Annotated in this window: 53 protein-coding genes (2 of these 53 cut by a window edge); 27 read left to right on the top strand and 26 right to left on the bottom strand. The window is 72.8% G+C overall.

The genetic code is table 11. The features are described from left to right. Positions 1-420 carry the beginning of a hypothetical protein gene (locus tag MTP10_RS11850; RefSeq protein ID WP_310709138.1) on the bottom strand. It extends 2,685 nt beyond the left edge of the window, so only the first 420 of its 3,105 coding nucleotides appear in the window; its start codon is at positions 418-420; the stop codon falls past the left edge of the window. 208 nt (positions 421-628) lie between these two features. Continuing rightward, on the bottom strand, positions 629-1,645 hold the full coding sequence (locus MTP10_RS11845) for a LacI family DNA-binding transcriptional regulator (protein ID WP_310709137.1): 1,017 nt from the start codon (positions 1,643-1,645) through the stop codon (positions 629-631). Positions 1,646-2,049: 404 nt separating this feature from the next. On the opposite strand from MTP10_RS11845, the gene MTP10_RS11840 reads away from it, so the two are divergent. The 4 genes from MTP10_RS11840 to MTP10_RS11825 are packed head-to-tail and all read left to right on the top strand — an operon-like array spanning position 2,050 to position 6,290. Beyond that, the gene (locus tag MTP10_RS11840) at positions 2,050-2,904 is read left to right on the top strand and encodes a sugar ABC transporter permease (protein WP_310709136.1); all 855 of its coding nucleotides are present in this window, start codon (positions 2,050-2,052) and stop codon (positions 2,902-2,904) included. Beyond that, the gene (locus tag MTP10_RS11835) at positions 2,904-3,728 is read left to right on the top strand and encodes a carbohydrate ABC transporter permease (RefSeq protein WP_310709135.1); all 825 of its coding nucleotides are present in this window, start codon (positions 2,904-2,906) and stop codon (positions 3,726-3,728) included. Before MTP10_RS11840 ends, MTP10_RS11835 begins: the two co-directional genes overlap by 1 nt. A 34-nt stretch (positions 3,729-3,762) precedes the next feature. Beyond that, positions 3,763-5,034: an extracellular solute-binding protein gene (locus MTP10_RS11830; RefSeq protein WP_310709134.1), complete on the top strand. Its 1,272-nt coding sequence runs from the start codon at positions 3,763-3,765 to the stop codon at positions 5,032-5,034. Between the two features lie 47 nt (positions 5,035-5,081). Beyond that, positions 5,082-6,290 (top strand): hypothetical protein, encoded by a 1,209-nt coding sequence (locus MTP10_RS11825; protein WP_310709133.1) that lies wholly within the window; start codon positions 5,082-5,084, stop codon positions 6,288-6,290. Between the two features lie 40 nt (positions 6,291-6,330). Here MTP10_RS11825 and MTP10_RS11820 read toward each other — a convergent pair whose 3' ends face one another. Then, on the bottom strand, positions 6,331-7,011 hold the full coding sequence (locus MTP10_RS11820) for a carboxymuconolactone decarboxylase family protein (protein WP_310709132.1): 681 nt from the start codon (positions 7,009-7,011) through the stop codon (positions 6,331-6,333). A gap of 74 nt (positions 7,012-7,085) precedes the next feature. On the opposite strand from MTP10_RS11820, the gene MTP10_RS11815 reads away from it, so the two are divergent. Continuing rightward, positions 7,086-7,757: a TetR/AcrR family transcriptional regulator gene (locus MTP10_RS11815; RefSeq protein ID WP_310709130.1), complete on the top strand. Its 672-nt coding sequence runs from the start codon at positions 7,086-7,088 to the stop codon at positions 7,755-7,757. Between the two features lie 51 nt (positions 7,758-7,808). Here the strand turns inward: MTP10_RS11815 and MTP10_RS11810 are convergent, their stop codons facing one another. The 5 genes from MTP10_RS11810 to MTP10_RS11790 all read right to left on the bottom strand — a co-directional run bounded on the left by MTP10_RS11810 (position 7,809) and on the right by MTP10_RS11790 (position 11,375). Then, positions 7,809-8,789: a pyridoxal-phosphate dependent enzyme gene (locus MTP10_RS11810; RefSeq protein WP_310709129.1), complete on the bottom strand. Its 981-nt coding sequence runs from the start codon at positions 8,787-8,789 to the stop codon at positions 7,809-7,811. A gap of 75 nt (positions 8,790-8,864) precedes the next feature. After that, positions 8,865-9,566, bottom strand: a complete 702-nt coding sequence (locus tag MTP10_RS11805; protein WP_310709128.1) for an MBL fold metallo-hydrolase — start codon at positions 9,564-9,566, stop codon at positions 8,865-8,867. Beyond that, positions 9,563-10,267, bottom strand: a complete 705-nt coding sequence (locus tag MTP10_RS11800) for a DsbA family protein (RefSeq protein ID WP_310709127.1) — start codon at positions 10,265-10,267, stop codon at positions 9,563-9,565. Before MTP10_RS11800 ends, MTP10_RS11805 begins: the two co-directional genes overlap by 4 nt. Continuing rightward, positions 10,264-10,749, bottom strand: coding sequence for a pyridoxamine 5'-phosphate oxidase family protein (locus MTP10_RS11795; RefSeq protein WP_310709126.1), 486 nt, complete (start codon positions 10,747-10,749; stop codon positions 10,264-10,266). The genes MTP10_RS11800 and MTP10_RS11795 overlap by 4 nt, the downstream gene beginning before the upstream one ends. Continuing rightward, entirely contained in the window at positions 10,749-11,375 is a 627-nt protein-coding gene (locus MTP10_RS11790) for an NAD(P)H-dependent oxidoreductase (RefSeq protein WP_310709125.1), read from the bottom strand. Before MTP10_RS11790 ends, MTP10_RS11795 begins: the two co-directional genes overlap by 1 nt. A gap of 390 nt (positions 11,376-11,765) precedes the next feature. Between MTP10_RS11790 and MTP10_RS11785 the strand changes: the two genes are divergently transcribed. Continuing rightward, positions 11,766-12,665, top strand: a complete 900-nt coding sequence (locus MTP10_RS11785) for a LysR substrate-binding domain-containing protein (RefSeq protein ID WP_310709124.1) — start codon at positions 11,766-11,768, stop codon at positions 12,663-12,665. A gap of 21 nt (positions 12,666-12,686) precedes the next feature. Here MTP10_RS11785 and MTP10_RS11780 read toward each other — a convergent pair whose 3' ends face one another. Then, a complete protein-coding gene (locus tag MTP10_RS11780) occupies positions 12,687-13,580 on the bottom strand; it encodes an AraC family transcriptional regulator (protein WP_310709123.1) in 894 nt (297 codons plus the stop codon). Positions 13,581-13,900: 320 nt separating this feature from the next. Between MTP10_RS11780 and MTP10_RS11775 the strand changes: the two genes are divergently transcribed. After that, positions 13,901-16,597 carry a family 78 glycoside hydrolase catalytic domain gene (locus tag MTP10_RS11775; protein ID WP_310709122.1) on the top strand — a complete coding sequence of 899 codons (2,697 nt, stop codon included), beginning with the start codon at positions 13,901-13,903 and terminating at the stop codon, positions 16,595-16,597. Positions 16,598-16,676: 79 nt separating this feature from the next. Beyond that, the gene (locus MTP10_RS11770; RefSeq protein ID WP_310709121.1) at positions 16,677-18,008 is read left to right on the top strand and encodes a hypothetical protein; all 1,332 of its coding nucleotides are present in this window, start codon (positions 16,677-16,679) and stop codon (positions 18,006-18,008) included. A 129-nt stretch (positions 18,009-18,137) separates the two neighbouring features. Here MTP10_RS11770 and MTP10_RS11765 read toward each other — a convergent pair whose 3' ends face one another. Both MTP10_RS11765 and MTP10_RS11760 read right to left on the bottom strand, forming a co-directional pair. Beyond that, positions 18,138-18,755, bottom strand: a complete 618-nt coding sequence (locus tag MTP10_RS11765; protein ID WP_310709120.1) for an ATP-dependent Clp protease proteolytic subunit — start codon at positions 18,753-18,755, stop codon at positions 18,138-18,140. Position 18,756: 1 nt separating this feature from the next. Beyond that, on the bottom strand, positions 18,757-19,320 hold the full coding sequence (locus tag MTP10_RS11760) for an ATP-dependent Clp protease proteolytic subunit (RefSeq protein WP_310709119.1): 564 nt from the start codon (positions 19,318-19,320) through the stop codon (positions 18,757-18,759). Between the two features lie 137 nt (positions 19,321-19,457). Between MTP10_RS11760 and MTP10_RS11755 the strand changes: the two genes are divergently transcribed. Further along, on the top strand, positions 19,458-20,723 hold the full coding sequence (locus MTP10_RS11755; protein WP_310709118.1) for a histidine kinase: 1,266 nt from the start codon (positions 19,458-19,460) through the stop codon (positions 20,721-20,723). Next, complete coding sequence (locus MTP10_RS11750) at positions 20,720-21,367, top strand: response regulator transcription factor (protein WP_310709117.1); 648 nt, start codon at positions 20,720-20,722, stop codon at positions 21,365-21,367. Before MTP10_RS11755 ends, MTP10_RS11750 begins: the two co-directional genes overlap by 4 nt. A gap of 35 nt (positions 21,368-21,402) precedes the next feature. Here MTP10_RS11750 and MTP10_RS11745 read toward each other — a convergent pair whose 3' ends face one another. Both MTP10_RS11745 and MTP10_RS11740 read right to left on the bottom strand, forming a co-directional pair. Then, on the bottom strand, positions 21,403-22,260 hold the full coding sequence (locus MTP10_RS11745; protein WP_310709116.1) for a DUF2268 domain-containing putative Zn-dependent protease: 858 nt from the start codon (positions 22,258-22,260) through the stop codon (positions 21,403-21,405). Between the two features lie 105 nt (positions 22,261-22,365). Beyond that, on the bottom strand, positions 22,366-23,136 hold the full coding sequence (locus MTP10_RS11740; RefSeq protein WP_310709115.1) for a hypothetical protein: 771 nt from the start codon (positions 23,134-23,136) through the stop codon (positions 22,366-22,368). A gap of 56 nt (positions 23,137-23,192) precedes the next feature. Here MTP10_RS11740 and MTP10_RS11735 point away from each other — a divergent pair, with 56 nt between their 5' ends. The 8 genes from MTP10_RS11735 (at position 23,193) to MTP10_RS11700 (ending at position 30,497) form a co-directional block, all read left to right on the top strand. Next, positions 23,193-24,194: an AAA family ATPase gene (locus tag MTP10_RS11735; RefSeq protein ID WP_310709114.1), complete on the top strand. Its 1,002-nt coding sequence runs from the start codon at positions 23,193-23,195 to the stop codon at positions 24,192-24,194. Positions 24,195-24,201: 7 nt separating this feature from the next. After that, positions 24,202-25,134: a DUF58 domain-containing protein gene (locus MTP10_RS11730; RefSeq protein ID WP_310709113.1), complete on the top strand. Its 933-nt coding sequence runs from the start codon at positions 24,202-24,204 to the stop codon at positions 25,132-25,134. Continuing rightward, positions 25,131-26,078 (top strand): VWA domain-containing protein, encoded by a 948-nt coding sequence (locus MTP10_RS11725; protein WP_310709112.1) that lies wholly within the window; start codon positions 25,131-25,133, stop codon positions 26,076-26,078. Before MTP10_RS11730 ends, MTP10_RS11725 begins: the two co-directional genes overlap by 4 nt. An 11-nt stretch (positions 26,079-26,089) precedes the next feature. After that, on the top strand, positions 26,090-26,680 hold the full coding sequence (locus MTP10_RS11720) for a methyltransferase (protein WP_310709111.1): 591 nt from the start codon (positions 26,090-26,092) through the stop codon (positions 26,678-26,680). Beyond that, positions 26,677-27,228 carry a TrmH family RNA methyltransferase gene (locus tag MTP10_RS11715; protein WP_310709110.1) on the top strand — a complete coding sequence of 184 codons (552 nt, stop codon included), beginning with the start codon at positions 26,677-26,679 and terminating at the stop codon, positions 27,226-27,228. The genes MTP10_RS11720 and MTP10_RS11715 overlap by 4 nt, the downstream gene beginning before the upstream one ends. 74 nt (positions 27,229-27,302) lie before the next feature. Continuing rightward, positions 27,303-28,103, top strand: coding sequence for a glycerophosphodiester phosphodiesterase family protein (locus MTP10_RS11710; RefSeq protein WP_310709109.1), 801 nt, complete (start codon positions 27,303-27,305; stop codon positions 28,101-28,103). Between the two features lie 27 nt (positions 28,104-28,130). Beyond that, positions 28,131-29,576 (top strand): MFS transporter, encoded by a 1,446-nt coding sequence (locus MTP10_RS11705; protein ID WP_310709108.1) that lies wholly within the window; start codon positions 28,131-28,133, stop codon positions 29,574-29,576. 279 nt (positions 29,577-29,855) lie between these two features. Continuing rightward, complete coding sequence (locus tag MTP10_RS11700; RefSeq protein ID WP_310709107.1) at positions 29,856-30,497, top strand: hypothetical protein; 642 nt, start codon at positions 29,856-29,858, stop codon at positions 30,495-30,497. Here the strand turns inward: MTP10_RS11700 and MTP10_RS11695 are convergent. Next, positions 30,397-31,314, bottom strand: coding sequence for a helix-turn-helix transcriptional regulator (locus MTP10_RS11695; RefSeq protein WP_310709106.1), 918 nt, complete (start codon positions 31,312-31,314; stop codon positions 30,397-30,399). The genes MTP10_RS11700 and MTP10_RS11695 overlap by 101 nt on opposite strands. 131 nt (positions 31,315-31,445) lie before the next feature. On the opposite strand from MTP10_RS11695, the gene MTP10_RS11690 reads away from it, so the two are divergent. Both MTP10_RS11690 and MTP10_RS11685 read left to right on the top strand, forming a co-directional pair. After that, on the top strand, positions 31,446-32,108 hold the full coding sequence (locus tag MTP10_RS11690) for a short chain dehydrogenase (protein ID WP_310709105.1): 663 nt from the start codon (positions 31,446-31,448) through the stop codon (positions 32,106-32,108). A gap of 146 nt (positions 32,109-32,254) precedes the next feature. Next, positions 32,255-32,599: an RNA polymerase-binding protein RbpA gene (locus MTP10_RS11685; RefSeq protein ID WP_310709104.1), complete on the top strand. Its 345-nt coding sequence runs from the start codon at positions 32,255-32,257 to the stop codon at positions 32,597-32,599. Positions 32,600-32,761: 162 nt separating this feature from the next. Here the strand turns inward: MTP10_RS11685 and MTP10_RS11680 are convergent, their stop codons facing one another. The 8 genes from MTP10_RS11680 to MTP10_RS11645 all read right to left on the bottom strand — a co-directional run bounded on the left by MTP10_RS11680 (position 32,762) and on the right by MTP10_RS11645 (position 44,376). After that, the gene (locus MTP10_RS11680; RefSeq protein WP_310709103.1) at positions 32,762-33,907 is read right to left on the bottom strand and encodes a DUF5685 family protein; all 1,146 of its coding nucleotides are present in this window, start codon (positions 33,905-33,907) and stop codon (positions 32,762-32,764) included. Between the two features lie 146 nt (positions 33,908-34,053). Beyond that, the gene (locus MTP10_RS11675; RefSeq protein WP_310709102.1) at positions 34,054-35,178 is read right to left on the bottom strand and encodes a right-handed parallel beta-helix repeat-containing protein; all 1,125 of its coding nucleotides are present in this window, start codon (positions 35,176-35,178) and stop codon (positions 34,054-34,056) included. Between the two features lie 8 nt (positions 35,179-35,186). Further along, positions 35,187-36,296 (bottom strand): pectate lyase, encoded by a 1,110-nt coding sequence (locus tag MTP10_RS11670; protein WP_310709101.1) that lies wholly within the window; start codon positions 36,294-36,296, stop codon positions 35,187-35,189. A 200-nt stretch (positions 36,297-36,496) separates the two neighbouring features. Further along, positions 36,497-38,119, bottom strand: a complete 1,623-nt coding sequence (locus MTP10_RS11665) for a pectate lyase (protein WP_310709100.1) — start codon at positions 38,117-38,119, stop codon at positions 36,497-36,499. 275 nt (positions 38,120-38,394) lie between these two features. Continuing rightward, complete coding sequence (locus tag MTP10_RS11660) at positions 38,395-38,895, bottom strand: FxsA family protein (protein ID WP_310709099.1); 501 nt, start codon at positions 38,893-38,895, stop codon at positions 38,395-38,397. Between the two features lie 66 nt (positions 38,896-38,961). Continuing rightward, the gene (locus tag MTP10_RS11655) at positions 38,962-39,705 is read right to left on the bottom strand and encodes a polyprenol monophosphomannose synthase (protein WP_310709098.1); all 744 of its coding nucleotides are present in this window, start codon (positions 39,703-39,705) and stop codon (positions 38,962-38,964) included. Between the two features lie 2 nt (positions 39,706-39,707). Beyond that, positions 39,708-41,564: an apolipoprotein N-acyltransferase gene (lnt, locus tag MTP10_RS11650; protein WP_310709097.1), complete on the bottom strand. Its 1,857-nt coding sequence runs from the start codon at positions 41,562-41,564 to the stop codon at positions 39,708-39,710. Between the two features lie 643 nt (positions 41,565-42,207). Then, positions 42,208-44,376, bottom strand: a complete 2,169-nt coding sequence (locus MTP10_RS11645; protein WP_310709223.1) for an ATP-binding domain-containing protein — start codon at positions 44,374-44,376, stop codon at positions 42,208-42,210. A 353-nt stretch (positions 44,377-44,729) separates the two neighbouring features. Between MTP10_RS11645 and MTP10_RS11640 the strand changes: the two genes are divergently transcribed. The 7 genes from MTP10_RS11640 (at position 44,730) to MTP10_RS11610 (ending at position 52,941) form a co-directional block, all read left to right on the top strand. Continuing rightward, a complete protein-coding gene (locus tag MTP10_RS11640; RefSeq protein WP_310709096.1) occupies positions 44,730-45,977 on the top strand; it encodes an ROK family transcriptional regulator in 1,248 nt (415 codons plus the stop codon). Between the two features lie 45 nt (positions 45,978-46,022). Continuing rightward, entirely contained in the window at positions 46,023-47,366 is a 1,344-nt protein-coding gene (locus MTP10_RS11635; RefSeq protein WP_310709095.1) for an extracellular solute-binding protein, read from the top strand. Between the two features lie 2 nt (positions 47,367-47,368). Beyond that, the gene (locus tag MTP10_RS11630; protein ID WP_310709094.1) at positions 47,369-48,322 is read left to right on the top strand and encodes a sugar ABC transporter permease; all 954 of its coding nucleotides are present in this window, start codon (positions 47,369-47,371) and stop codon (positions 48,320-48,322) included. Then, positions 48,319-49,215 carry a carbohydrate ABC transporter permease gene (locus MTP10_RS11625; protein WP_310709093.1) on the top strand — a complete coding sequence of 299 codons (897 nt, stop codon included), beginning with the start codon at positions 48,319-48,321 and terminating at the stop codon, positions 49,213-49,215. Before MTP10_RS11630 ends, MTP10_RS11625 begins: the two co-directional genes overlap by 4 nt. After that, positions 49,212-50,480 (top strand): 6-phospho-beta-glucosidase, encoded by a 1,269-nt coding sequence (locus MTP10_RS11620; protein ID WP_310709092.1) that lies wholly within the window; start codon positions 49,212-49,214, stop codon positions 50,478-50,480. The genes MTP10_RS11625 and MTP10_RS11620 overlap by 4 nt, the downstream gene beginning before the upstream one ends. Beyond that, complete coding sequence (locus MTP10_RS11615) at positions 50,477-51,517, top strand: BadF/BadG/BcrA/BcrD ATPase family protein (protein ID WP_310709091.1); 1,041 nt, start codon at positions 50,477-50,479, stop codon at positions 51,515-51,517. Before MTP10_RS11620 ends, MTP10_RS11615 begins: the two co-directional genes overlap by 4 nt. Positions 51,518-51,585: 68 nt before the next feature. Further along, complete coding sequence (locus tag MTP10_RS11610; RefSeq protein WP_310709090.1) at positions 51,586-52,941, top strand: serine hydrolase domain-containing protein; 1,356 nt, start codon at positions 51,586-51,588, stop codon at positions 52,939-52,941. A gap of 6 nt (positions 52,942-52,947) precedes the next feature. On the opposite strand, the gene MTP10_RS11605 is transcribed toward MTP10_RS11610, so the two are convergent. The 4 genes from MTP10_RS11605 to MTP10_RS11590 all read right to left on the bottom strand — a co-directional run. Next, positions 52,948-53,430 (bottom strand): Lrp/AsnC family transcriptional regulator, encoded by a 483-nt coding sequence (locus MTP10_RS11605; RefSeq protein WP_310709089.1) that lies wholly within the window; start codon positions 53,428-53,430, stop codon positions 52,948-52,950. A 23-nt stretch (positions 53,431-53,453) separates the two neighbouring features. Then, on the bottom strand, positions 53,454-54,047 hold the full coding sequence (locus tag MTP10_RS11600) for an ATP/GTP-binding protein (protein WP_310709088.1): 594 nt from the start codon (positions 54,045-54,047) through the stop codon (positions 53,454-53,456). 297 nt (positions 54,048-54,344) lie between these two features. Then, positions 54,345-56,324 carry an amino acid transporter gene (locus tag MTP10_RS11595; protein WP_310709087.1) on the bottom strand — a complete coding sequence of 660 codons (1,980 nt, stop codon included), beginning with the start codon at positions 56,322-56,324 and terminating at the stop codon, positions 54,345-54,347. A 112-nt stretch (positions 56,325-56,436) separates the two neighbouring features. After that, positions 56,437-56,537, bottom strand: the end of a protein-coding gene (locus MTP10_RS11590) for an ABC transporter ATP-binding protein (RefSeq protein WP_310709086.1). It continues 1,753 nt past the right edge of the window; only the last 101 of its 1,854 coding nucleotides appear in the window; its start codon lies off the right edge, out of view — the gene reads right to left on this strand; its stop codon occupies positions 56,437-56,439.

Genomic DNA, 56,537 nt, shown 5'->3' with positions numbered 1-56,537 from the left:
CGCCTCCAGCCGCCGGCGCAGGGCCTCGTCGCGACGGTACGGGTTCCACGGGCGGTCGGCGGTGTAGAAGTAGGCGAGCGTGAGGACGTTCTCCATGACGCGCGCGTCGTCCGGTCCCTGACCGGCGCGCCAGCAGCCGCAGGTGATGAAGCCGTAGTTGGTGGCGCTGTCGTCGTTGACGCTGTTGGCCAGCCGGGCCAGGTTGGCGAGGTAGGGCGCGATCTGCTGCTCCAGGCCGGTGAAGTCGGCCAGGTCGATCGTGCCCGGGTCGAGGGGGGCGACCTCGGGCAGCGGGCCGCTCGGGGCCTGTGCGGCCGCCTGGGCCGCCGGTGTGAGCGCCAGCGCGGCGGTGACGGCCACGGCGGTGACGCTCCGCGCGCCACGGGCCCCCGGGCCGTCGCCATGTCGTGTCGATCTCATGATCGTGCCTCCAGGAAGGGCCGTCTCGCCCGGTGACCGGTTCTCGTGAATCGATTCACGGCGAGGTGTGCGGGCGAGCGTAGTGGCGAGATCTCAGCGATGTCAACGCTCCCGCACGCGCGATCGGCGGCCAGGGTGAGGCCCGGCCGCCGGGCGCCCCAGGGGCGGGGAGCCCGGGACGCGGGCGGGCTACGCGGGGGCGGGCGGGCTACGCGGGGGCGGAGCCGGCGATGGGCAGGGAGGTCGAGCGGATCACGAGTTCCGGCTCGAAACGTCCCTGCATGTCCTGCTCATCCTCGATGCCGAGCAGGATGCGGACGGCGCTCGCGCCGAGCGCCGCCGACGGGTGCCGGACGCTGGTGAGCGGCACGATCGCGAAATCGGCGAACTCTATGTCGTCGTACCCCACGAGCGACACGTCCTGCGGCACCCGGACCCCGGCCACGATCAGCCCGTGCAGGAGCCCGAGGGCGAGCAGGTCGTTGCCCGCGACGAGCCCGTCGGGGAAGTCGGCCTCCGGGCGTTCGAGCAGCGTCCGCGCGACCTTCTCCCCGACCTGCGCGGTCTGCACCCGCACGCGGACGATCTCCAGCGAGGCCGGCTCCGCGGACTCGGCGATCGCCCGCCTCACCCCGGCCAGCCGCAGGTCGATGTGGGGATGGGCGCCCCCCGCGAACAGCAGCCGCCTCCTGCCCTGGGCGAGCAGGTGGCAGGCGGCGAGGTAGCCGCCCCGCTCGTTGTCGCCGGAGATCGCCGGGTAGCTGTGCGGGCCCGGCGCGACACCGACGAGGACGAACGGCGTCCCCCGCCTGCTCAGCCCGAGCAGCTCGGCGGGCACGTCCGCGACCGGCGCGGCGACGATGCCGCTCACCTGCTGGGACTCGAAGAAGTTGATGTAGGCGCGCTCGCGTTCGAGGTTCTCGTCGCTGTTGGCGACGAGGATGAAACGGCCGTGCGCGGCGGCCTCGGCCTCGGCGCCCGCCGCGATCTCCGCGTAGACGGGGTTGCCCGCGCTGGAGACCAGCAGCCCGAGCGCGAGGCTGTGGCCGACGCGCAGCCGCCGCGCCGCGTCGTTGCCGACGTAGCCGAGCTCGTCGGCGGCGGCGAGCACGCGGCGCCGCAGGTCCGGCGAGACCCGGTCAGGCTGGGTGAAGGTGTAGGAGACCGTCGCCCGGGAGACGCCCGCGCGGGCCGCCACGTCACCCACGGTGGGGGCGGAGCTCACGACCTTCGATCGCCGTGGCGCCGGTGGGGAGGTCATCGGGCTCCTCACTGTCGTGCGGGGTCGGATCGCCGTCAGCCTAGCGCACCCGTGAATGGATTCACGAAGCCGGTGGCCGGACCGTTGACATGGTTCGAGGACGGCGCGTAATCTGCCCGAAACGCTCGTGAATCGATTCACGACTCGTTCACGCGAGCCGGTTCCCCCGGACCCGGCCGCCCAGGCGTCGCGAGGGGCGCCCGCCATGATCCATCCCCCGTGGCTCATCGAGCCCCGGCACCCATCTGCGAGAGGAGTCACACGTGGCCGTGCCGCATGCGACGACGTCACCGCCCGGAGCGCGGGAGCCCGGAGCACGCGAACCCGCCGCGCAGGCGCCTCCCAGAAGGGCCCGTCGCAGGGTGGGCGTGCGCGCCCCGTGGTGGTTCGTGGTCCCGGCCATCTCGGTCTACCTTTTCATCGTCGTCGTTCCCAGCGCCAACGGGGCCCTGTTCTCCTTCACCGACTGGAACGGGCTGCGCCCCGACTGGTCGTTCGTCGGCCTGGGCAACTACGCCGAGGTCTTCGCCGACCGGACCGCCCGCGACGCCCTGGTCAACACCCTCCTGCTGGCCGCCGCGGCCACCATGGCGCAGAACGTCGCCGGGCTGCTGCTGGCGCTCGGCGTGAACAGCGTGGTCAAGAGCCGTTACGTGCTGCGCGTCGTCTTCTTCGCGCCCGTGGTGCTCACGCCGCTGGTCGCGGGCTACGTGTGGAGCTTCCTGCTCTCGCCCAACGGCGCGGTCAACGACGCGCTGGAGGCCGTCGGCCTGGGCTCACTGAGGCATGACTGGCTGGGCGATCCGGACACGGCGCTGTACGCGGTCGTCGCCGAGATCGTCTGGCAGTTCGCCGGGTACTCGATGGTCATCTACCTGGCGGGCTTGCAGGCGATCCCGGCGGAGGTGCTGGAGGCCGCCACGATCGACGGGGCGGGCGCGTGGAGCAAGTTCCGCCGCGTGGTGCTGCCCCTGCTCAACGGCGCCGTCGTCATCAACGTGATGCTCTGCCTGATCGGCGGGCTGAAGCAGTTCGACCAGGTGATGGCCATGACCGGCGGCGGCCCCGGCACCGCCACCGAGACGATCTCCACGGCGATCTACAAGAGCGCCTTCTCCCTGGGCGACTTCCCGTTCTCGATCGCGCTGGCCGTCGTCATGACCGTGGTCATCGCGGTGCTGGCCGGCGTCCAGTTCCGCCTGACGCAGAGGAAGAGCTCCTGATGCACGCCCGCTACACCTGGCGGACCCTCACCCGCGAGGCGACGCTGATCCTGCTCGCGCTGCTGTTCCTCGTCCCGCTGGCCGGGCTGCTCAACGTCTCGCTGAAGCCGCAGGACAGCCAGACCAGCGCGCTGGCCTTCGCCTGGCCGCCCACCCTCGACAACTACGCGCGGGCGTGGAACGAGGCAAGCCTGGGCGCGGCGCTGGGCAACAGCTTCGTCATCACGATCGTCAGTGTGGTGCTGATCATCGCCTTCGCGGCGGCGGCCGCCTACCCTCTGGCCCGCGTGACCCGCGGCTGGTCGCGCTACACCTTCTCCTTCGTCATCGGCGGCCTGCTCGTCCCCGGCCAGCTCGCCCTGCTCCCGCTGTACGCGACCATGCGCGACATGGGCCTGCTCGGCACGGTGTGGGCGGTCATTCTGATCAACGTCGGACAGCAGATGCCGTTCTCGGTCTTCCTCTACACGATGTTCCTGCGCGAGCTGCCGCTCGACTACGAGGAGGCGGCGCTGCTCGACGGCTGCGGCCCGGTGCGCTCGTTCGTCACCGTCGTCTTCCCGCTGCTGCGGCCGGTGACCGGCACCGTGGTGATCCTCAACGCCGTGGGCATCTGGAACGAGTTCTTCACGCCGCTGCTCTACCTGGGCGGCAGCGACAACACCACGGCCCCCGTGGCGATCTACGGCTTCGTCAGCCAGTACGTCTCCCAGTGGCCCCTCATCTTCGCCGGCCTGGTGATCAGTGTCGTCCCGATCCTGGTCGTCTACTTCGCGCTGCAGAAGCACATCATCAAGGGCTTCGCCGGCGGCCTCAAAGGCTAGCGCTCCACCCCCGTCATCGACCCCGGAGTCTGTCATGAAGTCGTTCACCACCATCACGGCCGCCTGCTGCCTCGCGCTCGCGGCCGCCGCCTGCTCCACCTCGGGCGGCGGCTCCACCACCGCCGCCTCGCCCGGCCAGGTGCTGACGCTCGCCGCCGCCGGCCAAGGCCCGGCCAAGGCCGCGATCGCGGCGTTCGAGAAGGCCAACCCCGGCGTCACCGTGAAGGCCACCTTCACCGAGGACGACGCCTCCTACCAGCAGCAGGTCCGCACCCAGCTCGCCTCGGGGACCGCGCCCGACGTCTTCCGCATGTGGCCCGGCGGCGGCAACACCATGGCCGTGCGCGACCTCGGCAAGGACGGCATGCTGATGGACCTGTCCGGCGAGGGGTGGGCGGGCGGCATGAGCACCGACCTCAAGGCCGTCACCACTGACCCGGCCGGCAAGGTGGTCGCCGTCCCCGTCACGATCGGCGCCATCGGCGCGGTCTGGAACGACCAGGCGCTCCAGGCCAGCGGCCTGGCCAAGCCGACCACGTGGCCGGAGGTCCTGACGTTCTGCAAGGAGGCCAAGGCCAAGGGCGTCGTGCCGTTCGCGCTGGGCCTGAAGTCCGCCTGGGTGACCCAGCTCGTGCCGTACGCGCTGACCGCCTCGCTCGTCTACGGTCCGAACCCCTCCTTCACCCAGCAGCAGAAGGAAGGCAAGGCCACCTTCGCCGCCTCGGAGTGGAAGCAGGCGCTGGAGAAGTACCTGAAGATGCGCGACGAGGGCTGCTTCAACGACAGCCCCAACGGCGTCGGCTACGACGAGCAGATGCAGATGTTCGGCCAGGGCAAGGCCCTCGGCGTGGTCCACGTGCTGTCGGCCGTGCAGTCGGCGCTGGAGTACGCGCCCAAGGGGACGACGTTCTCGATGACGCCGTTCCCCGCCACAGACAGCGCCGAGGGCACGTACGTGCCGGTGTCGGTCGGCATCGTGTACGGCGTCAACGCCAAGGCCGCGAACCCGGAGCTGGCCCGCAAGTTCGTGCAGTTCCTCGCCTCCCCGGAGGGCCAGGCCGTGTACGCGACCGCCTCCGGCAGCAGCCCCGCCCTGGCGGCCCCCGGCTTCAAGGCCGACGCGCTGCAGCAGCCGGTCCTGGACGCCGTCGCGGCGAAGAAGTCCACGCTCTACCCCGACCAGGCGTGGCCGGGCCCGAAGGTCCAGCAGGAGCACCTGACCTCGATCCAGGAGCTGTTCAACGGGACGGTGGACGTGCCGGGCGTGCTCGGCCGCATGGACAAGGCGTTCACGGCCGCCCGCTGACAGAGGCGTGTGTCCATCCCCCGACGACGAACACGACGAAGGAAACCATGACGTTCAAGGAGGCGTGCCTGTGGATCACGCCCAAGATCTTCGACGATCTGCGCGACCCCGCCCCCGGCGTGGCGGCGTTCTTCGACCACCACGCCGGCTGGGTCGTCGACCGGCCCGTCACGATCGTGTTCTGCGCCGGCAACGGCGACCACGTCCTCAACTACGCGGGACGCGGCTCGTGGGGCGACGGCTTCGACTGGGCCCGCTACAACTGCTTCGCGCTGGGTCCCGGCGGGCCCGCCGCGATGGTCAGGAAGCACAACCGTGACTGGCTGGCCCGGGTGCGCGACGGCGGTGAGCGCTCGGCCAACCCGTACTCGGCCGGGCCGATGTTCACCCTGTCCGAGCAGCCGATGGACTACGCGACGCTGGCCGGGATCTACGCGGCCGTGCGGGTGGAGGCGGAGCGGCGGGGGCTGCGGGTCAGCCTGCTGGAGTACCTGGAGCCGGGGCCGGAGTTCTGCCGCAGCGAGTGGAAGACGGTTCTGCATCCCGAGGTGGCGGCGAGCGCCGCCGACGCCGGCGGGCACCTGGTGCCCGGCGTGATCGACGTGACCGCCCCGCTGGCCGCCGACGCCCGCCGGTACGCCGCCTTCCCCGGCGGCATCCCGGCCGGGCTGCCCGCCGGGGACTTCGTCGCCGCCCAGACGGCCGCGTTCGCGGACGACTTCGGCCTGGACGGCGTCATGCTCGGCAACCAGTTCGGGCTGGTCGGGTTCTGGCACCCCGACAACGCGCCGCCGCTCACCCCGGAGCGGTCGGCCGGGATCGAGCGGTTCTTCCTGCGGCTGCGCGAGGCCATGGGCGGGCGGCTCGTGTACTGGATGGACACGTACTGGCGGGCCGAGGTGGAGCGGGCGGCGTGGGGCATGACCGACGCCGCCTACCAGAGCCTCGACGCGATCCTGGTGAGCACGTTCGCCGTGCTGGTGGAGCGCACCGAGATCGTCCCGAACCTGCTGAGCAAGGCCGCCCTGGGCGGGCCGCGCCCGCTGCTCGGCCTGGACTTCGTCGACCCGTGGTACTGGTACCGGACGTACCTGGACGACCGGCGGACGTACGTCTACCAGCGGGAGGTGCTGGCCGGGCACGCCGCGTCGGTGGCCGGGGTCTCGTTCTTCGCCAACGACACCTTCGGCCACTTCGTGCCCGAGCCGGAGCTGGGGTCCACCCTGGAGGTCGTGCGGAAGGCGGAGATCGGCTGACGCTCAGGAGGCCACGCGGCGCGGACAGTGCCCGCCTCGGTCAGGCGTAGACGGAGCCTGTCTCGGTGAGCAGCGCGTTCAGCACGCGCATGCCGCGCCAGGCCCGCGTGAGCCCGAAGAGCGCGGAGAACCGCACGACGGCGCGGACCTCCTCGGGCGTGGCCCCGGCGCCGAGGGCCCGCGTCGTGTGGGCGCGGAAGCTCTCGTCGAGCGTCTGATAGAGCACGTCCACGGTCATCGTCGCGAACGCGCGCTCCCGCACGCTGAGCCGCGTCATCCCGGCCCGCATGCGTGACTGCAGGGCCATGTACCCGCCGAAGGGCGCGTCCAGTTCGGTGACCGCCCGCAGCATCGACGCCGGCAGTGGGCTGCCCGTGCCGTCGGCGTTCACCTCGTGCCCCTCCCCCGCGGAGCCGTCCAGGCCGTGCGCCCGCTCGATCTCGGCCAGCCGGGCCAGCGCCGCGTGCGCCGCGGGGTAGCCGCTGTCGTAGGCGATGAAGCGGAGCAGCTCGCGCAGGTCGCCCACGGGCACGCCGTGCTCCAGCGCCGTCGTCACATGCTCCTCGAACGGCAGCCCGAGGGTCTGCTCGCAGACGTCGGCGACGACGGACAGCAGGATCTTCTCTCTCGTGGTCAGCTCCGGGAGCTCGTCCCAGACCGCCCGGTAGGTGGCCGCGCTCATCTCCGCGAACACGGGGTCCAGCGCCTTCACATCCGACATGGCTCTCCTCAATGACTGAACGGTTGTAGCGCTACGACTGTAGCCCAACACCTGTCCCCCTACAATGGGTCGTCATGGACACGATCGACGAGCAGCCCGGCGAGCAGAGCGGTGGGCGGGGCGATCACCGGGGCGATCGGCGGGGCGGCGGGCGGCGGCGCAACCCGCGCGGCCAGGGCGACCGGCTGCGCGACGAGATCGTCACCGTCACCGTCCGGCTGCTGGACGAGCTGGGCGACGACCAGGCCCTGTCCCTGCGCGCGGTCGCGCGCGAGGTCGGCATCGCGACGACCTCGGTCTACATCCACTTCGCCGACCGCGACGCCCTCGTGCTCGCCGCGCTGGAGCGCTTCCACGGCGATCTCGTACGCGCCGTGGACGAGGCGGAGGCCGCCGCCCCGGACCCCGCCGGCCGGCTGCGCGCCCGGGTCCTGACGCTGGGCGAGTGGGTACGGCGTCACCCGGGCCTGTACAAGGTGCTGCACGAGAGCACCCTCAACCAGCGCGCGTCGATGACGTTCAAGCAGGAGCTGACCGAGCGCACCACCGCCGTGGTGCGGAGCTGCATGGACGCCGGGCTGGCCCCGCCGGACGATCCCGCGCTCGTCTCGCTGGACCTCCGGGCGGCCGTCCACGGCGCGGTGTCGATGCGCGTCAACCAGCCCGACATGCCGTGGCCGCCGCTGGAGGACCAGGTGGACCGGTTCCTCGCCAAGCTCGTCGGCATCCGGCCCGCCTCCCCCTGACGGCTCTCCGGGTGACGAGGAGCGCCGAGACATGGGGGCGAGGAGCGATCGTCACGACCCGTGGAGGGGAGCCGCGCCGACCCAGCGGTGGTAGGCGTCCACGTCGACGTTGCCGCCGCACACGATGGTGACCACGTGCCGGCCGGCGAAGCGGTCACGGTCTTCGAGGATCGCCGCGATGCCGAGCGCGGCCGACGGCTCGACGACGAGGCCGGCATGGTCGAGGAGCATCCGCATACCGGCGATGATCGACGTCTCCCGGACCAGGACGGCGTCGTCAGCGACCAGGAGGAGGTCGTCCAGGACGGCTGGGATGGGACGCCGGCCGGCGACGCCGTCAGCGATGGTGTCGGTCGAGTCGGTGGTGACGACGCGCCGTCGGCGCCACGAGTGTGTCATCGCCGGTGCGCCCAGCGGCTGGACGCAGATCACCTCGGCTTCGGGCGCGTAAGCCTTCACCACGTGACCCACACCGGTGGCCAGCGCCCCGCCGCCGAGAGCGATCAGGACGGCGTCGAACGACGGCGCGGCGTCCACCAGTTCCAGGCCGATGGTCGCCGCGCCCTCGCAGGTCTCGATGTCCAGGCTGTCCTCGACCAGCCGGATGCCGTCGTACCGCGCGATGTCCGCCGCCCGCTCGCGGGCCGTGTCGAAGTCGCCGTCCACCAGCTCCAGCCTGGCGCCCAAGGCGCGGATGCGGTCGAGCTTGGCCGCGGGCGCGAACCGGGAGGCCACGACGGTGACGTCGAGCCCCCGGCCGCGACCGGACCAGGCGAGAGCTTGACCGAGGTTGCCCGCGCTGGCGCACACCACGGCCCGCGGGCCATGCTCGGCGAGCAGGCTCGCGACCACCTCGGTGCCGCGGGCCTTGAAGCTGCGCACCGGGTTCGCCGTTTCGAGCTTGACGCTCACCGCGCATCCGAGGGCGGGCTCCAGCGCCTCGCAGCGGTACAGCGGAGTGTCGAGGAAGACCGGGTCGATCACCCGGCGGGCCGCCCGGATCCGGGCGGTGTCGAGGCGCGTCTCCTGCACGGCACAGCAGCGTAGCTCCGCCGGCGCAGTTTCGTGCGGGTGCACGCCGGCGACCCGTGCCGGACGGCCGGTCGCTCACCAGCCGCGTGCGATCCATTCGTCGAGGTGCGGGAGCTCGGCGGCCACGGTGGTGCTGCGGCCGTGTCCGGGATGGATGCCGGTCGCGCCCGGATACGCCAGGAGCCTGCGTACGGACCGGATGATGACCGGAAAGTCCGACAGCGGAGGCCCGGTGAGTCCGGGCCCGCCGGGGAACAGGGTGTCCCCGGTCAGCAGGTGCCCGTCCACTGCCACCGTCAGCCCGCCCGGCGTGTGCCCAGGGGTGTGCAGGGCACGGACCGCCAGCGGACCGACGTGCAGGATCTGGCCGTCCAGGATCGGCACGGACACGCCATCCCACAGCCGGACATCAGCGGAGAAGGCCAACCGCGCGGGGTCGCGCGCCAGGAGATCGGCCGTCGCGGTGCCCGCGTCCCAGTGGCCGGCGCGGCGGGCGGTCGCGATCTCGTGCGGCCATACGGGCTGGTCGGCGGGGTGCGCGAGAACCGGGACGCCCAGCTCCTCCACGACCTCGGGCACGGCCAGAACGTGATCGAAGTGCGCGTGGGTGAGGAGCACGGCGACCACGTCCAGGCCGGCGACGGCGTCCAGGACGGAACCTGGCTCGTCCCCGGGATCCACGATCAGCGCGCGGCGGTCGCCGTGGGCGTGCAGGATCCAGCAGTTGGTCCCGAGCACGCCGACGACGACCCGCCGCAGCACGGCCCTGGCGGTCACACCTGTACGACCCGTTCGAGCAGGTCGTCGTACACGCCGGGGTCATGGGAGTCGACGACGGGGAAGCCGGCCGCCCACGGACCCTCCCAGTGCACCCGGACCCCGGGATTGTTGACGGCGGTCCCGTCCGCGAAGCGGAACGTCGGGCTGCCGGGAACGGTGTCGGTCCGGGAGATGGCGAAGTCGCGCATGACGTCGGCCCGGTGCCGGCCGTCGTCCAGCGCGGCGGCCAGCTCGGTCACGTCGACGACGCCGGCCGGCAGCTCCCCCGCGACCTGCAGGATGACCTGCCGGTGGCTGATCGACCGGGACTGAGTCCAGAACGCCCGTCGCAACGCGAGGTCGAGCTCCTCCCCGGCCGCCAGGCTCTGCGCGTTCGCGGCGTGCACGGCTTCGGCGGCGAGCAGCACGGTGTGGGGGTAGAGGTCGTCGGCGGCGGTCCAGACCCGGAACTCCGCGTCAGGCTCGATCTGCCCCAGCCCGACGGCCTCGGTGTCGGTGCCGCGGCGGGGATGCGGGCCGTTGAACAGCTCCAAGGGAAACGTCCGGTGCTCAAGCCGGACGATTCCATCCAGACCGAGCCGCGTACGTGCCCGGCGCAGCCGCAGCAGACCGACGTAGGCGAACGGGCACAGCAGGTCCGACCAGACCTGGACGGTGCCCGCCGCGACCGGCGGCGGCGCGGAAGGGTCTGTTGTCATCCGTGCTCCTGATGCTCGGTTCCGGCGGGATTGGTGGTGAATCGGGCCGGCCGCAGCAGTACGGCGGCACGGCGCTCCGCGGCCATCACGCGGTCGTACTCGGCCAGATCAGAATGGTTCCCGCCGGCGGCGTGGTAGATGTCGCGCAGCAGCCCCGGCAGCCCGCCGGGGCCGGCTCCCGGCAGCGGATCGTCAGGGCCGGCGAGCTGGGCGGACCCGTGGGCGGCGACCCACTCCCATCCGGACCGGAAGACGAGCGTGGCGTGCGGGTTCCGGCGCAGATTCGCCAGCTTCGCGGTGCCGCCACGGGCGACGAAAGCGAGCGTGGAGGCCCCGGTGACCGGATGCGGCAGGATCCCGGCGTTGACGACGCTGACCGACGGCTGCCCGTCCGGCCGCAGTGTCACGAGCACCGCGAGCCACCGCTCCGTCTCGCCGTACTCCCGGACGAGCCGCAGCCCCTCCTGCTCGGAAACAGCCATCAGAAGACTTTCGCGATGTCCCGGGCGCGCGCGTCGGCCGCCCGCCGCGCATCGTCCCAGTCGCCGGTGAGGGTGGGGTGGAATCGGATCTGCTGGAGGTCGGTCAGGCCGGTCCAGCGCAGCCAGTCCTCGAAGAACGTCGACTGGAAGTCGCTGCCGAACTCCGGACCGAGGGGCGGCCCCCATACCGCGCTGGTGTAGATGACGGCCACCCGCTTGCCGCGCCCCGCCAGCTGGTGGCCGTACCCGGTCACGGGGTCGACGGTGAAGATCCAGCCGGGCTGGCTGACGACGTCGATGAACTGCTTGAGCACGTACGGCACCGACGCGTTCCACATCGGCACGCTGAAGAGCAGCCGGTCCGCGGAGTCGAACCGCTCGAACGTCGCACGCGCGGCGGCCCACGCCTCGGCCTCGGCTCCCCGCGGCTCGTCGCCGGCGAACACCGTCATCTTGGCCCTGGCCCCTACGGCGAAGCCGGGCAGCGATCCGTCCCAGAGGTCCCAGTGCTCGACCTCGTCACCGGGGTGGGCCTCCTGGTACGTCTCCGTGAACACCCGCGCGATCCGCAACGACTCCGACGCCTCGCCGCGTGGCGAGGCGGAGATGTGCAGCAGCTTGCCCATCGTGATCGACCTCCTCAAATCTAGCGGACTGCGGTCCGCTTATCTCGATGAGCGCCACGATACGGACTCCGGTCCGCTTTAGTCAACAGGTGGAGGCCGAGCAGGATGACCGTGGACGGCGCTGCAGAAGGTGCCGCCGCGCCGCCATCACCGAAATGGTCAGTCAGCTATGGAAGCTGGAGAATCCCTCCGATGAAGACGCCAGGTGATCTTTTGGAGGCGGCCGGGATCCATGACCGTATAGAGGCGGCACTGGCTCCGCGCCCCAGGTCATCCTGACCGTCGTGGCGGGCCGCCCCGGGCGCGCCGCGCACAGACCCAGACGCCATGGGGCGCGAGTTATCTTCTCTGAGGTTGATATCGCTGCGGCGTTATACATCTGGAGGCGTGATGGAGTTCAACTCGCTCAGGCAGTTCCTGGTGGTGGCGCGGCTGGAACACCTCAGCGGCGCGGCCGAGGAGTTGCGCGTCGCCCAGCCCTCGCTGAGCCGTACCATCGCCCGTCTGGAGAGCGAGCTGGGCGCGCCGCTGTTCGACCGGAGCGGCCGGCTGCGGCTGAACGACACGGGGCGGCTCTTCCGCGATCACGTCGAGCGCGCGCTGGGCGAGCTCGACGCGGGGCGGCGAGCCGTCGCCGAGGCCACCAGCGAGGGGGTGGGCAGCGTGCGGCTGGCCTCGGAGACCTTCCTCACGCTCACCGGGCCGTTGGCGGCCTACAAGCGCGCCCACCCCGACGTCGAGGTCGAGCTCCGCTGGGCGCCGGCCGAGGACATGGCCCGCCGACTGCGCTCCCAGGACGTCGATCTGTGTGTCGCCTCGCAGCCGATCCCCGCGGAGGGCCTGGAGTCGGTGGAGCTGCTCGACGAGGCGGTGGGGCTGGCCATGCCGCTCGACCATCCACTGGCGGGCCGCGCCTCCGTGAGCGTCGAGGAGCTCGCCGGCCAGGCCTTCGTCAGCGCCGGCAGAGGGCACTGGCAGCGGCGGCTCCTGGACCGGCTCTTCGCCGCACGAGACCTGACCCCGAAGATCGTCTGCGAGGTCGACGAGCCCAGCGCCATCGCGGCCCTGATCAGCGCGGGGCTGGGCGTCGGTCTCGTCCCCGCCTTCGCCCTGAGCAGTTCCACGCGCGTCCATGCCGTCTGGGTCCCCGTCGACAGCCCGGACTGCCGGCGCGCGGTCACCCTGTACTGGGGCGCCGGCAGCCACCTGTCCACCGCCGCCCGCCTGATGCGCGCCACGATCGCCGACTGGAACTGGATCACCGGCGAACCGCAGGAGCAGCGCCGATGACACGCTTCGTGGTCGTCGCGGTCAGGCGAGGTGGGTGCGGAAGCGGGTGCGGTAGGTGGTGGCGCTCAGACCGTAGTAGCCCTTGAAGCGCCGCGCGAAGTAGCTCTGGTCCGGCCACCCCACCGCCTGGGCGATCGAGGTGACCGGCTCGTCCGTGCGCAGCAGCAGGTCGGCCGCCGTCTCCACCCGGAGCCGCCCCAGGTACGCCATCGGCGGCAGCCCCGTGGCCGTCCTGAACAGGCGCACCAGGTACGCCGGGCTGAGTCCGACGCTTCCGGCCAGCTCGCCCAGCGTCCACTCCCTGGCCAGCTCGGCCTCCACCATCCGCACCACCCGCATGACGGTCGGATGGGTCAGCGCCGTGCCGGGGGCGACCTCGTCCTGGCCGGCGCTGACCGTGCGGGACAGCAGGCCGAGGAAGAGGGACAGCCAGCCGATCACGTCGGCCCGGTGGTCCTGGATGCGCCGCTCGCGGAGCCGGTCGAGCTGCTCCAGGTAGCCGACGCCGGCGCTCAGCTCAGGATCGCGCAGATGGGCCGTCAGGAGGCCGCGGCGCTGGAGGGAGTGCGGGCCGGTCCAGAGCAGGTAGCCGAGCCGGGCGTCCTCGCGGGTCCAGGCCAGCTCGCCGCGGAGCAGGTCGGTGCCGACGCAGCAGTTGTACAGATCGAGTCCGGCGCACCGCTCGTAGCCGTGCCACACCCCGGGCCGCAGCAGCACGACGTCGCCGGCCCGCAACTCCTGGCGTCCGGACAGGGAGTGGTGGACGGCGGTTCCGGCGACCACGACGGCGATCTCGACGAAGCTGTGCGTGTGGACCGGCTCCTCGCCCTCGTGCGTGAAGCGGCTCGCGTAGGCGGGCGAGCCGTCGTCGAAGTAGAGCAACCCGCGGGACATCTTGAGCGGCGATCCCGTCACGCAGCCACCCTAGCCGTACAGATCAGGTCAATTTTGTCCAAGTCTGATGTCTTTAGTGCTATCTGCGGGACCGCACCGCCTCGGATGATGCTTCGTGTCCGCTCCTTAACAGCCCGGACACGAGCCGGTCATACCCGCGGCCTCGGTGCGACGGACTTCCTTCCGCAGCCTCCTCGTCCCGGCCACGCGTCCGGCCGGGCCGCGCCCGCGGCCCGGTCGGCCGGCCCGTCACCCGGCGCGCCGGTCCGAGGGAAGGCCTGACACCCAGGCCGTACGACACCCAACGAAGAACTCCCCGAACAGGCAGAGGAAGGACGATCGTGCCCAGCCTGACCCCATACGGCCTGACCTGCGAACTCCTGGAGGAACCCCTCGGGCTGGACGAGCCCCGTCCCCGCCTGTCGTGGAGGCTCGCCTCGGACCGGCGGGGCGACACCCCGGCGGCCTACCGGCTGAGGGTGGCCGCGCGGCCCGAGGACCTCGACGAGCCCGGCAGGCTGCTGTGGGACACCGACCTGGCCGAGCCGCCCGAGACCCCGTACGTCCGCTACGACGGGCCGCCGCTGCAGTCCGGCACCCGCTACCACTGGCGGGTCTCGCTGTGGGACGCGGCCGGCGCGCCGGCGGGCGAGGCGACGTCCTGGTTCGAGACGGGCCTGCTGCACGCCGGCGACTGGACAGCCGCCTGGATCGGCGAGGACCCCGCCCTCATCCCGATCGTCGACCCGCCGGCCGACGACGACCGCACGGAGCGGACCCGGCCGCTGAACCCCTCCCCGCACCTGCGCCGCGCGTTCCGGCTCGACGCGGCCGCCGTGCGGGCCCGGGTGTACGTGAGCGCCCGCGGCCTGTACGAGCTGTCGCTGAACGGCCGCCGGGTCGGCGACCACGAGCTCGCCCCCGGCTGGACCGACTACCGCGAGCGCGTCCCGTACCAGGTGCACGACGTGACGGACCTGCTGCGCGAGGGCGAGAACGTCCTCGGCGCGATCCTGGCGGACGGCTGGTGGAGCGGCTACGTCGGCTTCGACGCCCGCCACCAGGCGCTGCACTACGGCACGGCGCCGCAGCTGCTCGCCCAGCTCGTCGTGGACTTCGCCGACGGCTCGCGCCGCGTCGTCGCCACCGACGGCACCTGGCGGACCCGGCGGGGGCCGATCGTGTACGGCGACCTGCTCATGGGCGAGCGGTTCGACGCGCGCCTGGCGCTGACCGGCTGGGACGCGCCCCGCTACGACGACCAGGGCTGGACGCCCGCCGTCGTCCTCGACCGCGACCTGTCGGCGCTGACCGCCACGACCGACCGGCCGGTGCGCGCGGTGGCGGAGCTGCCCGCCGTGTCGGTCACGCCGCGCGGCGACGGCCGCCACATCGCCGACCTCGGCCAGAACATGGTGGGCCGGGTCCGCCTGACCCTGCGCGGCCTGCCCCGCGGCACCGCGATCAGGCTGCGGCACGCCGAGATGCTCGACGACGGCGAGCTGTACCTGGACAATCTGCGCACCGCGGAGGCCACCGACCACTACGTGGCGGCCGGGGAGCCCGTCGAGGTGTTCGAGCCGCGCTTCACCTTCCACGGGTTCCGGTACGTGGAGGTCAGCGGCCTGCCCGGCCCGCTGCGCGCCGGGGACGTGACCGGCGTGGTGCTGATGAGCGACACGCCCGCGGCGGGCGAGTTCCACTGCTCGGACCCGGTGGTGACGCAGCTCCAGGCGAACATCGTGTGGGGGCAGCGGGGCAACTTCGTCTCGGTGCCGACCGACTGCCCGCAGCGCGACGAGCGGCTCGGCTGGCTGGCCGACGCCCAGGTGTTCCTGCCGACGGCCGCCCGCAACGCCGACGTGGCCGCGTTCTTCGCCCGCTGGATGCGGGACGTGGTCAGCGGGCAGGACGCCGACGGCGCGTTCCCGAACGTGGCCCCGAAGGTGTGCGTCACCCAGGAGGGCGCCCCCGCCTGGGGCGACGCGGGCGTCATCATCCCGTGGCACCTGTACAAGGCGTACGGGGACGTACGGGTGCTCGAACGCTCGTACCCCGCGATGACGGCCTGGGTGGAGCACGTCCGGCGGCACAACCCCGACCTGATCTGGCGCTCCCGCGTGGGCCAGCACTACGGCGACTGGCTGCAGATCGGCGTGGAGACGCCCAGGGAGGTGCTGGCCACCGCCTACTTCGCCCGCTCCGCCCAGCTCACCGCGCAGGCCGCCGCCGTCCTCGGCCGCAAGGACGACGCCGCCGCGTACGGCGAGCTGCACCGCTCGATCCGAGAGGCGTTCGCCGAGGCGTTCGTCGAGCCGGACGGGCGCGTGGCCGGCGGCACGCAGACCGCCTACCTGCTGGCGCTGGCCTTCGACCTGCTGCCCGGCCACCTCGTGCCGGCCGCGGCCGATCACCTGGCCGCCGACGTGGAGGCCCGCGGCCGGCATCTGACGACCGGCTTCCTCGGGGTGTCGCTGCTGTGCCCGGTGCTGACCGAGCACGGCCACGCCGACCTGGCGTACGCGCTGCTGCACCAGGACGAGTTCCCGTCCTGGTGCTACTCGATCCGGCACGGCGCCACCACCATCTGGGAGCGCTGGGACGGCTGGACCGAGGAGGGCGGCTTCCAGTCGGCGAACATGAACTCCTTCAACCACTACGCGCTCGGCTCCGTGGGCGACTGGCTGTACGGGCGGGTCGCCGGCATCGACCAGGACTCCGGCTCGGTCGCCTACCGGCGGCTGCTGCTGCGCCCCACCGTCGGCGGGCGGCTGAGCTGGGCCCGGGCCCACCAGGAGACCCCGTACGGCCGCGTGGCCTGCGGCTGGCACCGGGAGGACGGTGGCGTCCGCGTCGAGGCGTCGGTGCCGCCGGGCGCGACGGCCGTCCTGCACGTCCCCACCTCCGACGCCGCGGCCGTGCGCGAGGGCGGCCTGCCGGTCGAGGCGGCCGAGGGCGTGCGGGTGGCCGGCGAGTGGCGCGGCGTGCTGGCCGTCGAGCTGGCCTCCGGCGACTACGCCTTCACAGCCCCCCTCTGAGCCCCCGGTCCCCGCGACGTTCGAGGAGGTGACCCGCGCCGCTCCCGCTCCACCCACCCCCCACGGAGAGGACACCCCCTTGTCCACGTCGATCGCGAGACTCGCCGCCCTCCTCCTGCTCCTGATCACTCCGCTCGCCGCGGCCACCGCCGCGCACGCCGGCCCGGTGGACGACTCGACATACGGAACCCCGCTCGTCGCCGTCCCCGGGGCCGGCCTCGTCTGGCACCCCACGACCGGCCTCGCCACGCTCAAGGCGCAGGCCGGCCTGACGCCGGTGGGGTTCGGCGACGTCATGGGCAGCGTCAACCACCCCATGCGCGCCTGTGACAGCACCGAGGCGGCGGGCCTGCCGATCCTGCCCGCCGCCACGGTGAGCTGGTGCTGGGACACCGGTGACGCCGACACCGAGACCTGGATCCCGCAGAGCGTGACCACCTCCGGCGACGCCGACGACGACGGCGCCTGGGGGCCGTACCAGGTCATCCTCGGCGGCTGGAACCACTGCAACTCCGCCGAATGCGGCAGCAACCCCCGCAACAACGACGCCAGGGTCGCGTTCATCGACTACACGAACCCGTCCGCGCCGAAGTACCGCTGGGTCTACCTGGTCGCCCCCACGGACGGCACCGCCAACGCGAACGCCACCAGCTACGCCAACAACACCTTCGGCCCCGCCAAGGCGCACATCGGCGGCATGGCGTGGTACGGCGACAAGCTCTACGTCAGCGCCACGGGCGCCAACTCGACGGGCATCCGGGTCTTCAGCATGAACGAGATCCTCCAGGTCAACGACGGGAGCTCGGCCATCGGCAGGACCGGCTCGGGTTACGCGGCCTACGGCTACCAGTACGTGCTGCCGGAGATCGGCTTCTACAGCTACGCCAGCGGCACCTGCTCGATGAGCACCGACTCGGGCGTGCCCTGCTTCGCGTCGATCTCGCTGGACCGCGGCACCACCCCGGACAGCCTGACCGCCGTGGAGTACTTCAGCGACCCGGCCCTGCACGGCCGCCTCTACCGCTACCACCTGGGTGGCGCGAACTTCCTGCTCAGCGGCGACTCCCGCGGCTACACCCCGGCCGCCCAGGCGTACCGCGCCCAGGTGGGCAACATGCAGGGCGTCCTGTCCTGGAACGGCACCTGGTACGTCTCGCACAGCCGGCGGGACGAGCGGGGCCAGCTGTGGGCCCTGAGCACCTCCACCGGCAGGTCCCACACCTGCTCCAACCCGTACAGCTCGCCACGCGCGTGCTGGTCCCTGCATCCCGAGTCGCTGTCGTACAACTACGCCACCGGCATGGTCTGGTCGCTCACGGAGTGGACCAGGAACCAGTGCGCCACCGAGACGGCCACCCCGCAGCGCTGCGGCCGGGCCGTCTTCGCCTTCCCCCGCACCGCCCTGCCGTAACCCGCCCAGCCCGCCCCAGCCCAGCCCGCCCCAGCCCGCCCCAGCCCAGCCCGGCCCAGCCCAGCCCGGACCCGGGTGGAGAGTGCCCCCCTGCTCTCCACCCGGGCCGTGCCCGTCCGGGAACGCGGGTCAGCGGGCGGGGGCGAGGTTGCGTTTGCGGGAGGCGAAGACGTCGTCCACCAGCCCGTACGTGCGTGCCTGCTCGGCCGTGAAGATGCGGTCGCGCTCCAGGTCACGCCGGATGTCCAGCACCGGGCGGCCGGTGTGCCGGGCGAGGATCTCCTCCTGCTGGTCGCGCATGCGCAGCAGCTCGCGCGCGTGGATCTCCAGATCGCTCGCCTGCCCGCGCCCGCCCTCGGCGGACGGCTGGTGGAGCAGCACCCGGGCGTGCGGCAGCGCCGCCCGCTTGCCGGGCGTGCCCGCCGCCAGCAGCACCGCCGCCGCCGAGGCGGCCTCGCCGATGCACACCGTCTGGATCTCCGGCCGGACGAACTGCATGGTGTCGTAGATGGCCGCCATCGAGGTGAACGACCCGCCCGGCGAGTTGATGTAGAGGTTGATGTCGCGGTCGGGGTCGAGCGACTCCAGCGTCAGCAGCTGCGCCATGACGTCGTTGGCGGAGGTGTCGTCGATCGGGGTGCCGAGGAAGATGATCCGGTCCTCGAACAGCTTGGCGTACGGGTTGGTCTCCTGCACGCCGTAGGAGGTGCGCTCGGTGAAGGAGGGCAGCACGTAGCGTCCGCTCATGTCAGTTCATCCCTTCGGCGATGTGGTCGACGAACCCGTACTCCAGAGCCTCCTTGGCGGTGAACCAGCGGTCGCGGTCGGAATCGGCCTGGATGCGCTCCAGCGGCTGGCCGGTGTGGTGGGCGATCAGCTCGGCCATGCGGCGCTTGGTGTAGAGGAGGTTCTCGGCCTGGATCTGGATGTCGCTCGCCGAGCCGCCGATGCCGCCGAGCGGCTGGTGCATGACGACGCGGGCGTTGGGCAGGGCGTAGCGCTTGCCCTTGGTGCCGGCGCACAGCAGGAACTGCCCCATGGAGGCGGCGAAGCCCATCGCCACCGTCGCCACGTCGCACGGCACGAACTGCATCATGTCGTACAAGGCCATCCCGGCGTGCACGGAGCCGCCCGGCGAATTGATGTAAAGAGTTATGTCGCGCTTCGGATCCTCGGCCGCCAGCAAAAGCATCTCGCCGCACAGCCGATTGCAAATGTCGTCGTCGACCTCCTGGCCGAGAACCAGGATGCGTTCCTTCAGCAGGCGCTGGCTGAGCTGGTCAGGCCATTGCGCGCGCGGGGTCTCCGTCATGGGTCGCCTTTCTCTCGGACTATTGCCCAAACGCTAGACCCGGCCCCGCGCCATTCATCGCTCTTTTCGCTGGGGGCGCATTTCTCTCAGGGCGCATTACTCCGTCAGCGAATAATCGTCGACATATACTCGCGGATGTGAGAAAGAACCTCCCCCGGCGCTGGGCCTGCCTGATCCTCGGCGGGGCGCTGCTGATGCCGTACATGATGGCCGGGGCCCTCGTGGCCGGGCTGGTGCGCGGCGAGGGCGCCGGCCTGCTGATGCCGGTGCAGGTGGGCGTGTTCGTCGCGGTGCTGCCGGTGGTCGCGGTCACCGGGCTGTTCCTGCCGGTGCGGGGGCTGGAGGTGAGCGCCGCGCAGGGGCTGCTCGGCGCGCGGGTGGAGACGCCGCCGCGCGAGGCCCGCCGGTCGTGGCAGGAGCGCCGCCGCACCGCCTCGTGGTTCACGCTGCACCTGGCCGTCGGGGGCGTCGTCAGCGGCTTCACGCTGGCGGTCGTGCCGTTCACGGTGTACACGCTCGCGCTGCCGGTCGTCGGCGCGCCGTCGCGGGGGGTGGCCGTCGAGATCCTGGGCCAGGAGGTACGGCCCGGCTGGCAGGTGCTCGCGTGGACGCTCGCCGGGGTCGTGGCGCTCGTGGCGCTGGTGCTGATGGCGGCGGGGGCGGGCGGGCTGCTGGCCCGGCTGGCGCCCGTGCTGCTCGGCCCCACCCCCGGCGAGCGGCTGGCGGCGGCCGAGGAGCGGGCCCGCGTGCTGGCCGAGCGCAACCGGCTGGCCCGCGAGCTGCACGACTCGGTGGGCCACGCCCTGAGCGTGGTCACCCTGCAGGCCGCCGCCGCGGGACGGGTGCTCGACCGCGACCCGGGGACGGCGCGCACGGCGCTGGAGGCCATCGAGCGGTCGGCGCGCGCCGCGCTGGAGGACCTGGACCACGCGCTCGGCGTCCTGCGCGCGGGCGACCCGCCGCGCCCCGCCCGCGCGCCCGCCCCCCGCATCAGGGAGGAGTGGGCGACGCTGAAGGACCTGGACGCGCTCGTCGCCGCCTCGGGAGCGTCCGTGGAGCGCGAGGTGGGCGACGTGTCCGCGGTCCCCGCGCCGATCTCCAGGGAGGCGTACCGGATCGTGCAGGAGGCCCTGACCAACGCCATCAGGCACGGACACGGCACGGTACGGCTGGCGGTGGCCGTACGCGACGGCGACCTGCGCCTGGAGGTGGCCAACCGGACCGCCGCGTCGTCCGGGGGGACCGGAGCCGCGGTGGGCGGGGGGCGGGGGCTGGCGGGCATGCGCGAGCGCGTACGGCTCCTGAGCGGCGAGCTGGAGGCGGGCCCGGCCGACGCCTGCGACGGCGCCCCGGAGGGCTGGTGGCGGGTGACCGCGCGGCTGCCGCTACGGTCTGCTCCATGACGGTGAGAGTCGTGATCGCCGACGACGAGGACCTGGTGCGCGCGGGCCTGCGGATCATCCTCGGCTCCGAGCCGGGACTGGAGGTGGTCGGCGAGGCCGCCGACGGCGCCGAGGTCCTGCCCGTGGTGCGCCGCGAGCGCCCCGACGTGGTGCTCATGGACGTGCGGATGCCGGCCGTCGACGGCATCCAGGCCACCCGCCGGCTGGTGTCGCTGGACGCCCCGCCGAAAGTGATCGTCGTCACGACGTTCGAGAACGACGACTACATCTACGACGCGCTGCGCGCCGGGGCCGACGGGTTCCTGCTGAAGCGCACCCGGCCCGACGAGCTGGTGCGGGCGGTCAAGCTCGTCGCCGCCGGGGACTCGCTGCTGTTCCCGGCGGCGATCCGGGCGCTGGCCGGCCGCCGGCCCGTGACGGCCGTGCCGGGCGTCGACCGGCTGACCGGCCGCGAGGGCGACGTGCTGCGGCTGATGGCCCGGGGGCTGTCCAACGGCGAGATCGCGGCCGAGCTGGTCGTCGGCCAGGAGACGGTCAAGACCCACGTCGGCAACGTGCTGGCCAAGCTCGGCGCCCGCGACCGCACCCAGGCCGTCATCGCCGCGTACGAGTCCGGCTTCGTGTCCCCCGCCGACCCCGGCTGAGATCCCCCCCTGACGCGCGCCGGTCCGGAGGGTCGTCAGGCGCGGGAGCTCTCCAGGATGCGGGAGGGGGGCAGCAGGCTGCTCTCCGCCGCCGTCATGCCGGTCGCCTCCAGGTGCGCGTCCACCAGCCGCAGCCCCACCGCGTACCCCGCCATGTCGGGGATGCCGCGCGGCTCCGAGCCGAAGCGGCGCGCCGCGGTGTCGCCCAGCACGTACGCGGGCGTGTTCGCCATCCCCTCCAGGTCGATGTCCGCCATGATCCGCTCGTACGCCGACTCCAGCGGGGCCCCCGTCACCCTCGACGACCACGGCCCCATGGCCTCCGGCCCCGACAGCTCCCGCACGAACGCCTCGGCCAGCCCCTCGGCCACGATGTGCTCGCCGACGGTCACGGTGGCCGGGTTCCACTCCACGGTGGTGTAGCGGACGCTGTGGTGGAACTCGTGGACCGCGCAGTGCGCGATGCGCCCGATGTTCTCGTCGGTGGGCCAGGCGAGCAGGTACAGCCAGCCGGGCGCGCCGGCGATGCCGTAGTAGCCGCCGGTGTCGCTCATGAGGTAGTCGTCGTCGGGGTTGCCGAGGATGAACATGACCTGCAGCGAGTCGGGCTGCGGGGCGTCCTTGAGCCGTTCGGAGGCGCGGCGCAGCTCCCGCTCGACGTGGCCGAGCACGTCGGCGTCGATCATCCGGCGCAGGGCCGGCAGGTAGCGCGGGTCGTCGGCGTCGACGCGGAAGCCGGAGCCCCGGTGGTGGATGTCGACGATGTCGCCGGGCATCGGGACGGCGGACCGCACGGGGGCCATCAGCTCGCGCAGGCGGTCGGGACGGCGCTCCAGCGGCTGCTCCAGCAGGTCCGCCATGGCGGCGAGGGTGTCGTGAACGATGAACTCCATGCCGCGGGACGCTAAAGCCTCCCGCGACAGGAGGCTCAACCTGTTCCACGGCGGCCCGGCCTCCACGGCGGCCCGGCTTCCACGGCGACCGGGCGAGTGGGCGGCTCAGAGCTGCTGGTCCTGGCCCTGGTCGTCGCCGGGCGAGTGGTCCGGCGTGCCCCGGCCGCTCTGGCTCGGCGACGGCGACGGGGAGGGCGTGGGCTGCTGCGGCTCGGGCGTGGCGGGGGTGGGCGGCGGCGTCGGCTGGAAGTTGGTGGGCGGCAGCGGCCTGGGCATCGGCTCACTCTCCGACCGGCCGAACAGCAGCAGCATCGCGATCACCGTGAGCAGCAGCACCAGCACGGCCAGGGCCAGCGCCGCCAGCAGCACCCGCTTGCGCGTCTCGGTGAGGGGCGCGGGCCGGGGCGGCGGGCCGGGCAGCGCGGGCGCGCGGTCGGTCAGCCAGTACGGCACGAAGTCGGGGCCGTGCGCGGGCCCGATGAAGGTGCCCCCGACCATCACCGGCCCGAGGAACCACTCGGCTCCCGGCCGGCCCGGCACATACGGCACGGCCACCCATGGCGCCTTGCCGGTCTCCATGGCCAGCACCTCGGGCGTGCCCTCCAGCACGGCGGCCCGCGACCGGGCGGCCCGGCCGAGCCAGCCGCGTACGCCGCCGCGCGCCGACGCCTCGCGCATCGCCGTGACGAACCGCTCCCGCGCCGCCGCGTCGAAGGCGGCGCCCCGGGTCAGCACGGCCAGCGACACGGCGCGCCCGTCGGCGCCCTGCCCGAGGTACACGAACCCGGCCGGTGCCTGGTTCAGGCGCGCCTGAACCACGAACGGCCCGAGCCGCGGAGGATCGCCATACTGCAGCGGACTTGCCACGTTTGCCATGAAAGCACAGACGTGGCGTGATGCACGTTCGCGGGACCTTTGGTGGAATGGGCGTCATGAGCGTCGCCGAAGAGTTGCCAGGCGGAACCGATGCGGCTGTGCTGCGTCAGGCCCTCGACGAGGTCCGGCGGGTCATCGTCGGGCAGGAGCACATGGTCGAGCGGCTGGTCGTGGCCCTGCTCGCGCGGGGGCACTGCCTGCTGGAAGGGGTCCCCGGCGTCGCCAAGACCCTGGCCGCGTCCACCCTGGCCACCGTGGTGGGCGGCACGTTCGCCCGCATCCAGTTCACCCCCGACCTGGTGCCGAGCGACATCGTCGGCACCCGGGTGTTCCATCCGTCCAACGAGAAGTTCGACGTCGAGCTCGGCCCGGTGTTCGTGAACTTCCTGCTGGCCGACGAGATCAACCGGGCCCCGGCCAAGGTGCAGTCGGCGCTGCTGGAGGTCATGGCCGAGCGGCAGGTCACGCTGGCCGGCGTCACGCATCCGCTGCCCCGGCCGTTCATCGTGCTGGCCACCCAGAACCCGATCGAGTCCGAGGGCGTCTACCCGTTGCCGGAGGTGCAGCGCGACCGGTTCCTGTTCCGGGTGCGGGTGCCGCATCCCAGCGCCCACGAGGAGCTGGAGATCCTGCACCGCATGAGCGTCACCCCGCCGACGCCGTCTCGGGTGCTCGAACCCGACCGGCTGCTGGCGCTGCAGGCCACCGCCGAGTCGGTCTCGGTCCACCAGCTCGTCGCCGACTACGTGGTGCGGCTGGTCATGGCCACCCGCTCGCCCGCCGAGTACGGCCTGGCCGACCTGACCGACACCATCGAGATCGGGGTCAGCCCGCGCGCCACCCTGGGCCTGGTGGCCGCCGGTCGGGCCCTGGCCCTGCTGCGGGGCCGCGACTACCTGCTGCCCGACGACGTGCGCGACGTGGCGGTGGACGTGATGGCGCACCGGCTGATGCTGACGTTCGACGCGCTGGCCGACGGCGTCGACCCGGAGCAGGTGGTCAGGCAGATCCTGCACGCCGTACCCCCGCCCCTCGTCGTCTGGAACCAGAACCGGTGAGCGACCGGTGAACACCGCGGAGCAGGCGCTGCGGCGGCTGGAGCTGGTGGTGACCCGCCGGCTCGACGGCCTGTTGCACGGCGCTCACCTGGGGCTGCTGCCCGGCACGGGCAGCGAGGCCGGCGACAGCCGGGTCTACGTGCCCGGCGAGGACGACGTGCGGCGCATGGACTGGGCCGTGACGGCGCGCACGACCGTGCCGCACGTGCGCGACCTGATCGCCGACCGTGAGCTGGAGACGTGGGCGCTGGCCGACCTGTCGCCGAGCATGGACTTCGGCACGGCCGACACCGACAAGCGCGACCTGGTGGTGGCGGCGATCGGCGCGATCGGCTTCCTGTCCAGCCGCATGGGTGACCGGTTCGGCGCGCTCGTGCTGCACGACGAGTACATTCATCGGATGCCCGCCCGCACCGGCCGCCCCGCTCTGTACGGGCTGCTGCACTCGTTGATGGACGCCCCGCGCGGCCGGCCCGTGCCCGACGCGCCGGACCTGGCGGAGAGCATCGACGTGCTGGCGGCCACCCGCAGGCGGCGCGGCATGCGCGTGGTGGTGTCCGACTTCCTCGACGCGCGTCCCGAGCTGGACCCGGCCGCCGAGCGGCCCTGGGAGCGGCCGATCCGCCGGCTGGCGGCCCGGCACCAGGTGCTCGCGGTCGAGGTGATCGACCCCCGCGAGCTGGAGCTGCCCGACGTGGGCCGGGTGGCGTTCGCCGACCCCGAGACCGGGAACGTACGCGAAGTGCACCTTTCACCCAAAGTCCGGCATGCGTACGCCGAGGCGGCGGCCGCGCAACGCGAGGGCACCCGGGCGGCGCTGCGCCGCGCCGGCGTCGCCCACCTCGTGCTGCGCACCGACCGCGACTGGGTGTTCGACGTGGCGCAGTTCGTGCTGCGGCAGCGCCGCATGAGCCACCTCGCGCACCGGAGAACCTCATGACCTTCCTCTCCCCCGCGTGGCTGTGGCTGTTCGCGCTGCTCGTGCTGCTCGCCGGCGGCTACGTCGCCGCGCAGTTCGCCCGCCGGCGCTACACCGTGCGCTTCACGAACCTGGCGCTGCTCGACCTCGTCGCCCCGGCCGGGCCCGGCTGGCGGCGGCACGTCGCGCCGCTGCTGTTCCTGCTGATGATGGGGCTGCTGGTGATCGGCGCGGCCAAGCCGGCCGACCAGGTGCGCGTGCCGCGCGACCGCGCCACCATCATGATCGCCCTGGACGTGTCGCTGTCGATGGACGCCGGCGACGTCCAGCCCAACCGGATCAGCGCGGCCAAGACCGCGGCGCAGGCGTTCGTCAGGGAGCTGCCCGACCGGTTCAACGTGGGCGTCGTGTCGTTCGCCCGCTCGGCGAACGTCGTCATCTCCCCCACCACCGACCACCAGGCCGTGGTCACCGCCATCGGCAACCTGTCCACCAGGCCGGGCACGGCCATCGGGGAGGCGGTCTTCAACGCGCTGGACTCGGTCAAGTCGTTCGACCAGGACGCCGTCACCGACCCGCCGCCCTCCGCGATCGTGCTGCTGTCCGACGGCGACAACACCTCCGGCCGCTCGGTCACCGAGGCCATCGACGCCGCCAAGCAGGCCCGCGTCCCGGTCTCCACGATCGCGTACGGCACGCAGGAGGGCACGGTGTCGATCGACGGCAGGCCGGTCAACGTGCCGGTGAACAAGCAGACCCTGCAGTCGCTGTCCGACGGCACCAGCGGCCGGGCCTACACGGCCGAGTCCGGCAGCGAGCTGCGCGACGTCTACGAGCAGATCGGCACCTCGCTCGGGTTCAAGCTGGTGAACCAGGAGATCACGCAGTGGTTCATCGTGGCGGGGATCCTCGCCGGGGTGCTGGTGGCGGGCGCCGCCGTGCTGTTCGGAGCGCGGATCCCGTAACGTTCAGGCACGTGGCCCACTACTTCTCCGAACAGCCGGGAGCCGCCAGCAGGCCGGGCACCGTCGATCTGGTGCTGCCCGACCTGCATCTGCGGCTGGAGACCGACCGGGGCGTCTTCTCGCCCGAGCGGGTCGACCTCGGCACGCGCGTCCTGCTGGAGACCGTCCCGGCGCCCCCTCCGCGGGGCGACCTGCTCGACCTGGGATGCGGGTACGGGCCGATCGCGCTGACCATGGCCTCGCGCGCCCCGGAGGCGACGGTGTGGGCCGTCGACGTGAACCGCCGTAGTGTGGAGCTCACGGAGCGCAACGCCCGGGCCGCGGGCCTCGGCACAGTAAGATCCGTGCACGCCGACGAGATGCCGGACGAGGTGACCTTCCAGGCCATCTGGTCCAACCCGGCCATCCGCATCGGCAAGCCGGCCCTGCATGCGATGCTCACCAGGTGGCTGTCGCGCCTCGCGCCGGGCGGCGTCGCCTACCTGGTCGTCCAGAAACACCTCGGCTCCGACTCCCTGCAGCGCTGGCTCGGCGAGCAGGGCTGGCAGGCCTCCCGCGAGGCCTCCCGGGCCGCCTACCGAATCCTGAAAGTGGAAGCATGAGAAGGCAGCTCCGCCCCACCGACGTCAAACGGCTCAACCGCGCCTGGCGGCGGCAGACGGGCAACCGGCTCTCCCTGATCCTCGAGTCGGTCACCGGCCCGTTCAACGTGGGGTCGATCTTCCGGACGGCCGCCGCGTTCGGCGCCGACCAGATCTGGCTGGCCGGCAACGCGACCCCGCCGACCAACCCCAAGGCCGGCAAGACCGCGCTCGGCACCGAGCGGCTGGTCACCTGGCACGAGCCGATGCCCGCCCTCGACGCCGTCAAGGCCGCCCGCGACGACGGCTACACCGTGCTCGCGATCGAGCTGACCGCCGGGGCCGTGCCGCTGCACCAGGCCGACCTGGCCCGCGACGTGTGCCTGGTGGTCGGCAGCGAGGACCACGGCTGCTCGCCCGCCCTGCTGGACGCCGTGGACGGCGCCTGCTACATCCCGCAGGTCGGCCGCGTCGGGTCGGTCAACGTCGCGGTGGCCGCCGCCATCGCGCTGTCCGAGTCCCGCCGTCAGGAGTGGCAGAATCTGGCGGAGTCACCGGTATCACCCTGATTTGGGGGGACGATCGCTGATTCGTAACCGTCGTCCGCATCCAGATCCCTTTCCCGGAAGGCATACTTCAGGACGTGCTCAGCCGTCGTTTCCCCTTTCTCGACCATCCGGGCCCGCTCGCCTTCGCCCACCGCGGGGGCGCCGCCGAGGGCGCGGAGAACTCCGCCGCGGCCTTCGAGCGGGCGATACGACTCGGCTACACCTACCTGGAGACCGACGCGCGGGCCACGGCCGACGGCGTGCTGCTCGCCTTCCACGACCCCACGCTCGACCGGGTCACCGACCGGCGCGGGCGGCTGTCCGAGCTGCCGTACCGGGAGGTCGGCCGGGCCCGCGTCGACGGCGAGCATGAGATCCCGCTGCTGGAGGACCTGCTCGGCAGCTGGCCGGAGGCACGCTTCAACATCGACGTGAAGGAGGCCGGCGCCATCGCGCCGCTGGCCGAGGCGCTCAGGCGCACCGCCGCCCACGACCGGGTCTGCCTGACCTCGTTCTCCGACGAGCGGCTGCTGATGGCCAGGGCCGCGATCGGTCGGGAGGTCTGCTCGTCGCTCGGCCCGCGCGGTGTGGCCGCGCTGCGCGCCGCGGCCTCGACCTCCGGCTACGGCCGCCTGCTGGCCCGCCTGTCGCGGGCGGGGGTGCCGTGCGCGCAGGTGCCGGTGGGCTTCCGCGGGCTGCGCGTCACCACCGGCCGCCTGGTCCGCACCGCCCACGCCATCGGCATGCAGGTGCACGTGTGGACGGTGAACGACACCGCCCGCATGGACCACCTGCTCGACCTCGGGGTCGACGGCATCATGACCGACAACATCACCGGCCTGCGCGACGTGCTGGACCGCCGCGGCCAGTGGCATCCCGGCCGCATGGCGGCCTGACTCGTGGTCTAGGAGCGACTCGACACCATGCCCGTACCCGCACCCCCCGCGGTTCCCGACGACCCCACCGCCGACTCCCCGGCCGCGCGCAGGCGCGAGCAGCGCGGCTGGTACTTCTACGACTGGGCCAACTCCGCCTTCTACACCACGATCATCTCGGTGTTCCTCGGCCCGTACCTGATCCCCGTGGCCCGCACCGCGGCCTGCGCCAAGGACTTCCCCACGGTCGCGGCCGAGACGTGCGCGCGCGACTTCGACAGGCTCGCCGCCGCCCACCCCGGGCTCGGGTACGTGGACGTGCTCGGCGCCGACGTGCGGCCCGCGGCGTTCTTCGGGCTGACGCTGACCGTCGCGGTGTTCCTGCAGATCGTGTTCCTGCCGATCGTGGGGGCGCTCGCCGACCACACCGGCCGCAAGCGGGAGCTGCTCGGCGGCTTCGCCTACGCCGGCGCGCTGGCCACCATGTGCCTGTACTTCGTCGAGGGTGACCGTTACCTGCTCGGCGGCGTGCTGTTCGTCCTCGCCAACCTCGCCTACGGCTCCTCCGTCGTCGTGTACGACTCGTTCCTGCCGCAGATCTCGACCCCGGACGAGCGCGACGGGGTGTCCTCGCGCGGCTGGGCCATCGGCTACCTGGGCGGCGGCCTGCTGCTGGCCCTCAACCTGGTGCTCTACCTTCAGCATGAGAGCCTGGGCCTCAGCGAGGGCATGTCGGTGCGGATCAGCATGATGTCGGCCGGGCTGTGGTGGGCGACGTTCACCGTCGTGCCGCTGCTGCGGCTGCGCAACCGGCCGGTCCCGGTCCACGAGGGCACGGCGCTGCGCTCGGTCGCGGGCAGCTTCCGCCAGCTCGGCCGCACCCTGGCCGAGCTGCGCCGCTACCCGCTGACCCTGCTGTTCCTGGTGGCCTACCTCGTCTACAACGACGGCATCCAGACGGTCATCGGCAACAGCGCGGCCTTCGCCGCCGAGGCGCTGAAGCTGGACAAGACCGTGCAGATCAGCGCCATCCTCATGGTGCAGTTCGTGGCGTTCTTCGGCGCGCTGCTCATGGGCCTGCTGGCGCGCCGCTTCGGCACCAAGCGGACCGTGCTGGGCAGTCTGGTGATCTGGACGGTGATCGTGGTCGCCGCCATGTACGTCCAGGAGGGCCAGGCGCTGCAGTTCTACCTCATGGCGCTGGCCATCGCGATCGTGCTGGGCGGCACCCAGGCGCTGTCGCGATCGCTGTTCTCCCAGGTGATCCCCAGGGGGCGGGAGGCGGAGTACTTCAGCCTGCTGCAGATCAGCGACAAGGGCTCGGCGTTCATCGGCGCGCTGACGGTGACGATCGCGCTCCAGCTCACCAACAGCTACCGGATCGCGATCGTCTCCATGATCATCTTCTTCGTGGTGGGCTTCGTCCTGCTGGCCCTGGTCAACCTGCCCAAGGCCATCCGCGCCGCGGGCAACGAGGTGCCGCACCGGATCTGACGCCCCGCGGCGCCGGGAGCGTCCCGGCACCACGTCCTCGGCTGTCGCCGGTTCGGCCATGGACTCGGCAACTCCTTCACGCGGTGCCCGGCGGGGCGGGCGGGCAGAGTCGTCTGTCCTCACCGCTGCCCCGCCGAAGAGTTCACGCCGGGCGCCGATCCGAGACCGCCCAGGTTGGAGACCAGGGAACCGTAAAGAGAGCACTGCTCTTGACGAAAGGCGCTCCCTTGAGAGAGCATTGCTCTCATTCAAGAGCAATGGTTTCATCTGGGAGTGGTCATGAGTCCTCGCCTCACCTCGGCGGCCCTGGCGGCCGCCGGCGTCCTGTTCCTCGTCTACCCGGCCGTGCGGCCCTCCGGTGACGACGCGGCGGCCATGGCCGCCCCCGCCTGGGTGACCGGGCACCTGGCCGCCATGATCGGCTTCATCCTGCTGGGGCTGGGCGTGCTCGGGCTGCGCGAGCTGCTGGGCAGCCGGCTCGCGTCACGAGCCGCCGCGGTGACCTGGGTGGGGGCGGGCCTGACGCTCCCCTACTACGGCGCCGAGGACTTCGGGCTGCACGTGATCGCCCGCAGGTCCCTGCGCGACGGCGCGCCCGCGCTCATGGAGCTCGCCGGCGAGTTCCGCTTCCACCCGGTGGCGGTCACCATGTTCGCCGCCGGGCTGGCGCTGCTCGGCGTGGGGGCCGTGATGGCGGCCGTCGCGGTGCGCCGCTCCGGAAAGCTGGCCGCGTGGAGCGCCGCGCCGCTGGCACTTGGGTTCGCGCTGTTCATCCCGCAGTTCTTCGGCCCATACCCGCTGCGGATCGCGCACGGCGCGCTCATCGCGGCGGGCGGCCTGTGGCTGGCGGCCGAGACGTGGCGGTCAGACCGGCGAGCAGCCGCAGCGCCGACTCCGACGGCGAGCCGGGCTCGGGGTTGAACACCGCGACCCGCTGCCCCTCGTCCTCCGTCAGGGCCATGAACTCCGCCGCGAGCTCCATGGTCCCGACCAGCGGATGCCGGTACACGCGGGCGGCGGTGCCGCAGTCGCCGACGGTGTGGGCGGCCCACAGCCGCGCGAACTCGGGACTGCGCAGGGTCAGCTCGCCGACCAGCCCGGTGAGTCCCGGGTCGCCCGGCCACCGGCCCGCGATCAGCCGCAGGTCGGCGACGGTGGAGCGGGCCTTGCGCGGCCAGTCCGCGTACAGCTCCCGCGTGTGCGGGTCGAGGAACATCATGCGGGCGATGTTGGGCCGGTCGTCCGGCCGGTCCGGCGCGCCGAAGTCGAGGTGCCCGGCCAGCAGGGCGTGCGCCATGGGGTTCCAGGCGAGGACGTCCAGGAAGCGGCCCATGACCAGGGCCGGCACGTCGCCGAACGACTCGATCATGACCCGGACGCCGGGCCGCACGCGCTCCGGCCTGGCCGGGCGGCGGCGGGCGGCGGGCCGGGGCCTGGCCAGGGAGTACAGGTGGGCGCGCTCGGCCTCGTCGAGCCGCAGCGCGCGGGCCACCGCGTCGAGCACGGCGTCCGAGGCACCGGGGCTCTGGCCCTGCTCCAGCCGGGTGTAGTAGCCGGCGCTGACGCCCGCGAGCTGCGCCAGCTCCTCACGGCGCAGGCCCGGCACCCGGCGGCGGCCCCCGTACGCGGGCAGGCCGGCGTCCTCGGGCCGCAGCCGCGCCCGCCTGGACCTCAGGAACTCGCCCAGCTCCCAGCCGGGCCCTCGTCCGGTCGCCACCTGTTCGCCCTGTACGCGCATGCCTCCCAGTCTGGCCGATGCCCGGTCGCCGAGCCTGCACCTGTCAGGTGTACCTCCGGCGGTGGGCTGGCACCGCCCGGCGGCACGCCGCAGCCTGGACACCTGAACAACCTGGATGTCGAGGAGCGGCAATGAGGATCATCGTGATCGGCGCGACGGGGACCATCGGGACGGCGGTCGCCGACGAGCTGGAGCGGCGGCACGAGGTGGTGCGCGTCTCGCGGCGGGGCTCGACGGGGCGCTCAGCGGGGGGCTCGGCCGAGGACTCCGTGCAGGCCGACCTGCGCGACACCGCCTCCATCGACGCGCTGCTCGACCGCGCCGGCCGGTCGGGCGGGGTGGACGCGGTGGTGTGCTGCGCCGCGAGCGGGGCGCTCACGCCGCTGGACGACCCTTCGGACGCCGCGTTCTGGATCGGCCTCGACGGCAAGCTGGTCGGCCAGGTGAACCTGGTCCGCCACGCGCTCGGCCGGCTACGGGACGGCGGGTCGGTCACGCTGACCAGCGGGAGGTTCGCCGAGCCGGTGCCCGGGTCGTCGATGGGCCATCTGGTCAACGCGGGACTGGAGGCGTTCGTGCGGGCCGCCGCCGTCGAGCTGCCGCGCGGCCTGCGTCTGAACGCCGTCAGCCCGGGCTGGGTGCGGGAGACGCTCGTGTCGCTCGGCATGGACCCGGCCGACGGGGTGCCGGCGGCCGAGGTGGCGCGCGTCTACGCGCAGGCGGTGGAGGGCTCGTTCACCGGACGCACGCTCGCCGTGCGGGCCGTTACGCGAGGGGAATCCCCGGCCTCATAGGGATTGCCGCGCCTCTGGAGGGAACTCCTGAGTGCCGGGGCGATTGGATCACGCCATGGGTGGGAATCCCATCACGGTATCAAGCGTTAGACACCGTGGGAGACAGACCCCCCGCGCAATGGGGGCCCTGTAGGAGGCATTCAGACATGGGCGAGCGAGCACTTCGTGGCACCCGGCTCGGGGCAACCAGCTACGAGAACGACCGTAACACGGATCTGGCCCCACGCCAGGAGGTGTCCTACACCTGTCCGAAGGGCCATCTCTTCGAGGTTCCGCTCGCCGCCGAGGCTGAGATCCCCGCGACGTGGGAGTGCCGCATGTGCGGCGCCACCGCGGTGCGGGTGGACGGCGAGCAGCCCGAGTCGAAGAAGACCAAGCCCCCGCGGACACACTGGGACATGCTGCTGGAGCGGCGATCCATCGAGGACCTGGAGGAGGTGCTCAACGAGAGGCTGGCCGTACTTCGCGCCCAGCGTCGCAGGAGCGCCTGAACCCCTCTCACGGTGTTAAGCCCCCGGGCACGTCCCCGGGGGCAGTTTTCTGGACGCCGGTCTCCGTCTGACGACGGGGGCCGGCGTTCGGCTTTCCGGCGACCCCGGCGGCCGGAAGGTGGAGCGGCCGAGCGGCGTGGCGGCCCGAGGCCGCGGGGCGCCTCAGTCGCAGGAGCAGTCGCAACACCCGCCCGAGCACTCGCAGCAGTCGCAGGAGCACTGGCAGCAGTCACAACAGCCGTCACAACCGTCGCAGCCGTCCTTCAGGTAGCAGCGCTCCTCGCACGAGGCGCCGTTGAGCTCGCTCCACTCCGGCCGCCACAGTCCGCACGTGAGCAGCGTGCCCGCGCCGGCCATCGTCCGCAACGGCCAGGCGGGCCTGCGGCGGGCGGCCGTCGTGTGCGTGCCGAAGGCGCGTGTCCCCGCCCGCCGTACCTCCGCGCCGAGGAGCACCTCCACCAGGTGCCGCTCCTCCAGCTCCAGGTCCCGTACGGCGAGGGCGATGCCGTGCGCGGCGTCGTCGCACAGCCGCCGCGCCTCCTCGCGGCCGGTGCCGGTGGCGGTGAGCGGGTTGAACGCGCCCCGCGCCGCGTCGTCCTCCTGGTCCTCGACCGCGTCGAGCAGGTGTGCCAGACGCCCGAACAGCGTGCCGATCTCGGCCAGCACCACGGCGTTCCCGGCGCGACCGTCCCGCTCGTCCGCCGCGGCGCGGCCGGCGATGAGCGCCGTGTGGGCGAACGCCGTCGCGACCGCCTCCTCGGTGGGCCGGGTCAGCTCCAGCAGCCCCGCTGTCCCGCCGACGGCGGAAGCCGCCGTGGACGCCCCGGCGGCGGCCAGGCGCTCCAGGGTGATCTGCCGCTCCGCGGTCGCCGCCAGCGTCGCCGTGTCGAAGCCCACCTCCGCCCCGAGCCGCGCCCCGGCCGCCTCCCAGCGGGCCGCCAGCCGGCGGCCCGCGACAGTGGTGCCCGGGGCGGCGTCGCCGTCGGCGGCGTGGTCACGGAGCCGGCCGGCGGCCAGCACGAGCGACACCGAGGCGGCCAGCCGCGCCCCCTGAGCCCGGTGGTCCACCACGTCGGCCCGCCGGAACCCGCGCAACGCGCACGGGCCCGCGGTGCGGTGCGGGGCGGCGGACGGGAGCTGGGCCTCGGTGAGGACCGAGATGATCAGGGTGTCGTAGTTGGTGGCCAGCCGGGCCGCCTGCCCCTGCCCGTCCTTCAGCGTGAGACAGAGGCCGCACAGGTGGGCGCGCCACGCGTCGCGCACGCTCGCGCAGACGTGCGTGGAGCACGGGCGAATGATTCCGAACACACGACCTCGCCGGTATTGGACCGATCTCTACGGTTGATCGCAGGATCGTACTCCGAATCCGGCTCACCATGACATGCCCGGCCACCGGGGACGTGCGGTCCGCACGGGCGCCCCGGGCGGGGCGGCCCGTGCGGCGGTGAGGCGCCTCAGAAGCCGAGCTTGCCGACCCCCGCGCCCGCTTCGACGATCGACGGGATCTTCGCGGGCTCGTCCAGCGTGTACGGGTAGTACGTGGACGGCTCCACGACCGTGCCGGCCGTCTCCGGCGCGCCCGAGCCGGCGTACACGTTGCGGCGCTCGACCACCCGTCCCGGAGCGCTCTTGTCGTACCCGACGTGAATGGGGTGGGCGACGTTCTCGAAGTAGTTGCCCTCCACCAGGACGCCCGCGTTCTCCGTCGAGGCCACGCCGTACAGGGAGTTGTTGCGGTAGTAGTTGTTGAACACGTGGACCGGCTCGGCGAAGCGCACCCGGGGGTGGCGCTGGTCGGTGCCGTCGAAGAAGTTGTGGTGGTAGGTGACCCGCAGCTTGCCGATGTCGGCGGTGTAGGTGTCGGAGTGGCCGAGCAGCATCGTCTTGCCGTGGTCGTGGAACCTGTTCCACGAGACCGTGACGAAGTCCGACTCCCGCTTGATGTCGAGCAGTCCGTCGTAGCCGTCGGACAGGTCGTTGTGGTCGATCCACACGTGATGGGCCTTGTTGGTGACGCTGATGGAGTCGTCGTCCGCTGCGGTGAACCGGAGGTTGCGGATGATCACGTTGTTGCCGGGGCGGGTCGTGGAGCCGAGCTGGAGGCCGCCGCCGGTGATCTCCGCCGTCGCGCCGACGCCGAGGATGCTCTTGTTCGCGACGACGGTGATCATGCCGCTGGTCCGGACCCGGCCGGAGATCCACAACGTGTACGGCCCCGCGCGGCCGGCGTAGTCCTTGAGCTGCGCGGCCGTGGTGATGGTGACGGAGGGGCCGCCGGCGCCGCCGGTGGTGCCGTTCTGGCCGAGGGCGTCGACGGAGGCGAACCCGATCGGCGCGTCGGCCGCCCGAGCCGCCGCGACGGGGACGCCGGCGGGGAGTGCCGCGGCGGATTCGCCGGGCAGGGGTGCGGAGGTCAGCGCGACGGCCAGGGTCGCCGCGGCGAGCAGCCGCCCCCACGGCCTGGCGCCCGTACGGCGTGGCCCCGAACCGTGGGGCCCCGAACCTTGTGGCCCCGAACCGTGTGGTTTCGTGGCGTGGGGCCTCGTGGCGAGGCTGTGCGGGGCGGACACGACGGACATGGCACTCCTCAGATCTTGCCGACGCCGGCGCCGGCCGGGACGACGGTGGGCACGCTGACGGCGGGGTCGGCGGTGTAGGGGTAATAGGTGCGCGGCTCGGTCACGGTGCCGCGCGTCTCGATGGGGTGGTGGCAGGCGACGAGGATGTTGTCCCGCTCGACGAGCCGCCCGAGGTCGCCGCTGAACTCCACCCGGCCGGGGTTGTTGACGTTGGTGAAGTAGTTGCCCTCGGCCAGGACGGCGGCGTCGTAGGTGGAGGCGATCCCGTAGCTGTTGCCCCGGTAGTAGTTGTTGTAGACGTGGACCAGCGCGGAGAAGCGGACCCTGGGATGGCGCTGGTCGGAGCCGTCGAAGTAGTTGTGGTGGTAGGTGACCCGCAGCCGGCCGATGTCCTGCGGCCCGGCGGTCTCGTCGTGGCCCAGCAGCAGGGTCTTGTCGTGGTCGTGGAACCTGTTCCACGACACGGTGACGAAGTCGGAGCCGCGCTTGATGTCGACGGCCCCGTCGTCGCCGTCGGACAGGTCGTTGTGGTCGATCCAGATGTGGTGGCTGAACATCTGGACGTTGATCAGGTCGTCGGTGGCGCCGGTGATCGTCAGGTTGCGGATGATGATGTTGTGGACGGCGTTCGCGGGCGGGGCCGTCACGCGGTCGTCGACCGGCAGGCCGATGGTCAGGCCGCCTCCGACGAGGGCGGCGTCGGCGCCGAGGCCGATGATGGTCTTGTCCGAGGTGACGGCGTGCATGCCGTCGGTCGTGCCGGTGGGCAGGGTGATGCGGCCGCGTACCTGGATCACGTACGGGCCGGGGCGGGCGATGGCGTCGAGGAAGTCCTGGGTCGTGCCGACGGTGACGGTGGGGCCGCCGGCGCCGCCGGTGGTGCCGTTCTGGCCGAGGGCGCTGACGGAGGCGAACCCGTTCGCGGGCTCGGCGGCCCGGGCGGACGCTGCCGCCACGGCGGGCGGGGAGGTCATGGCGGACACGAGGACGGTGGCGGTGAGCAGGGCCATGAAGGCGATGAGCGGGACGGCCGCCTCCGGCCGGAGGCGGCGCCTGTTCGTGCCGGGGGCGGGCTCGGCGGTGCCGGGCGGTGTGGGGCGAGCGGTTCCGGGGGGCATGATCGCTCTGCTTTCTGACGGGGGGCCGGTGTGCCGGGGCGCCCGGGCCGTGGGGGTGCGGGCGCCCCGGGGCTCTCGGTCGGGCGCCGGGAAGGCGTGCGGCGCGCCGGGGCTGTGCGGTCGGGCGCCGGGAAGGCGGGCCGACGCCCGGGCTGTGCGATCAGGTGCCGGAAAGGCGGGCCGGCGCCCGGGCTGTGCGGTCAGGTGCCGATCTTGCCGACGCCCGCGCCGGCGGGGACGATCGCCTTCACCGAGGCGGGGGCGTCGGGGGGGGAGGCGTAGTACGACCTGGCCTCCTGCACGGTCCCGCCGCAGTCGGGCGTGCCGGAGTCGACGAACACGTTGTCGCGGGCGACGCACCTGCCCGACGGGCCGGCGTAGCTGTTGCTGACCGGCTCCTCGACCCGCTCGAAGGAGTTGCCCTCGACCAGGCATCCGGCGTTCGCCTGGCAGGCCACGCCGACGTCGGTGTTGTAGAAGTAGTAGTTGTTGTAGACGTGCACCGGCTCGCCGAAGCGGACCCGCGGGTTGCGCTGCGGCGTCCGGTCGAACCAGTTGTGGTGGTAGGTGACCTTCAGCCGGCCGACGTCCTGCGCGCCGTTGGAGTCGTCGTGGCCGAGCAGCATGGTCTTGGTGTGCTCGTGGACGTGGTTCCAGGACACGGTGACGTACGACGAGCCGCGCTTGATGTCGATCAGGCCGTCGTAGCCGCAGCACAGGTCGTTGTGGTCGAGCCACACGTGGTGGGAGAACATCTGCACGTTGATCGAGTCGTCGCTGGCGCCGCGGAAGGTCAGGTTGCGGACGATCACGTTGTGCACAGCGTTCGCGGGCGGTGCGGTCACGGCGTCGTCGACGGGCAGGCCGATGTTGAGGCCGCCGCCGCTGATGCCCGACGCCGAGCCGACTCCCACGATCGTCTTGTCGGAGGCGACGTCGTACATGCCCGCCGGCACTGTGATCACGCCGCGCACGCACACCGTGAGAGGGCTGCTCCGCCCGATGGCGGAGATCAGCTCGCTCGCGGTGTCGACCTCGACGGTCGGGCCGCCCGCGCCCCCGGTGGTGCCGCTCTGGCCCCAGGCGTCCACCGAGGCGAAGCCGGCGGGCGAGCCGGGGCTGGTGCAGGTGCCGGAGGGCGGCGGCGTGACCGTCGGGGTGACCGGCGGCTCGGTCGGGCCGCCCACGTCGCTCACGAGCACGTCGTCGAACGAGGCGCTCGCGTACAAGCCGGCCCGGCCGGCCCGGCCGGAGGCGTAGGTGGCGTCCGTCGCGGAGACGACCTCCGCCCCGTCGAGGAAGCCGCGCAGCGTCGTGCCGAACGCCTCCAGCCGGAGTGTGTGCCAGGTGCCCGTCACGATCCCGGCCGGGGCCGAGGCGAGGGTCACCGGTGCGCCGCCGGTGCGCCTGCCGAGGACCACCGCGCCGGTCTCGCCGATCCCGAGGAAGTAGTACGCGCTGGTGCTCTGCGCCCTGGCCAGCACCGCGACGTGCCGGCCGGAGCCGTTGAACGCGATGGGCCGCACTCGCGCCTGCACCGACTGGCCCGTCCACGAGGACCCGGCGATGACCCGGGCGTCCGCGCTGGTGCCGGACTGCCGGTAGGCGCGCGAGCCGTCGGCCACCACCGACCAGCTCCCGCCGGACCTCGTCCAGCCGGCCGCGTCACCGTCCTCGAAGTCGTCGGCGAACAGGGTGGCGGCCGACGCGCCGGAGATCGCGGGGAGCCCCAGGGCCGCCAGCAGCGTGGCGGCGACGGCCGCCACGAGGGCGGCGAGCAGTGAACGGGCCTTGCGGGCTTTCCTGTCGCGTCCTGTGCTCATCGGCACTGCGTTTCTTGGCACTGCGTTCCTCGGCACTGTGGGCCTCCGCTGGCAAGCCGTGACCTAGGAGCCCGCTCCCATGAACGGGCTCCTTACCAGGTGTGGTGCTCGTGCGTCAGCTCGGCCGGCCTTGATGCCTTTATGCAACCGTTTGCGGGCCGCGTCAATGCGGAAGGCTGTGCAGTTTTGTTGCAGTGCGCAGGTGGATCTCATGGACGACGCCGTACCGACTTGACCCGCCGTCGATTCTGTGCAATCGCTTGCAGCCCGGAGGGCTACCGCTCGCGGTCCTCGCGCAGCACCTCGCCGTGGACGACCTTGCCGCCCGCGGGGGCCCGGCCCGCTCCGGCGTCGGGCCCGCCCGGGAACGTCTGCGAGAACAGCTGCGCGTACGGCGAGGCGGCTGCCATCCGCTTGACGCGGCGGTCGAAGAACCACGCCCCCAGCCGGCGCATCAGCGGCCGCGTGAACGGCAGCACGCACAGGAACCCGGCGATGTCGGTGAAGAAGCCCGGCGTCAGCAGCAGCACGCCACCGGCCAGGATCAGCGCGCCGTCGGCCAGCTCGTGCTCGGGCATGCGCCCGGACTGCAGCGCCTCCTGCAGCGCCCGCCAGGCGCGCCTGCCCTCACGGCGCACCAGCCAGGCCCCGAGCAGGCTGTCGGCGATGAGCAGGGCCACGGTCGGCCAGCCGCCGATGACGGACCCGACCTGGATGAGCAGCCAGATCTCCAGCACGGGGACGAGCAGGAAGGCCAGGAACAGCAGGAGGCGCATCGTTACCTCGATTCAGCGCGCGCGTACGTCACGAACAACGACCGGCGGGGCCGGTGCGTTCCGCGATCAGCCACGTCTCCTGCCGAACCGCGCCGGCAGTCCCGCGAACCCCCACACCGCGATGCGCCAGAACGACTCGGTCATGACCCGCCGGCTCATCTTGCTGGTGCCGACGGTCCGCTCGACGAACGTGATCGGCACCTCGGCCACGCGCAGCCCGTGGCGGACGGTGCGCAGCGTGAGGTCCACCTGGAAGCAGTAGCCCTGCGACTCGACGTCGGCCAGGCCCACCTTCTCCAGGGTCTCGGCCCGATAGGCGCGGAAGCCCGCGGTCGCGTCGCGGACCGCCAGGCCCAGCATGATCCGGGTGTAGATGTTGGCGCCGCGGGACAGCAGCTCGCGGGAGGCGGGCCAGTTGACGACCCTGCCGCCGGGCACATAGCGCGAGCCGATGGCCAGGTCGGCGCCGTCGGCCAGCGCCTCCAGCAGCTTGGACAGCTCCTCCGGCTGGTGGGAGCCGTCGGCGTCCATCTCGACCAGCACGTTGAAGCCCTCGTCGAGGCCCCAGCGGAACGCCTCGATGTAGGCGGCGCCGAGCCCCTCCTTGCCGGGGCGGTGCAGGACGTGGATGTGGCCGTCGCCGGCGGCGAGCTCGTCGGCCACCTCGCCGGTGCCGTCCGGGCTGTTGTCGTCGACCACCAGCAGATGGCCCCCGGGCAGCGCCGCCCGCACCCGCTCGGCGATCATCGGGAGGTTGCCGCGCTCGTTGTAGGTCGGCACGATGATGAGCACTCGGCCAAGAGTCTCCATGATCAGCCTCTCCCCGTCCGGTCGCCTTGCCGCCTGCCGCGCCACACGGCCACGCCCGCGGCCGCCACGCCCATCAGCGCCAGCGCCCACTCGGGCAGCGCGCCGACCCGGGTGGCGATCGTCTCCTGGGTGCGCACGGGCACCTTCACCACGGTCATGTCCGCGACGAGCTCGCGGGTCCGCCACGAGACCTTACCGTCAGGTGTGACGTAGGCGGAGATCCCTGTGGTGGCGGCAGTGACGACCGCCCGGTTGTGCTCCACCGCCCGGATCTGGGACATGGCGAGCTGCTGCGGCGGCAGGTTGGACAGGGCGTAGGTGGCGTTGTTGGTCTGCACCACGATCGGGCTCGCCCCGGTGCGCACGGTGCCGCGGACGGTGTCGTCGTAGGCCACCTCGTAGCAGTTGACCGCGCCGATCGTCACGGGCCCCATCTTCAGGTCGCCCGGCTTGGTGCCCGCCACGGACTGCCGGCCGACCAGGCTCGCCCGCTCCCACAGCGCGAGCACGATGTCCTTGAACGGGGTGTACTCCCCGAAGGGCACCAGGTGTTGCTTGTCGTAGTAGGCGCCGGGCCCGGTGACCGGGTCCCACACGAGGCTGCGGGTGGCGCGGTGCTCGTCGCCGATGGCGACGACCGCGCCGACCAGGGTGGGCACGCCGACGGCCTTGACGGACGCGTCGATGGTCTCGCGGGCGAACGTGTCACGATACGGGTCGATGTCGGTGGAGTTCTCCGGCAGGACGACCAGGTCGGGGCGGGGCAGCGTGCCCGCATTGACCGCGGCGGCCAGGCGCTCGGTCTCGGCGGAGTGGTTCTTCAGCACGACGGCCGGCTCGTCGCCCAGGGCGTACATGCCGCGGCCGGGCACGTTGCCCTGCACGATGCCGACGTTGACCGTGCGGCCCTCGTCGCCGGGGCGCGGGACGGCGAAGGTGAGCGCGGGCACCGCCACGGCGAGCAGGACGGGCGCCAGCCGCCGCGCCGCGCCGGCAACGCCGCGCGTCCGCTCGCGGGCGCCCGCGAGACGGGCTCGCGCGAGATCGCCGCCCGCGAGGCGGGCGAGGGACGGGACCCGGGCGAGCGGAAGGAAGGCGAGCAGGGCATGGGCGAGCAGGGCGCCGGACAGGGTGACGGCGAACGACACGAGCGGGGCCCCGCCGAGCGCCGCGTACGCGGTGTAGAGCGACTCACCCTGGCTGAAGGCCAGGCGAGCCCACGGGAAGCCGCCGATGGGCACCAGGCCCCGGGCCCACTCCATGGCCACCCACAGCCCGGCGAACCACAGCGGCCACAGCCGCAGCCGGAACACCGGCGAGGCCAGGGCCGCCATCGCGGCGTAGAAGAGGCCCTCGACGGCCACCAGCATGACCCACACGTCGTCGCCGATGGTCCGCACCCAGGCGAGGGCGGGCACCAGGAAGACGACGGCGGCCAGGTAGCCGAGCCAGGCGGCGCGGCGTGGGCGGGCGCCGTACAGGGAGGCGACGACGAGGGCGACGCCGAGCGGCGCGGCGGGCCACCAGCCGAGCGGCGGGAAGGCCAGGAACAGCAGCGCCCCGCCGGCCACGGCGGCGATCGCCCGGAGCAGCACCAGGCGCGCGGGCTCGCGGCCCTTCAAACCACCCGCCCCAGCGCCCTCGGCGGCCGGCACCGCAGCGCCCTCGGCGGCTGTCACGTGGGTGCCCTCGGCGGCCTTCACGGCGCTCTGCGCGGCCTCCGCGGCTCGCTCCAGTCGTGGCGGGCCTTCGCCGTCGGCGGGCGGGCGTGAGGGGCCTTCGGGGGCCGGGACCGTGGCGGAGGGGCGGCGGCGTGCGGACTCGCCGCCGGTGGGCGGTAGGCCCGTCCTGTCCTGCACCACTGCGCCTGCTCCCCTTCCGCCGCGGGAGGTCCCCCGCGGAGCCGCCCGTGTGCCCGCGGGCGAAAACGCGTTCCTGCCGAAACGGTACCGCTCCCGGGCGGCCCTGCGGTCGCGAGGCGCGACCTCCTCCGAGAATAGGGGTCCCAGGCAGGGGGAACGGCCTGGGACACCGCGGGCACGGCGACGGGCGGGCGGGGGGCGGATCGCGGTGGTGAGGCTGGGAGCGGCTGGGTGATCCCCGGTCAGACGGAGCCGTGGGACCACCCGGCGCTGATGGCGATCCTGCGCACGAGAGCGGGAAGAGGGCCCGGAAACCCTTCGGACCGGACCCGTCTCGTCGGCGGCGAGCGCGGAATTCCGTTGTCTACTGGGCTACCGGGCCCGTCCCGGGTCCAACCCCCCGCCCGGCTGGGGTGCCCCGACTCGACGGACCGACGGCCCTGCACCTGGCTGTGTGGACGGAGTCACGCTCCGTCACGGACGCAGGATCCGACGATGTCAGAGACGGCCAACCGGCCAAGTCCCGTGCTGGACTGCGCAGCAAACTACCGACTCCACCTCAGATGTCAACCGTGTCCCGATCAGCGGGAACATCAAGTTTTCGCAGGTAGGACATGCTTGGCCTGCCGCCCCAACGACCCTAAAGACCGTTTGTCGGTAGATGTCCCCTGGGTGGGAGGCCCGTCAGCGGCTCCGGCAGCGGCTCCCCGTGGACGACGCCGAGCCGCCGCGTGGCGCGGGTCAGGGCGACGTACAGGTCGTTGAGGCCGCGCGGCGACTGGGAGGCGATGCGGCCGGGCTCGGCCACGATCACCGCGTCGAACTCCAGGCCCTTGGCCTCGGCGACGCCCATGACCGCCACGGGGGCGTCGAGGGCCGCCGCTCCCCCGCTGCGCCCGGACCCGGGCGGCACCACCACGGTGCCGTCCACGACCCGGGAGACCGCCTCCGCGAGCTCGTCGAGCAGCGCGTCGGGCGCCACGACGGCGACCTTGCCGCCCTCGCCGGCCTCCGCCTTGACCAGCTCGGGCAGGGCCGTCAGCGGCTCCGCCCACGGCCGCGCCCCGGTCTCCCGCACCGAGGCGGGCGGCTCCAGCGACGGGTCGATGGCGGCGAGCACGCGGGCGGCGACCGCCATGAGCTCCACCGGGGTGCGGTAGTTGACGCTGAGCCGCTCCTGCCGCCACCGCCCCGCCACGTACGGGTCGAGCATCTCCCCCCAGGCGCGGGCGCCGGCCGCGGAGCCGGTCTGCGCCACGTCGCCGACGATGGTCATCGAGCGGGTGGGGACGCGCCGCATGACGGCCCGCCAGGCCATCGGCGACAGCTCCTGCGCCTCGTCCACGATGACGTGGCCGTAGGCCCAGGTGCGGTCGGCGGCGGCGCGCTCGGCGGTGGTGAGGTACGGGCCCTGGCCGCGCTGCCGCTCGGCGAGCCGCTCGGCCTCCATGACGTCGGACAGGCCGGTCAGCTCCAGCACCTCGCGCGCGTAGGCCAGCTCCGCCTCGCGCTCGTGCTCCTCCGCCTGGCGGGCCGCGGCCAGCTCCTCCTCGGCCTGCAGCGCGGTGGCGCGCAGCACCTGCTCGTCGATCTCGCCGAGCAGCTCGGCGGCCTCGTCCAGCAGCGGCACGTCCGACTCGGTCCAGGGGGCGCCGGGGTCGCGGCGCAGCAGCGCGCGCTCGGCGGGGGTGAGCGCCGCGCCGGCGTGCCCGAGCCGCTCCGGGGAGCCGTACAGACCGAGCAGCAGGCGCTGCGGGGTGAGGTACGGCCAGAGCCGGTTGAGCGCGGACTTGACCGCGGGCTCGGTGCGCAGCTCCTCACGCAGGTCGGCCAGCTCGTCCTCCTCGATGAGGCCCCGGCCGAGCTTGCGGGCGGCCTGCCGGGCCAGGGCGTTGAGCAGCGAGCGGACGAAGACGGCGCGGGCCTGGTTGTGGGGACGGCGCGAGCGGGTGGCCTTGTTGCGCGCCCCCTCCAGCATGGCCCGGTCGATCGTGAGGGTGTGGCGGCCGAGGTCCAGCTCGACCGGCTTGCGCGGCACCCGTTGCCGGTCGCGCACGGCGCGCGCGACGACGTCGGCCATCCGCGCGTCGCCCTTGAGCGCGGCCACCTCGGGCCGGTCGCGGGCGGTGGCGGTCAGTCCGGGGTAGAGCTCGCCGACGGTGGACAGCAGCACGTCGTTCTCGCCCAGGGAGGGCAGGACCTGCTCGATGTAGCGCAGGAACGTCGGGTTGGGGCCGAGGACGAGGACGCCCCGGCGCTCCAGCCGCTCGCGGTGGGTGTAGAGGAGGTAGGCGGCGCGGTGCAGGGCGACGACGGTCTTGCCGGTCCCGGGACCGCCCTGCACGACCAGGACGCCGTTGAGGTCGGAGCGGATGACGCGGTCCTGCTCGGCCTGGATGGTGGCGACGATGTCGCGCATGCGGCCGGTGCGCTGCTCGTCGAGGGCGGCGAGCAGCGCGGCCTCGCCGTTGAGCGTGGCGCGGTCGTCGTCGCTGAGCGCGTCGAGGTCGAGCAGGTCGTCGTCGACGCCGACGACGAGTCGGCCCCGGGTCTGCAGGTGCCGGCGACGGGTGACGCCCATCGGCGCGGCCGGCGTGGCGCGGTAGAACGGCTGGGCGACGGGGGCGCGCCAGTCGATGAGCAGGCGCTCCTGCTCGTCGTCGGCCATGCCGAGCTTGCCGATGTAGAGGCGGCCCTCCTCGACGTGGTCGAGGCGGCCGAAGACCAGGCCCCGCTCGACCGCCCACAGCCGGGCCAGCCTGGAGGCGTACATCTCGGCGAAGGTGTCGCGCTCGGAGCGGTTCTGCATCGTTCCCACGGCACCCGTGGCCAGCACCTCCTTCAACTGGCGCTGGGTGCGGTCGCGCAGCGTGTCGAGCCGCTCGTAGAGGCGGGCGACGTACTCCTGCTCCCTGGCGAGCTCCGTTTGACGATTTGTCGCCAGACCATTATTGTTGTTAATGGGACACTCCGGGCCATTCTGCTTGTTGTTACGACAAACGACGACACTAGCATGCCTGTTGAGGCACTCCCATCCTTCCGCGTCATCCCCTCCCTCCGGTACGGTCACGGCTTGGTTTCGGCTCTTGACCACGGCCCCGCCGACTCCTTACGTTCGCATCAAGTTAGGAAAGTTTCCTAACTCCGCGTGAAGGAGCACATGTGAGCGGACCGGTGCCCGGCACCCCGAGCCTGCTGCGGGCGATCAACGACCGCGCCGCCCTGCTGGCCCTGCTGGACCGCGGGCCGCTCACCCGCCCCGAGATCGGCGCCCTGACCGGGCTGTCCAAGCCCACCGCCTCCCAGCTCCTGGCCCGCCTCCAGGAGGCCGGCCTGGTGGTGCTGGACGGCGTACGGGAGGGCCTGCCGGGCCGTACGGCGGAGCTCTACCGGATCAACCCGGCGGCCGCCTACGTCGGCGCGCTGGACGTCACGCCCGACCGTATCGAGGCCCGCGTGGCCGACATCACCGGCGAGGTCGTCGGCGAGCACACGCTGCCCACGCCGCGCCGCCCCGGCGGGGAGCTGGTCGAACGGCTCAACGCCGCGCTGGAGGGCGCGTGCCCGCCGGACCGGCTGCGCCAGGTCGTGATCGGCGTGCAGGCGGCCCTCGACCCCTCCACGGGCGGCCTGGGGTACGCCACGGCCAAGGACATGCCGGGCTGGCAGATCCCCGGCTTGGTGCCGGCGCTGTCGCAGGGGCTCGGCGTGCCCGTCGCCGTGGAGAACAACGTCAACCTCGCGGCCCTGGCCGAGCAGGCGCACGGCGCCGCACGGGGCCACTCCGACTTCGTGCTGCTGTGGGCCGACGAGGGCATCGGCGCGGCCGTGGTGCTCGGCGGGCGGATGCACCGGGGCGCCACGGGCGGCGCGGGCGAGGTCGGCTACATGCCCGCCCCCGGCGCGCCGACGGCCCGCGAGGCCGGGCGCTACGCCAACCACGGCTACCAGGCGCTCACCGGCGGCCCCGCCGTGCTGCGGCTGCTGCGCTCGTACGGCGTGCGCGGCGCCGACTTCCGGCAGGCCGTCGCCAACGCGGTGCGCGCCGTGGAGATCGCCGCGGAGAGCGCCGGGGGCTCCGGGGAGGCGGCGGCCCGGCGGGGCGAGGACGCGCGGGCCGGGCTGCGCGACATCGCCGCCCGCCTCGCGGTGGGCCTGGCCGCGATCACCTCCGTCATCGACCCCGGGCTGATCGTGCTCACCGGCGGCATGGTGCTGGCCGGCGGCGAGACGCTGCGCGAGCTGGTCGAGCACGAGCTGCATGCCCTCACCATCCCCCGGCCGCGGCTGCGGCTGTCGTCCGTCGAGGGCAACCCGGTCCTGGCCGGCGCCCTCGACCTCGCCCTCGACATGGCCCGTGACGAGGTCTTCGGCTCCACGGTGACCGCGTCCGGCGGCTCACCGCGATAGCGGCGGCCGCATCCACCGTCCCCTCACGATCAGGAGGCACCCCCCGTGCGCTTCTCCCCCCTGGTGGTCGCCGGCCTCACGGCCCTGGCGCTGACCGCCTGCACCGCGGGCAAGGAGGCGGCCCCGTCGCTCGGCGCCCGTCCCCGGCCCTCCGGATCGGCCTCGCAGGCCCTCCCCGCGGCCACGCTCACCCTGTGGCACGGCTTCTCCACCGGCCCCGAGGTCAAGGCGTTCGAGGACGCCATCGCCGGGTTCACCAAGAAGTTCCCCCAGATCACCGTCAAGACCGTCAAGAACGTCCAGGACGACCAGATCACCCAGGCCATCCGGGGCGGCAAGGCCCCCGACGTGGCGGCCTCGTTCACCACCGACAACGTCGCCCAATGGTGCCGGTCGGGATCGTTCCAGGACCTTGCTCCCGTCATCGAGCAGGACGGCATCGACCTGAGCGTGCTGCCCGAGGTGGCGCGGGCCTACACCGGGTTCGCCGGGAAGCGGTGCACGATGCCCCTGCTCGCCGACGCCTACGGCCTCTACTACAACAAGGCCCTGATGAAGGGCAGCGCGCCGCCCAGGACCCTGTCGGAGCTGACCGCGCTGACCAAGAAGCTCACGGTCCGCGACGCGAACGGCGACATCAAGGTGGCCGGCTTCGTCCCGAGCTTCCAGTACTACGAGAACACCCCCGCCCACCTGGGCCCGATGGTCGGCGCCAGGTGGCTCAACGACGACGGCACCTCGGCCATCGGCTCGGACCCGGCGTGGAAGGAGCTCCTGCGCTGGCAGAAGGAGCTCGTCGACTGGTACGGCTACGACAAGCTGGAGAAGTTCCGCAAGGGTCTGGGCGACGAGTGGGGCGCCGAGCACCCCTTCTACGCCGGCAAGGTGGCCATGGTCGTCGACGGCGAGTGGCGCAACGCGATGATCGCGGGCGATCCCAAGGCCAAGGCCATGGACTACGGCACCGCCCCGGTGCCGGTCGCCGACGCCAGGCCCGACCTGTACGGCGGCGGCTTCACCGCGGGGACCGTGATCGGCGTGCCGAAGGGCGCCCAGCACCCGCAGCAGGCGTGGGAGCTGGTCAAGTACCTGACGACCGACACCGACTCGCTGGTGACGCTGTCCAACGCGCTGCGCAACGTCCCGACGACCAAGGCCGCGATGGAGTCGCCGAAGCTGGCCAAGGACGCCAATTTCCAGACGTTCCTCGACATCTTCGCCCACCCGAAGACCTCGACGTTGCCGAGCGCCGTCAACAGCGTCTTCAACCAGGAGGCGTTCGCCACGTTCCTCACCAAGTGGGAGAAGGGCGCGGTGCCCGACCTGGACGCCGGGCTGAAGGCCGTGGACAAGCAGATCGACGACAAGCTGAAGCTGTCGGGGAGCTGAGCGTGGCGTCCCTCACCTCTCCGGCCGCCTCACCGGGGCCGGCCCCCTGGCGGCGCCGCGAGGGCCTGCGCGCGCTCGTGTGGCTGTCGCCGTGGCTGGCCGGCGTGTCGATCTTCTTCGTGTACCCGCTGCTGGCGACGGTGTACTTCTCCTTCCAGCACTACGACCTGTTCACGCTGGAGTGGGCCGGGCTGGACAACTACCGCTACCTGCTGCGCGACCCCCGGGTGCTGACCTCGGCGCGGAACACGCTGTGGCTGGTGGCCGTGATGGTGCCCGTGCAGACGTTGTTCTCGCTGGGGCTGGCGCAGCTGGTGGTCCGGCTCAAGGCCGGCATCGGGATCTTCCGCACCATCTTCTACCTGCCGTCGCTGGTGCCGGTGGCAGCCGGGACGATCACGTTCGTGTTCCTCATGAACCCCTCGACCGGGCCGTGGAACCAGTTCCTCGCGCTGTTCGGGATCAGCGGGCCCGACTGGTTCGGCGACCCCGCCTGGGCGAAGCCGAGCCTCACGCTGCTGTCGGTGTGGGGGTGCGGCCAGATCGCGGTGATCTTCATGGCGGCGCTGCTGGACGTGCCCCGGCACCTGTACGAGGCGGCCGCGATCGACGGGGCCGGCCCGTGGCGGCAGTTCCGCAGCGTGACGCTGCCGTCGATCGCGCCGGTGCTCATGTTCTCGGTGGTGACGGGCGTCATCTACGCCGTCCAGTACTTCGCGCAGGCGATGATCGCCTCCCGGGTGGCGTCGGGCGCCACCGACTCGCCGGGCAGCACGTTCACGCCCGGCTATCCCGACGAGTCGCTGCTGACGCTGCCGCAGTGGCTGTTCCAGGCCGGCTTCCGCGACTACCAGATGGGATACGCCTGCGTGCTGGCGCTGGTCCTGTTCGCCACGTCGATGGTGTTCACGCTGATCCTGCTGTGGCAGTTCCGGCGGACGGAGGGGGCCGCGTGAGCGCCGCCGTCACCGCCCCGCCCCGTCCCGCCGCCGCGCCCCGCTCGCGCAAGGCCGCGAACGGGGCCCGCCGGAGGCGCGCGCTGCTCTGGATCGCCCAGCACGCGCTGGCGATCGTGCTCGCGCTGATGTTCCTGGCGCCCGTGGTCTTCCTCGCGCTGACCGCCGTCATGACCGACGAGCAGGCGCTGACCAGCGACCTGTGGCCCCGGTCGTGGAACTGGGACAACTTCGCGACCGTGTTCGCCAAGTCGCAGCTGCTGCGCTGGACGCTCAACACGCTGCTCTACGCCGGCCTGGGCACGCTGTTCACGGTCGTGTCGTCCGTGCCCGTCGCCTACGCGCTGGCCCGCTTCCGCTTCCGGGGACGGCAGGCGGCGTTCCTGCTGGTGATCATCGCGATGATGCTGCCGCCGCAGGTCGTCGCGGTGCCGCTCTACCTGGTGTGGGCGCGGCTCGGGCTGACGGACACCCTGTGGCCGCTCATCCTGCCGATGCTGCTGGGCGACGCGTTCTCCATCTTCCTGCTGCGCCAGTTCCTCGTGACGATCCCGCGCGAGTACACCGACGCGGCCAGGGTCGACGGCTGCTCCGACCTGCGCACGCTGCTCAGGGTCATCCTGCCGATGGCCCGCCCGGCTGTCGCCGCCGTCGCGCTGTTCCAGTTCTTCTACTGCTGGAACGACTACTACGGGCCCCTGCTGTACGCGGGCGTCGAGCAGCAGGGCTGGACCCTGTCGCTGGGCCTGGCCACCTTCAAGGCGTTCCACAGCGTGCAGTGGAACCTCACCATGGCCGCCACCCTCCTGGTGACGGCGCCGATCATCATCGTGTTCTTCTTCGCCCAGAGGGTCTTCATCGAGGGCGTGACGCTGACAGGAGTCAAGGGTTGAAACTCGCCGTGGTCGGGGGCGGCTCGACGTACACGCCGGAGCTGATCGACGGGTTCGCGCGGTTGCGCGACGTGCTGCCCATCACCGAGGTCGCGCTCATCGACCCCGATGAGAGGCGGCTGGACCTGGTGTCGGGGGTGTCGCGGCGGATGCTGGCCCACGCCGGGCATCCGGCGCGGGTGCTCGCCACCTCCTCGGTGGAGGAGGGCGTGGCGGGGGCGAGCGCCGTGCTGTTCCAGCTCCGGGTCGGCGGTCAGGCCGCCCGCGAGGTGGACGAGACGCTGCCGCTGCGCTGCGGCTGCGTCGGCCAGGAGACGACCGGCGCGGGCGGCCTGGCCAAGGCGCTGCGCACGGTCCCGCTCGTCCTGGAGATCGCCGAGAAGGTGCGCGAGCACGCGCCGGGGGCGTGGATCGTCGACTTCACCAACCCCGTCGGCATCGTCACCCGGGCGCTGCTCGACGCCGGGCACCGGGCCATCGGCCTGTGCAACGTCGCGATCGGCCTCCAGCGGCGCGCCGCCGCGACGCTCGGCGTGCCGCCGTCGCGCATCACGCTCGACCACGTCGGGCTCAACCACCTCACCTGGCTGCGCGGCGTCCACCTGGACGGAGCCGACGTGCTGCCGTCGCTCATCGAGGGCCACGCCGAGGAGATCGCCGGTGGGGCGGGGCTGCGGCCGGAGCTGATCCGGCGGCTGGGCGCCGTCCCGTCGTACTACCTGCGCTACTACTACGCGCACGACCAGGTCGTGGCGGAGCAGCGGACCGCGCCGCCACGCGCGGCGGAGGTCGCCGCCGTGGAGGCGCGGCTGCTGGAGCTGTACGCCGACCCGTCGGTGGTGACCAAGCCGGAGGAGCTGGCGCAGCGGGGCGGCGCCTTCTACTCGGAGGCGGCCGTGGACCTGCTGGCCGCCCTCCTCGGCGGCCGGGACGACGGGCCCGCCCAGGTCGTCAACGTTCGCAACGGCGGGACGCTGCCGTTCCTGCCCGAGGAGGCGGTCATCGAGGTGCCCGCGGCCGTGACCGCCGCCGGGGCGGTGCCCTTGCCGGTGCGGCCCGTGGAGCCGCTGTACGCGGGGCTGATCGCGCACGTGTCGGCGTACGAGACGCTGGCGCTGGAGGCGGCGCTGCGCGGCGGGGCGGACCGGGTGCGCGACGCCCTGCTCGCCCACCCGCTGGTGGGGCAGGACGCGATCGCCGAGGAGCTGACCGGGCTGCTGCTGGAGGCCAACCGCGCCCATCTGCCGTGGACGGTGGGGCGGTGACACGCCGCAGGCTCCTCCTGGCCGTCGACGGCGGCAACAGCAAGACCGACGTGGCGGTGGTGGCGGAGGACGGCGAGGTGCTGGCGACGGCGCGCTCGGGACCGTTCGTGCCGCAGAGCGCCGGGGCGGCGGCGGCCGTCGACGAGATCGAACGGGCCGTCCGGCAGGCTATGGCGCAGTTGCCGCCCGATCCGGGTGAGTCCGGCGCCGCATCCGGCAGGTTCGACCATGTGGCGGCCTACCTGGCGGGCGCGGACCTGCCGGTGGAGGAGGAGGCGCTGGCCCGCGAGCTCTCCGCCCGGGGGTTCGGGCCGGACGTCGTGGTCGGCAACGACACGTTCGCGCTGCTGCGGGCCGGGACGTCGGCGCCGTGGGGCGTGGCGGTGGTGTGCGGCGCCGGCATCAACGCGGTCGGCGTCTCCCCCACCGGCGAGGTGGCGCGCTTCCCGGCGCTCGGCCGGATCAGCGGCGACTGGGGCGGCGGGCTGGGCCTGGGCGAGGAGGCGCTGTGGCACGCCGTCCGCGCGGAGGACGGGCGCGGCCCGGCGACGGCGCTGGTGGAGGTGGTCCGGGACGGGTTCGGCGCGGGCACGGTCGGGGAGCTGGTGCTGGAGATCCACTTCGGCCGGGTGGACGCGGCCCGGCTGCACGAGCTGGCCCCCGGGGTGCTCGCCGCCGCCTCGGCGGGCGACGCCGTGGCCACGGCGCTGGTGGAGCGGCAGGCCGAGGAGGTGGTGGTGATGGCGGAGGTGTGCCTGCGCCGCCTCGGCATGCTGCAGACGCCGGCGGAGGTGGTGCTGGGCGGCGGCGTGCTGCGGGCGCGCGACCCGCTGCTGACGGCGCTGCTCGACGAGGGGTTCGCGGCGAGGACGCCGCACGCCAAGGCCGTCGTCTCCGGGGTGCCGCCGATCGTGGGCGCGGCCCTGAACGGCCTGGAGCGCCTCGGCGCGCCGCAGGCCGCCCAGTCCCGCCTGCGCGCCCACTACGAGCCCCGGGGTGCCTCTGAGCGCCTCGCGGGTGTCATCGGCCCGGCATGACCCGTGTCATGCGGAACCGATGACACAGCGGACTCCCCCGGCCGGGCCCGGCCGATCATGATGACGGCATGACTTCTCCCTCATCTCCCCTTCGATCTTCTCGGCGGGCCGGATCCCTCCGGCGGGTCCGCGGCGCCGCGGGGGCGCGCCGCGCCGGGCGGGCGGCCCTGTCCGCGGTCGTGGGCGCGCTGCTCGCCACGGCCGCGCTGACGGCCCCCGCCCCCGCCTCGGCGACCACCTCTTCCGACGCGCCCGCGGGTCTCGACCGGGCGGAGTTGCGGCGGACCCTCGACGCCGTCCATGAGGCCGGCATGTACGGCGTCTACTCCGAGGCGGTCGACGGAGGCCGGACGTGGCGGGGCGCCTCCGGCGTCGCCGACGTGGTCACCCGCCGCCCCGCGCTCGCCGGCATGCGCCACCGGGTGGGCAGCATCACCAAGTCGTTCACCTCGGTGGCGATCCTCCAGCAGGTCGAGCGGGGCGCCGTCGAGCTGGACGCGCCGGTGGACCGCTACCTGCCGGGCCTCATCCCGGGCGAGCGAGGCGCGAAGATCACCGTGCGGATGCTGCTCAACCACACCAGCCACATCGGCGACTACATCGTCGGCGCGTTCCCCTCGCTGGCGCAGGGCTCGCCCGCCAGCCTCGACGACAACCGGTTCCGCCGGTTCACGCCCCAGGAGCTCGCCGGTCTCGGCCTGGCCGCCCGGCCGACCGGCGAGCCGGGGGCCCTGCCGGGCTCGTACTCCAACACCAACTACGTCATCGCCGGCCTGCTGCTGGAGAAGGTGACCGGCGTCGACGCCGAGCGGTACATCACCCGGAACGTCATCCGCCGCGCCGGGCTGCGCGACACCTCCTTCCCGGCCACGCCGCGGATCCCCGGGCCGTCCTCCAAGGCGTACGAGTCCCTGTACGGGCTGATCGACCCGGCGCGCGACTACAGCACGTACGACATGTCGTGGGCGAGCACCGCGGGGGCGCTGGTGTCGACCATGGACGACCTCAACCGCTTCTACCGGGCGCTGCTGGGCGGCGAGCTGATCGGCGCCGGGGCGCTCGCGGAGATGCGGACGACCGTGCCGGTGCAGGCGGGCGGCGGGCGCGTCGACTACGGGCTCGGCCTGTACACCCTGGACCTGCCGTGCGGGCGCTTCTGGGGGCACGACGGGGTCGTCTTCGGCATGGCGGCCCAGTCGCTGATCCGCGAGGACGGCGCCCGCCAGGTCTCGTTCGGGGTGAACCGCACGAAGTACCAGCGGATCGGCGACGACGGCACGCTGGAGCCGAGCCCCATCGACTACGCGCTCGCCGAGCACATCATCGTGGCCCTGTGCGGCCCGGCCTCCGCGGCCGGCTCGGCGAAGGCGGCGCGGGCGCCCTTCCTGCCGTTCGCGGCGGACCGGGCGCCGGTCGGGCCCTGACCCTCCTCAGGCCGGCGAGTGGTCCGCGGCCCCCGAGGCTGCCTCCGGGGCGATCTCCGGGGCCCGGTGCTCGTACGGCGTGCTGAGGACGACCGTGGTGCGGGTGGAGACGTTGGCGGCGGCACGGATCTGCTGGAGCAGGTCCTCCAGCGCCACCGGCGAGGCCACCCGCACCTTGAGGATGTAGCTCTCGTCGCCCGCCACGCTGTGGCACGCCTCGATGGCGCTCAGATGCGCGAGCCGGTCGGGCGCGTCGTCCGGGGCGGCGGGGTCGATCGGCTTGATCGACACGAACGCGGTCAGCGGCAGGCCCACGGCGTCGTGGTCGATGACGGCGGTGTAGCCGCGCAGGACGCCGCGCTTCTCCAGGCGGCGCACCCGCTGGTGCACGGCCGAGACCGAGAGCCCGGTCTCCCTGGCCAGGTCGGTGAAGCTCATCCGGCCGTCGCCGGCCAGGAGCGTGACGATCCGGCGGTCGATCTCCTCCATCGGTCAAAAATAGCCCGTCGAGGTCACGACATGGTCCCGACCGGGGTGGCGCCCCGGCGCATGGCGTGCTCGACGAGCGTGATGAGCACCTCGCGGCCGGAGTCCCGGCGGCGCGCGTCGCACAGCACGACGGGGATGTCCGGCTCCAGGTTGAGGGCCTTGCGGACCTCGCCGATCGTGAACGTCCGCGCGCCTTCGAAGCAGTTGAGCGCCACGACGAACGGCGTGTCGCGCTGCTCGAAGTAGTCGATGGCGGGGAAGCAGTCGGCCAGGCGCCGCGTGTCGGCGAGCACGACGGCCCCCAGCGCCCCCATGTTGAGGTCGTCCCAGACGAACCAGAACCGCTCCTGCCCGGGGGTGCCGAACAGGTACAGCATGTAGTCGCCGCTGATCGTGATGCGGCCGAAGTCGAAGGCGACGGTGGTGGTCGGCTTGCCCTCGATGCCGGCCAGGTCGTCGATGTGCTGGCCGATCTGGGTGAGGATCTCCTCGGTGCGCAGCGGCCGGGTCTCGGACACGGCGGTCACCATCGTGGTCTTGCCCGCGCCGAAGCCGCCCGCGATCAAAATCTTGATCGCGGTGGGCAGCCGCCACCGATCAGAACGACCGAAATCCATCGAGCACCGCCTGTACATCCCTTCGCGGGCAAGGCCCTCGCCATGCCGCGCGCGCACAAATCCGCCCTTGGGGAGCCTTGGTCAGCGGATGCCTGTCAAGGCGTGAGAAGAGGTCGATCCACATGTCTGGCACCGGTCACCCTAGCAACGCCTCAAATTGCACTCAAGTCACCAACCGCATCAGTGATCAATATGTCATACCTTGGCGCGGCTGTCGTTACTGACGGGCGACCGGGATCGGTCAGGAAGCGTGTCACGCCTTTCCGGCCCACCCGTTAGCCGTCCTCCGGGGAGGGGTCAGCCCACGTGGACGACCGGGCGGCGGGCGGCGTCGGGCTCGGCCTGCCGCAGCACCTCGCGGGTCAGCGGCGGGATGTCGCCGCCGCCGAACACCAGGTAGCGCAGCAGCGCGCCGATCGGGTTGCCCTCGGCGGCCCAGTGGAAGTACACGTGCGGCATCTTGCCCGTCTGGTCGCGCAGGTAGAGCAGCAGGGCGGCGATGGCGTTGGCCACGGTCGGGCTCTCCATGCGCAGGATGCGGTAGCCGTGCCGCTCCTCCCCCACGACCCTGACCTCGCTGGCGAACTCCGAGGCGTCGGGCACCGTGACCTCCAGGAACAGGATGCCCTCGGAGGGCCGCAGCCGGTGCAGCTCCCAGGCCTCGCGGGCCTTGTCGACGTACTCCTTGCAGTCGCGGGCGTGCGGCTCGTTGGCGATGAGGCGCAGGTCGCCGGTCTCGTTGACGTACCGGCGGGCGAGGTCGTCCAGCGTGATCTCGGTGACGCGCAGCTCCGTGGATCGGGTGGCCCGCGACACGAGCGAGGTGATCACGATGCCCAGCACGAACAGCAGGGCGATGACCAGGCCGTCCGGCCGCTCGATGATGTTCGCCACGAGGGCGTACGCGAAGATCAGCGAGATGACACCGAACGGCACGGCGGCCTTGGTCCGGCGGCCGGTCCAGGCCGAGAGGGTGACGGCGACGGCGGCCGACAGGATGAGCGCGAGCACGCCGCTGGCGTAGGCGCCGCCCTGGGACTCGACGTCGGCGCCGAAGAAGATCGTGATGACGAACGAGATGGCGGTGAAGACCAGCACCATGGGCCGGGCGGCGCGCGACCAGTCGGGGGCCATGCCGTACCGGGGCAGGTAACGCGGCACGATGTTGAGCAGTCCCGCCAGGGCCGAGGCGCCGGCGAACCAGAGGATGGCGATGGTGCTGAGGTCGTAGGCGGTGCCGAACCAGTCGCCCAGGTACTCGTGCGCCAGGTACGCCAGCGCCCGCCCGTTGGCCGAGCCGCCCTCGGCGAACTCGTCGGCCGGGATGAGGACGGTCGTGGCGAAGCTGGAGGTGATGAGGAAGACGCTCATGATGACCGCCGCGGTGGTCAGCAGCTTGCGCGTGCCCTTGACCCGCTGCGCCAGGTCACCCCTGACCAGCGGCATCACGGCGACACCGGTCTCGAAGCCGGACAGGCCGAGGGCGAGCTTGGGCATCACGTACAGCGACACGGCGACCATGGCGACGGGGCTGGCGTAGTCGGTGGCCAGGAGGTTCTGCCAGTCGGTGACCTTGGCCGGGGCGGCGAGCACGTGCTGGACGGCGGTGGCCACGACGACGATGTTCAGCAGCAGGTAGACGGCCACCAGGACGACGGCGATGGAGATGGCCTCGCTGAACCCGGCGAGGAACACCCCGCCGAGCGCGGCGATCAGCAGCAGCGTCACGGGGACCTGCCAGCCGGCCAGGGCCGCGGGCACGAACGGGTTGTGCAGGATGTGCGCGGTGGCGTCGGCCGCCGACAGTGTGATCGTCACGATGAACGCCGTGGCGACGAAGCCGAGCAGGAACAGCACGAGCAGCTTGCCGCGCCAGCCGGGGAGCAGCCGTTCGAGCATGGACAGGGAGCCGAGCCCGTGGGGGCTCTGCTCGGCGACGGCCCGGTACGTCGGCAGGGCCCCGAACAGGGTGAGCGCCACCAGCAGCAGCGTGGCGATCGGGCTGAGCGCGCCGGCGGCGAGGGCGGCGATGCCCGGCTGGTAGCCGAGCGTGGAGAAGTAGTCGACGCCGGTGAGGCACATGACCTGCCACCAGGTGTGCTGGTGCTCGGGCGCCTCCTCGTGGTGCGGTCCGGTGGTGCGGGGGTCGGCGCGCTGCAGTCCCTTCAGCAGCCACTGGCGTACCTCTGAGCCGGCCGTACTGACCACGGTCTCCCCCTGTGCGACGCGCGTCCCGCCCTGGGACGCCTTCTTGCGGTGGACCACTGTGTCATGCACCCGGAAGCGTGCGTCAATCACCCCTTCCCGCAGTACGCCGGAAATGCCCCCGGGCGCGCGGTCGCCTCAGCCGGGTGCCCGCGCGCCGGCCTCCGTTCAGTCCGGCGCCCGCTCAGTCCGGCGCCCGCTCGCCGGCCTCCGTGATCCGCTCCTCCGCCCACAGCCGCCGCATCTCCGGGCAGCTCTCCAGCAGCCCGGCCAGCGGCCCGCGCC

Source organism: Nonomuraea sp. 3-1Str, assembly GCF_031570565.1.
In the GTDB taxonomy this organism is placed as follows: Bacteria; Actinomycetota; Actinomycetes; order Streptosporangiales; family Streptosporangiaceae; genus Nonomuraea.
Note: the sequence above shows the minus strand (reverse complement) of the source record. Positions and strands in the feature narration are given on the sequence as shown.

Excerpts from the sequence above, each read along its gene's own strand:
- MTP10_RS11835 (WP_310709135.1), top strand. The coding sequence starts at position 2,904 with ATGCACGCCCGCTACACCTGGCGGACCCTCACCCGCGAGGCGACGCTG.
- MTP10_RS11830 (WP_310709134.1), top strand. The coding sequence starts at position 3,763 with ATGAAGTCGTTCACCACCATCACGGCCGCCTGCTGCCTCGCGCTCGCG.
- MTP10_RS11825 (WP_310709133.1), top strand. The coding sequence starts at position 5,082 with ATGACGTTCAAGGAGGCGTGCCTGTGGATCACGCCCAAGATCTTCGAC.
- MTP10_RS11820 (WP_310709132.1), bottom strand. The coding sequence starts at position 7,011 with ATGTCGGATGTGAAGGCGCTGGACCCCGTGTTCGCGGAGATGAGCGCG.
- MTP10_RS11815 (WP_310709130.1), top strand. The coding sequence starts at position 7,086 with ATGGACACGATCGACGAGCAGCCCGGCGAGCAGAGCGGTGGGCGGGGC.
- MTP10_RS11800 (WP_310709127.1), bottom strand. The coding sequence starts at position 10,267 with ATGACAACAGACCCTTCCGCGCCGCCGCCGGTCGCGGCGGGCACCGTC.
- MTP10_RS11795 (WP_310709126.1), bottom strand. The coding sequence starts at position 10,749 with ATGGCTGTTTCCGAGCAGGAGGGGCTGCGGCTCGTCCGGGAGTACGGC.
- MTP10_RS11790 (WP_310709125.1), bottom strand. The coding sequence starts at position 11,375 with ATGGGCAAGCTGCTGCACATCTCCGCCTCGCCACGCGGCGAGGCGTCG.
- MTP10_RS11785 (WP_310709124.1), top strand. The coding sequence starts at position 11,766 with ATGGAGTTCAACTCGCTCAGGCAGTTCCTGGTGGTGGCGCGGCTGGAA.
- MTP10_RS11765 (WP_310709120.1), bottom strand. The coding sequence starts at position 18,755 with ATGAGCGGACGCTACGTGCTGCCCTCCTTCACCGAGCGCACCTCCTAC.
- MTP10_RS11760 (WP_310709119.1), bottom strand. The coding sequence starts at position 19,320 with ATGACGGAGACCCCGCGCGCGCAATGGCCTGACCAGCTCAGCCAGCGC.
- MTP10_RS11750 (WP_310709117.1), top strand. The coding sequence starts at position 20,720 with ATGACGGTGAGAGTCGTGATCGCCGACGACGAGGACCTGGTGCGCGCG.
- MTP10_RS11745 (WP_310709116.1), bottom strand. The coding sequence starts at position 22,260 with ATGGAGTTCATCGTTCACGACACCCTCGCCGCCATGGCGGACCTGCTG.
- MTP10_RS11740 (WP_310709115.1), bottom strand. The coding sequence starts at position 23,136 with ATGGCAAACGTGGCAAGTCCGCTGCAGTATGGCGATCCTCCGCGGCTC.
- MTP10_RS11735 (WP_310709114.1), top strand. The coding sequence starts at position 23,193 with ATGAGCGTCGCCGAAGAGTTGCCAGGCGGAACCGATGCGGCTGTGCTG.
- MTP10_RS11725 (WP_310709112.1), top strand. The coding sequence starts at position 25,131 with ATGACCTTCCTCTCCCCCGCGTGGCTGTGGCTGTTCGCGCTGCTCGTG.
- MTP10_RS11715 (WP_310709110.1), top strand. The coding sequence starts at position 26,677 with ATGAGAAGGCAGCTCCGCCCCACCGACGTCAAACGGCTCAACCGCGCC.
- MTP10_RS11705 (WP_310709108.1), top strand. The coding sequence starts at position 28,131 with ATGCCCGTACCCGCACCCCCCGCGGTTCCCGACGACCCCACCGCCGAC.
- MTP10_RS11700 (WP_310709107.1), top strand. The coding sequence starts at position 29,856 with ATGAGTCCTCGCCTCACCTCGGCGGCCCTGGCGGCCGCCGGCGTCCTG.
- MTP10_RS11695 (WP_310709106.1), bottom strand. The coding sequence starts at position 31,314 with ATGCGCGTACAGGGCGAACAGGTGGCGACCGGACGAGGGCCCGGCTGG.
- MTP10_RS11690 (WP_310709105.1), top strand. The coding sequence starts at position 31,446 with ATGAGGATCATCGTGATCGGCGCGACGGGGACCATCGGGACGGCGGTC.
- MTP10_RS11685 (WP_310709104.1), top strand. The coding sequence starts at position 32,255 with ATGGGCGAGCGAGCACTTCGTGGCACCCGGCTCGGGGCAACCAGCTAC.
- MTP10_RS11675 (WP_310709102.1), bottom strand. The coding sequence starts at position 35,178 with ATGTCCGTCGTGTCCGCCCCGCACAGCCTCGCCACGAGGCCCCACGCC.
- MTP10_RS11670 (WP_310709101.1), bottom strand. The coding sequence starts at position 36,296 with ATGCCCCCCGGAACCGCTCGCCCCACACCGCCCGGCACCGCCGAGCCC.
- MTP10_RS11665 (WP_310709100.1), bottom strand. The coding sequence starts at position 38,119 with ATGAGCACAGGACGCGACAGGAAAGCCCGCAAGGCCCGTTCACTGCTC.
- MTP10_RS11660 (WP_310709099.1), bottom strand. The coding sequence starts at position 38,895 with ATGCGCCTCCTGCTGTTCCTGGCCTTCCTGCTCGTCCCCGTGCTGGAG.
- MTP10_RS11655 (WP_310709098.1), bottom strand. The coding sequence starts at position 39,705 with ATGGAGACTCTTGGCCGAGTGCTCATCATCGTGCCGACCTACAACGAG.
- MTP10_RS11645 (WP_310709223.1), bottom strand. The coding sequence starts at position 44,376 with ATGCAGAACCGCTCCGAGCGCGACACCTTCGCCGAGATGTACGCCTCC.
- MTP10_RS11610 (WP_310709090.1), top strand. The coding sequence starts at position 51,586 with ATGACTTCTCCCTCATCTCCCCTTCGATCTTCTCGGCGGGCCGGATCC.
- MTP10_RS11605 (WP_310709089.1), bottom strand. The coding sequence starts at position 53,430 with ATGGAGGAGATCGACCGCCGGATCGTCACGCTCCTGGCCGGCGACGGC.
- MTP10_RS11600 (WP_310709088.1), bottom strand. The coding sequence starts at position 54,047 with ATGGATTTCGGTCGTTCTGATCGGTGGCGGCTGCCCACCGCGATCAAG.